This window comes from Streptomyces sp. NPDC014889 (assembly GCF_043081205.1).
Taxonomy (GTDB): Bacteria; Actinomycetota; Actinomycetes; order Streptomycetales; family Streptomycetaceae; genus Streptomyces.
In genome coordinates, this window is record NZ_JBIBWH010000019.1 from 57,672 (window position 1) to 115,342 (window position 57,671).

Consider the following 57,671-nt stretch of genomic DNA (forward strand, 5'->3'; position numbering starts at 1 on the left):
GAGGTCTGCGCCCAGTCACCCCACCACACGCCGAACGGGGCGACCTCGTCCTTGGCGGCGTTCTGCAGCTCGGCGGTGCCGCGGCCGGCGTCGTTGTAGGACGGCACGAAGGCGATGTTGCGGTACCAGCCGCCCTTCTTGCCGGCGTGCACGCAGTGGCCGGCCGTCCACACGAGGTTGGACTTGCCCGGGTGGGCCGGGTCCTGAACGACCGTCGCCGAGCAGACCATCGTGCCCTCGGGGGAGTCGAAGAACACCTTCCCCGCCGTCGCCGCGTTCGCGTGGTACGTCGGCGAGACCGCGCGCGCCGTCACCGGGGCCGGAGTCGGGTCGGTGACACCCTGGTCGCCCGAGAGGTCGTTGTCGACGCCCTTGTCCGGGTCCTTGGCGCGGCGCATCCGGTCGGGGTCCCAGAGATCCTTGATGATCGGGTTGACGAAGTCCTTCGCCTCACGGAGCCAGTCGTCCTGGTTCCAGTCCTTCCAGGCGCCGTTCTTCCACTTGTCGATGTCGATCCCGTGGTCCTTGAGCTTCTTCCTGAGGTCGTCCGGGATCTTGATCTTTCCGTCGCCGGTTCCGCCCGTGTCGTCGGCGGTCGCCACGGCGGAGGGCTGCCCGTCGGCCTCGCTGTCGCCCGAGTCGCAGCCGGTGGCGAGGAGCGCGAGCCCCGAGGCCAGGGCAACGGCGGTCAGCACGGGGGAGGTTGTGCGGCGGGCGCCCCCTCCTCGACGCGCGGTGAAGAACGGGCGTATGGGTCGCATGCTCTGACTCCCCCTGCTAAAAACGGACTTGGTGCTCGGCGCCGCATTCCCACCGTGAAACCAAGGCCGGTTCACCCCTGTCTCACGGCGTGCGCGAACGGCACCACACACTATGCGGTCGGCGTGGGGGACCGCCGACGGAACGGCAACGGTTTCGCTACGGGCAGTGGTTCCGCCGCAGGCTGCCCGGCCGGGCCGTTCGTCCGAGTCCCGCCCCCGCTGCCGGCGCCCGCACGACGGAGCGGCTCCCCCGCCTCCGGCGGCGGCGCCGGTCGGCCGGAGGTCACGGCGCGGGACGGTCCGGCCGGGCCGCCGTGCCTGAGCCGGGTGCCCGGGCGGCCTCGGCGGGTGGTGCGCCCGCCGACGCCGGCCGATCGACTTCGCTCCGATCCCCGATGTCCGATGTCCGACGCGAGGCCGGGCGTGAACCGGTCGCTCCGCGCCCGGCCCGAGGGCGCCGACGAGCAACGATCCCTGACGCCAAGGATCTTGAGCTCACCCGTAACCGTGCGCACCGTCCGGGGTTGTAGCGGTGAGGGTCCTGATGTCTGCGTCCGGGACCCCGTGCCGTGGGCGGCGATCCGCCCCGGCAGCGCGAGAGGCCGGCGCCTTGCGTCAGTGGCAGGCCGACGCCCTGGGACAGCGGGAGGACAAAAAGCCGTGACCGTGACGGAGTCTGCGCCCGGAGGCTGCGCGTCCGCGGAGGCGCGCGCCTCGTTCGAGGGCATCCTGCGGCGACAGTCGGCGCGCGAGTCGGCGGCGCGCACCTATGCGCGCGCCCTGCCGATCGTGCCCGTGCGGGCCCGCGGGCTCACCATCGAGGGCGCGGACGGCCGCCGCTACCTGGACTGCCTCTCCGGCGCGGGCACCCTTGCCCTCGGCCACAACCACCCCGTCGTCCTGGAGGCCATCCACAAGGTCCTCGACTCGGGCGCGCCCCTGCACGCCCTCGATCTCGCCACACCCGTCAAGGACGCCTTCGTCACCGAGCTGTTCCGCACCCTGCCGCCCGGACTCGCCGGCCGCGCACGCGTGCAGTTCTGCGGCCCGGCCGGCACGGACGCGGTGGAGGCCGCCCTCAAACTCGTCCGCGCCGCCACCGGCCGTACCGGAATCCTGGCCTTCTCCGGCGCCTACCACGGGATGACCGAGGGAGCGCTCGCCGCCTCCGGCCACGCCACCGACGTACGGGTCACGCGCCTGCCCTACCCGCAGGACCACCGCTGCCCCTTCGGTGTCGGCGGCGCGCGCGGGGCCGAACTCGCCGCCCGCTGGACCGAGTCGGTCCTGGACGACCCGAAGTCGGGCGTACCGCTGCCCGCCGGGATGATCCTCGAACTCGTCCAGGGCGAGGGCGGGGTGATTCCCGCTCCGGACGACTGGGTGCGGCGCATGCGCCGCGTCACCGAGGACCGGTCCGTCCCGCTGATCGCCGACGAGATCCAGACGGGGGTGGGCCGCACGGGCACCTTCTGGGCGGTGGAGCACAGCGGTGTGACACCGGACGTGATGGTGCTGTCCAAGGCCATCGGCGGCAGCCTGCCGCTGGCCGTCGTGGTCTACCGCGACGACCTCGACGTCTGGGAACCCGGCGCCCACGCCGGAACGTTCCGCGGCAACCAGCTCGCCATGGCCGCCGGCGCGGCCACCCTGGCGCATGTCCGCGAGAACCGCCTCGCCGAACGCGCCGCGTCCCTCGGCTTGCACATGCTGACCCAACTCCGCGACCTGGCCGGCCACTTCCCGTGCGTCGGCGAGGTGCGCGGCCGCGGGCTGATGATCGGCCTGGAACTGGTCGATCCGGAGGGTGGCCCTGAACTGGACAGTGGGGGCGGGGCGGCGGATCGGGCGGGCGCGACGGTGGTGGACGGTGTTGTCATGAGGGAGCGGCGCCGGGCCGGAGGCGCCGAGCCGATGTCACCCCTCGTCCGGGAGCCCCGTCCCGCCGCACCCGAGCTCGCCGCCGCCGTCCAACGGGAGTGCCTGCGTAGAGGCTTGATCGTCGAACTCGGTGGCCGCCACGCGAGCGTCGTGCGGCTCCTTCCGCCGCTGACGATCACCGACGAGCAGGCCGCCGCAGTGCTCGGCCGCCTGGCCGAAGCGGTCGAGGGGGCGGCCCGGAAACACACCGGCCGAGACGGTCAGGAACGCGGGGCCCCTCGGAGGCAGCCGCGACTCACCGGCCGCTCGCAAGGCGCGGGGTAGCACCCTCCGGCCGCCCTCGTGGGCGGGCGCCCCCGGGAGACGAGCAGGTCCGAGCCAACACCGGCCCCCACGGCCGACCTGGACCGAACCACCGGTGCCGTTGCGGAACCGGAAGAGCCGCTCGGCTCGCCCGATGCCCGATGCCCGATGCCCGATGCCCGATGCGCTCGGTCCGTATCCCCCGACCGCCACCACTGCCGCCCTGACCGCCGCCCCCACCGTCGCCCCGACCGACTCGGCCTCCGCCGGACGCGTCGACCCGAACGTCACCATGAGGAGCCGTCTTGAACCTCACCTCCATCCCCCACGGCCGCTCCCGCATCCCCGACCCGGCCGAGACGGTCCCCCGTCAGCCGAGAAGGACATCGGCCGCCCTGCGGCCCGACGGCACGGCCACCGACCTGCTCGAACACCCCGACCCGCACACCGCCGCCCAGGCCGCGGCCGTGGAGAGCCTCCTGCGCTGCTGGGTGCGCGAGACCGGCGCCGCCGCGCCGAGTTACGGCACCCTCCGCATCCCCCTCCGGGCCAGCGGGACGGCCCTGCTCGTCCCGGTCCACCACTGGTCCCCGACGGGCTGGCACCGCTTCGGCCTCCCGTACCTGGCCGACGCCCCGGAGGACGCCCCGCCGGCCGACGCCGTCACGGTCGCCACCCTGCTCGCGCGGGAAGCGCACACCAGGATCCGCGTTCCCAGGGCCTCGCGGGGGCCCGCATCCGCCGACCCGTCGCAGAACCGCACCTCGGCCGAGCCCTCCGGCACCGCCGCACTCGACCTCGTCGCCCGTGTCGCCGACTCCGTGCGTGGCACCGCCCTCTTCCTGAGCGACCGCCGGCACCGTCCCACCGACGGAACCGACCGGTTCCTCTCCGCCGAACAGGCACTGCTGCTCGGACATCCGCTGCACCCGACCCCGAAGAGCCGCGAGGGCCTGTCGGAGGCCGAAGTCCGCCCCTACTCGCCCGAACTGCGCGGCTCCTTCCCGCTGCACTGGCTGGCGGTGGCCAACTCCGCACTCGCCACCGACTCCGCCTGGACCGAGCGCGGCCGCACCGTACCCGCCGACCGGCTCACCGCCCGGCTCGCCGCAGCGAAGCTGCCCCTGCCCGACGGATACACCGCCCTGCCGCTGCACCCGTGGCAGATGCGCGAGGTCCGCCACCGCCCCGGCACGGCCGCCCTGCTCGACGCGGGACTGCTGCGCGACCTCGGCCCCCAGGGGCCGCACTGGCATCCCACCTCCTCCGTACGCACCGTCCACCGCACCGGTGCGGCCGCCATGCTCAAGCTGTCACTGGGCCTGCGCATCACCAACTCCCGTCGTGAGAACCTCCGCAAGGAACTGCACCGAGGCGTGGAGGTCCACCGGCTGCTGCGCAGCGGCCTCTCCCGGCAGTGGCGCGCGGCGCACCCCGGCTTCGACATCGTCCGCGATCCGGCCTGGCTGGCCGTGGACGACCAGGACGGGACACCCGTGCCGGGACTGGACGTGATGATCCGGCACAACCCGTTCAACCCGGCGGACGACGTCTCCTGCGTCGCCGGACTCGTGGCCCCCCGGCCCTACCCACGGGCCGGCGCCCCCCTCTCCCTGCGGTCCCGCCTGGCCGAGGTCGTCACCGGCCTCGCCGTCCGCACCGGACGCCCGTCGAGAGCCGTCGCCGCCGAGTGGTTCCTGCGCTACCTCGAGCACGTGGTCCGCCCCGTGCTGTGGCTGGACGGGGAGGCCGGGGTCGCCCTGGAGGCGCACCAGCAGAACACGCTGCTCCTGCTGGACGACGAAGGCTGGCCGGCGGGCGGCCGCTACCGCGACAACCAGGGCTACTACTTCCGCGTCTCCCGGCACGCGGAGCTCGACGCCCGGCTGCCCGGCATCGGCGAGCACAGCGACACCTTCGTCTCCGACGACGTCACCGACGAACGCTTCGCCTACTACCTCGCCGTCAACAACGTGTTCGGCCTCATCGGCGCCTTCGGCTCCCAGCGGCTCGCCGACGAGCGGCTGCTGCTGGCTGCCTTCCGCCGCTTCCTCGTCTCCGCGGCCTCCGGCCCGGCCCGTACGCGCTCCACCCTGCCGGCCCGCCTGCTCGACTCCCCGGTGCTGCGCTGCAAGGCCAACCTGCTGACCCGGCTGCACGGCCTCGACGAACTCGTCGGCTCGGTCGACACCCAGTCCGTCTACGTCACCATCGCCAACCCCCTGTTCCTCTGACCCGCACTCCCACGTGACTGCGACTCCCGTCCTCCGCAATCCCTCCTTCCGAGAGGAGCGCGCCATGCCTCCGACCGACGCAGGCGCCGCCACCGGGCAAGCGCCGGCAACCGCTCCCCACCCCAGCGCGACCGGGGCGGGCACCGACGGAGAGGACACGCTCGACCTGCGCCTGCCGGACGACTTCGTCACGCGTCTCGGGGAGACGACCGGGGCGGGCACCCCGGCCACGGCCGACCTGCTCGACGGCGTGGGTGACTGGGGCCCCACCCTCACGCCCGCCGGCGCGTTCCAGTTGGTTCCCGTCCGGCTGGAGCGGGACCTGCCGCTGATCTGCCGCTGGATGAACGATCCCGCCGTCGCGGAGTTCTGGCAGCTTGCCGGGGAGCGGGAGGTGACCGAGACCCATCTGCTCGCGCAACTCGACGGCGACGGCCGCAGCGTCCCCTGCATCGGCCTGCTCGAGGGCACGCCGATGAGCTACTGGGAGATCTACCGGGCCGACCTCGATCCGCTGGCCCGGTACTACCCCGCCCGGCCGCACGACACCGGGATCCATCTCTTCATCGGCGGCGTCGCCGACCGCGGGCGAGGGCTCGGCGGCACCCTGCTCAAAGCCGTCGCCGACCTGGTGCTCGACCAACGCCTCACCTGTGCCCGCGTCCTCGCGGAACCGGACCTTCGCAATGCACCCTCCCTGGCCGCCTTTCTGAGCGCCGGTTTCCGATTCGCCGCCGAGGTCGACCTGCCCGCCAAACGGGCCGCCCTCATGATCCGCGACCGGTCCTTGCGTGATCTGCTGTGACTGCGAGCCACAGCACCATCACAGGTGGTACGCCGCTCCGGTCGGTCCGGCTCCCCTCCCGCCGGACGGGAGTGGGAGGTAACCGGCCACCGGTCTCCGCCTTGATCGCCCGATTGTCAGTCCCGAGCCGTAGGGTGGTCGCGCTATGACGAAGCCCTCCCTCCCCGAACTCCTGCATGCCGCCGTCGCCGCCGTCGGAGGTACGGAGCGCCCCGGCCAGGTGACCATGGCCCAAGCCGTCGCCGACGCGATCGACGACAGCTCGCATCTGCTGGTCCAGGCCGGCACCGGCACCGGAAAGTCCCTCGGCTACCTTGTGCCCGCCCTCGCCCACGGGGAGAGAGTGGTCGTGGCCACCGCCACCCTCGCCCTCCAGCGCCAGCTCGTCGAGCGTGACCTGCCGCGCACGGTCGACGCCCTGCACCCGCTGCTGCGCCGCCGCCCGGAGTTCGCCATGCTCAAGGGCCGGTCGAACTACCTGTGCCTGCACCGCCTGCGCGAGGGCATGCCGCAGGACGAGGAAGAGGGACTGTTCGACCAGTTCGAGGCGGCCGCGCCCACCAGCAAGCTGGGTCAGGACCTGCTGCGGCTGCGCGACTGGGCCGACGAGACCGAGTCCGGCGACCGCGACGACCTCGCGCCCGGAGTGTCCGACCGGGCCTGGGCACAGGTGTCCGTCTCTTCGCGGGAGTGTCTTGGCGCCTCCAAGTGCGCCTACGGCGCCGAATGCTTCGCCGAGATGGCCCGTGAGCACGCCAAGCTCGCCGAGGTCGTCGTCACCAACCACGCGCTGCTCGCGATCGACGCCATCGAGGGAGCGCCGGTCCTCCCGCAGCACGAGGTCCTCATCGTCGACGAGGCGCACGAGCTCGTCTCACGGGTCACGGGCGTCGCCACCGGTGAGCTCACCCCCGGCCAGGTCAACCGCGCGGTGCGCCGCGCCGCCAAGCTGGTGAACGAGAAGGCCGCCGATCAGCTGCAGACCGCGGCCGAGGGCTTCGAGCGTCTGATGGAGCTGGCCCTGCCCGGCCGCCTGGAGGAGATCCCCGAGGACCTCGGCTATGTGTTGCTGGCACTGCGGGATGCCTCGCGCAATGTCATCTCCGCACTCGGCGCGACCCGGGACAGGTCGGTCCAGGACGAGGACGCCGTCCGCAAACAGGCGCTGGCCTCGGTGGAGACCGTGCACGACGTGGCGGAGCGCATCACCAACGGTTCCGAGTGGGACGTCGTCTGGTACGAGCGCCACGACCGCTTCGGCGCCTCCCTGCGCGTCGCTCCCATGTCCGTCTCGGGCCTGCTGCGGGAGAAGCTCTTCACGGACCGCTCCGTCGTCCTGACCTCCGCGACCCTCAAACTCGGCGGCGACTTCAACGGCGTCGGAGCCTCCCTCGGCCTCGCGCCGGAAGGCACCGAGGGCGACGACGTGCCGCAATGGAAGGGCATCGACGTCGGCTCGCCCTTCGACTACCGCAAGCAGGGCATCCTGTACATCGCCAAGCACCTGGCGCGTCCCGCGCGGGACGGCGATCGCGGCGACATGCTCGACGAGCTGACGGAGCTGATCCAGGCCGCGGGCGGACGCACGCTCGGTCTGTTCTCCTCCATGCGTGCGGCCCAGCTGGCCGCCGAGGAGCTGCGCGGCCGCATCCCCGAGTTCCCGATCCTGCTCCAGGGCGAGGAGACCCTCGGTGAACTGATCAAGAACTTCGCGGCGGACCCGAAGACGTGCCTCTTCGGCACCCTGTCGCTCTGGCAGGGCGTGGACGTCCCCGGGCCCAGCTGCCAGCTCGTCGTCATGGACAAGATCCCGTTCCCGCGACCCGACGACCCGGTGATGAGCGCCCGCCAGAAGGCCGTGGAGGACGCCGGCGGCAACGGCTTCATGGCGGTGGCCGCCACCCACGCGGCGCTCCTCATGGCGCAGGGCGCCGGACGTCTCGTACGGGCCTCGGGGGACCGGGGTGTGGTCGCCGTACTGGATCCGCGTCTGGCGACGGCCCGGTACGGCAGCTATCTGAAGGCATCGCTGCCCGAGTTCTGGCACACCACGGACCGCAACCAGGTGCGCAAGTCGCTGGCGGCCATCAACGCGGTGGCCGAGCAGGAGGGGAAGTGATGACGGGGGTGGGGGGGGGGGGGGGGGGGGGGGGCGGCCCCCCCCCCCCCCGGGGGGGGGGGGGGGGGGGGGGGGGGGGGGGGGGGGGGGCCGCCCCCCCCCCCCCCCCCCCCCCCCCCCCCCGACTCGGCGAACTCCCCGATCCGGTCACTGGCGTCGGCCGGGTTGGTGTTATCCCTCGTCAGTCCCGACTCGGCCGGATCCCATCGTCCGTCGATGAAGTTGCGCCGAAGGTACTGTGACTGTGCCATGCCCTCCCCTTCGCTGGACCACGCCGGCCGTGCTGCCGGACGTGGTCAGGCTCTCCGAAGGGCAGGGCCGTCACAATGCGCGATTGCCGAATGCGGCCGATAGCCGCGGCCTATCGCTTCCCGCCGCCGGTCCGGTGTCAGCCGGCCGGCCTCGTCCGGCGGTCGGGCAGCGGTGGTGCCGCGGGGTCGGTGAGGGCGTCGAGCAGCCGGTCCGCGGGCAGGGCCGGCAGGGTGCGGCCGCCGAAGCCCGTGGTCGTGGTCGCGGCCAGCAGGGAGTTGAGCACCGCCTCCTCGACGGCGTCGAGGACGGCTTCGAACAGGGGCCCCAGTTCGGCGTCCGCCACTGGGGCGCCCGCCTCCGGTCGCGTACCGAAGGCAATGGCGTAGTCGCCGCTGCCATGGCTGTAGGCCGCGCCCGTGCGGGCCAGGGCGAACACGGCCCGCCGCGCGACGCGGGTGAGCTGCCGCGCGTCGACGGGGGCGTCCGTGGCGACCACGATCATGCAGGAACCGGTCTCCGCGACCGGCGCCGGGTCATCGGTCAGGCCCAGGGACCGCGGGGTGACGCAGCGGCCGAGCACTCGCAGCGTGCCGCCGAAGTTCGCCTGCACCAGGACCCCGGCCGTGTACGGCCCGCCTGCCAGTTCGGGTGTGCGGGAGGCGGTTCCGATCCCCGCCTTGAAACCCAGGGCGCCCGTTCCCGCTCCAGCGCCGACGCAGCCCTCGGCCACCGGACCACCGGACGCCCCGTCGAGCGCGGACCGGACGTGCTCCTCGTGCACCGGCCGCGCCCGGATGTCCGACAGGAAGCCGTCGTTGCACTCGCCCACGACCGGGTTGAGGCTCTGTACCTCACCGCAACCGGGCCGTTCGAGCATCCATCCGACGAGGGCGTCGGCGACCCGGAACGCCGACAGGGTGGAGGTGAGCAGCACCGGGGTCTCCAGCGTGCCCAGTTCGGTGAGCTGGGTGGTGCCGATGAGCTTGCCGTATCCGTTGCCGGTGAACACCCCCGCGGGCAGCGGCGAGCGGGGGCCGACGGCACCGGGCACGACGGCGGTCACCCCGCTGTGCACGTCGGGAGGACGCCGCACGGTGGTGTGCCCGACCCGGACGCCCGGCACATCGGTGATCGCGTTGAGGGGGCCGGTATCGCCCCGCCCGACGACGATGCCGAGGTCACGGGCCCGAGGCCGGTTGCCCTGTGCCGACTGGACGTGAGCCATGGGTTCCATACGACCGGACGCTACGCGCCCCACCGCTCGTTCGGTCGGCCGGGTCGGCCGGCCGGCAGCGTCATGGGGCACGTCTCAGTCGCCACGGAGCAGGCGTGTCTCGGCGGCCGGCAGCCCCTTCGTCCACCAGTGGCCGTAGCGCTGGTACACCGTCTCCTCGCGGTCGGCGAGGAACAGGGTGAGCGATCCGGCCTCCGCGGCCAGTCCCCGCCAGACGTGCTCCGGAAGCGGGTGAAAGGCGGTGGCCTCGATTCCTCCGTCCACGGGACGCCACACGCCGGCGGCATAGCCGTCGACCAGCAGGGTGGGCAGGACGTCCCCGTTGACGCGCATCACGAGCTTGCGGTACGCGGGTGGGATGACGCGGCCGCGGTCGGCGTAGGCCAGCAGGATGCTGTCCCACATCGCCATCAGCCTGGGCGGGGCCGGGGTGTCCTCGCCCGGCCGTGGCGCCGGGGATGTCGTACAGCACCGTGCCGTCCGGGCCCTCCAGTTGCTCCAGTTCAGCGGCGAGTCCCTGCACCGCCGCTCTCGCCCTGGCCCGCTGGACCAGCGCGAACTGCGCCATGTCCGCCACCGACGCCGGGCCGAAGCCCTCCAGGTAACGGTGTATCAGAGTGCGCAGACCCGCGACGGCGGCGTCCGGATCGGCCAACTCCGGCGGTGTGCCGGCGGCGACATAGGCCTGCTGGGTGCCGAACGACCAGGGGCCTCCGGTGGGCGCGTGCCACAGCGGCGCGTACTGCCGCAGCATCCGCCAGGCCGCCGGTTCCACCGGTGCGCCCAGTCGCGCCTCGAGCCGGCGCCGCATCTGGGCGGCGGACCGCGGCTGGTCGGCGTACTCCAGCAGTTCCGGGACCAGCGCGTCGGCGTCGGTGGCGGTGAGCCCGGACGCCGTGAAACGGGGGCCGCCGAGCCGGGAGCCGCGCAGTGTCGGCTCCATGGCCTCGCGGAACGCCCGGTAGTCCTCGGCGTGAACCATGTGCAGCGTGATCCGCATCAGTGTCGACCTGACCGCCCGGTGGCCGGCCACGGCGGTGTCGATGCCGGCCGGGTCGAAGCCGGCCGGGTCGAAGCCGCTGAGCCGGTTCCACAGGGCCAGGTACGGCGAGGCGGGCTGCTGTGCCTGGAGAGCGACCACGCGCCGCACCGCGTCGACGGGTGTGAGCGACTCCCTGCCGAGCAGCAACTGCCGTGCGAGGGTCGAGCGGTTGAGAGCGCGCGCACTAATCATCCGGTCATCATGCCGAGCCTGCCTTCCGCTCGTGCGGGGAACCCCGCCCAATGGCCCCCCGCACTCCGGCTCGAGGAGGAGTCAGACCCTGGCCTCCTGCCCGGCCTCGGCGTCCAAAGCGGCCGTCGCCTTCGGTGTCCGGCGGCCGGGCATCCACCAGTTGGTGTCGCCGCACAGTTCCATCACCGCCGGGACGAGGACCAGCCGGATGACGGTGGCGTCGATGAGCACGGCGACGGCCATGCCCAGGCCTCCCTGTTTGACCGCGACGTCGGGGCCGAGCAGGGAGGTGGTGAAGACGGCGACCATGATGGCGGCCGCGGCCGTGATGACCTTGGCGGTCCGTGCCATCCCGCGCGCGACGGCCGTCCGGGTGTCGCCGGTGCGTTCGTACTCCTCACGGACCCGCGAGATCAGGAAGACCTCGTAGTCCATCGACAGACCGAACAGCACCGGGAAGATCATCATCGGCACCCAGGTCGTGACCGGCATCGCGGTGGGGAAACCGAGGGCCGGGCCCAGCCACCCCCACTGGACGACCGCGACGAGCACGCCGTAGGCGGCGCCGATGGCCAGCAGGTTCATCACGGCGGCCTGGAGCGCGATGGTGACCGAACGGACCAGCGCGATCAGCAGCACCAGGGACAGCGCGATGACGACCGCGATCATCAGGGGCAGGCGCGAGCCGATGTCCTCGGCCGTGTCGATCGTGACGGCGTTCGGGCCGCCGACGTAGACCGCTTCGCCGCCGGGCGCCTTGGGCAGCACGTCGTCGCGGAGCCGGTGGACCAGATCCGCGGTCGCCTTGTCCTGGTAGCCGGTCCTGGGGAAGGCCATGAGGAGCGCGGCCCGCCCGTCCTTGCTGACCTGGGGCGGCGTGGCGTAGGCGATGCCCTCGGTCCTGCCGACGGCTTCGGCGACGGAACGCAGATCGCCGCCGTGGGGGCCGACCTCGGCGGCGAGGACCAGGGGTGCGCCGTAGCCGGGACCGAAGCCCTCGGAGAGGATCTTGTACGAGGTGTAGCTGCTCCGGTCGTGCGGCTGGACACTGGCGTCGGGGTTGCTCAGCCGCATCGACAGCGTGGGTGCGGCCAGCACCAGCAGCACCACGCCGGCCAGCACCGCGGCGACCAGCGGCTTGCGCTGCACCACGCCGGCCCACCGCTCGGCGAGCGTACGGCGCTCCCGTGCCGGGACACCGTCGGCTCCGCTCCGGCGGAACGTGCGACGGGGCAGGCGCAGCGAGTTGATCCTGTGCCCGGTGAAGCCGAGGAACGCCGGCAGCAGGGTCACCGCGGCGATCATCGTCACCAGCACGATCACCGACGTGGCGACGGCCACTCCGGTCATCAGCCGCTGTCCCATGACGATCAGGCCCAGCAGCGCGATCACGACGGTCGTGCCGGCGAACAGGACCGCGTGACCGGCGGTGGTGATGGCCTTGACCGTGGCGGTCTCCGGATCGTCGCCGGCCTGCAGGCCGTCCTTGTAGCGGGTCACGATGAACAGGGCGTAGTCGATGCCGACGCCGAGACCGATCATCGCGGCGAGGATCGCCGTGAAGTCCGGTGCGGGGACCAGATACGCCACCATCTTCGTCAGGGCGATGCCCGCGACGATCGCCAGCATCGCGGTGACGATCGGCAGGCCCATCGCCACCAGTGACCCGAAGGCGATGAACAGGATCACCGCCGCCGCCACGATGCCCACGCTCTCGGACGAACCCTGCGGGGGTGTCTCGGCCTTCTCCGCCTTCTCCCCGCCCAGACCCAGCGTCACGCCCTCCCCGGAGGCCTGCTTGACCAGGGTCACCAGGGGCTCGACCTCGGTCTTCCGCACGTCCTTGACGGTCAGCGGGATGGTCGTACGGGCGATGCGGCGATCCTTCGTCACCAGGTTCTCGTCCTGATACGGAGAGGTCACCGGCCCTGTCACGGGCGAGTCGTCCAGACCGGCGATGACCTTCTCGATCCGCCGCCGGGCGGCGGGGTCGTCGATTCCCCTGTCCGCCTTGATCGCGAGGGTCAGCGTGTCCCCCTGCCGTTCGGGGAAGTGCTTCTCGATCAGCGCCTGTGCCTTGGCGGAGTCGGAGCCGCCGCCGGAGAAGTCGTTGTCGGGGGAGGCACCGTAACCGAAGCCGGCGAAGGCCACCGCGATCACGCCGACGATCCAGACCAGGAGCACCAGGCGGCGCCGCCGGTAGCAGAACCGGGCCAGTCCCGCCAGGGCTCCTTCCGTGCGGGTGGTGTCCGTTGGCGTCATCTTCTCCTCCTGCGACTCGACGTCGCCCGATCATGTCCGCCGGACCCACCGCCGGGCGTCCCTCAGGCGCAGGCACTTCGGGCTGCCGCCGACGGAGCACGCGACCACGGCGGATACCGCGGACGTCGCGCGTGTACCACGGGCGCGGTACACGCGCGCTCGTCCGTGAGCGGGACCCGCCCGCGGCGCCGTCCGGCTAGGGTGCGCCCATGGACAGAGGACGGTTCGGGGTCCCGGCCGGTGTCGTGGACTGGGCGATCGCCGTCGGAGTGGCGGGGGCGCTGCTGGCCACCGGGCTGTCCGGGCGGCAACCGGCCGGCGACCTCGGCCTGTTGGGCTGCACACTGCTGGTGGCCGGCGGTCTGGCGCTGGCCGCGCGCCGCCGGGCCCCGCTGCCCGTGCTGGCCGTCACCGGACTGTGCGCGGTGGGTTATCAGGCGGCCGGTTTCGATGTGCCCGCCGTCGCCTACCTGTTCGCGGTGTACGCCGCCGTGCGGGCCGGTCACCGCACCGCCACGGTGGTGGCGAGCGTGGCGATGCTGGCCGCCCTCCCCCTCGCGGCCCTGTCCTCCCTGCACGACACCGGGGCGGCGTTCGCGCAGGCCCGCGGCGCCCTGGAGGGGGCCTGGCTGATCGCGGCCGGCGCGGCGGGCGAGGCGCTGCGGCAGGCCGAGCGGCGGGCGGACGAGGCCGAGCGCACCCGGGAGGAGACCGCGCGGCGTCGCGCCGACGAGGAACGGCTGCACATCGCACGGGAGTTGCACGACTCGCTCACCCACCAGATCTCGATCATCAAGGTGCAGGCCGAGGTCGCCGTCCATGTGGCCCGCAGGCGCGGCGAGCAGGTGCCGGCGTCCCTGCTGGCGATCCAGGAGGCCGGACGTGAGGCGAGCCGGGAGCTGCGCGCGACCCTGGAGGCACTGCGCGACGACGACACGGCCCCGCCGCGCGGCCTCGACCACGTACCGGAGCTGGTGGAACGAGCGCGTGCCATCGGCCTTGACGCGACGCTGACGATCAGGGGGCGACGGCACGACGTGCCCGCCGCGGTGGACCGGACCGTCTACCGGATCGTGCAGGAGTCGCTCACCAACATCGCCCGGCATGCCGCCGCGGACTCGGCGTCGGTCCGCATCGACTGCCGTCCGGACGCGCTCACGATACGTGTCGACGACGACGGCAGGGCCACGCCCGACACCACCCCGACGCCCGGTGTCGGACTGCTCGGGATGCGGGAGCGCGTCACCGCTCTCGGGGGCCGGCTGCGGGCCGAGCCGCGCGTCGGGGGCGGCTTCACCGTCCAGGCCGAACTCCCCGTGGAGCAGGCGTCGTGATCCGTGTCCTGCTGGTCGACGACCAGCCGCTCCTGCGCAGCGGATTCCGCGCGCTGCTCGACCTGGAGGGCGACATCGAGGTGGTGGCCGAGGCCGGTGACGGGCGGGAGGGTCTGGCCCTGGTCCGGGAGCACCTGCCCGACATCGCGCTCGTCGACATCCGGATGCCGGTCCTCGACGGCATCGAGGTCACCCGGCGCATCGCCGCGGACCCGGCGCTGTCCGGGGTGCACGTCGTCATCCTGACCAACTACGGCCTGGACGAGTACGTTCTGGACGCCCTGCGCGCGGGCGCGGCCGGGTTCCTCGTCAAGGACATCGTGCCGGAGGACTTCCTGCACGCGGTGCGCGTCGCCGCGCGGGGCGACGCCCTGCTCGCGCCGTCGATCACCCGCAAGCTGATCAGCCGGTACGTCACCCAGCCGCTCGACACGGAAGTCGGCCCTGGACTGAAGGAGTTGACCAACCGGGAACGCGAGGCCGTCGCCCTGGTCGCGCAGGGGCTGTCCAACGACCAGATCGCCGATCGCATGGTGATCAGCCCGATGACGGCGAAGACCCACGTCAACCGGGCCATGGTCAAGCTCCGTGTCCGCGACCGCGCCCAACTCGTCGTCCTGGCCTACGAGTCCGGCCTGGTGACCCCCCGGAGCCGCTGACCGGGTCCGTCCGGCTCGCGGGGCCCGGCCACCGCGGGAGCCTCGGCGGGGACGAACCGCACCTCGTCCTCGGGCCGCAGTGCCAGGTCCCGTCCGGTCACCGGCTCCGGCACCAGGACGAGGACGTTGTAGTGGTTGGGGAAGTGGCAGGAGTCGAAGCCGAGGACGGTGCCGACGAGCCGGGAGCCGATCCATACCTGGTCGCCCCGGTCGAGGACACCGGCGCAGCCGATCTCCGCGAAGCCGAGGAAGCCGACCCGGTCCACCCGGGTGCCCGGCGCGGACTCCCGCTGGTCGGTGGTGACCAGTTCGTGGACCTCGCCCCGGCGCACACAGCGGCTCGCGAACTCCTCGACCCGCATGCCGCGGTCGTCCCTGCGGTGGACCAGTACCTTCACGACGGTCCCGTGGACGGTCCGCTTGCCTCCGCTCTCGGCCGCCTGCGGGTTCTGCTCTCCGGTCATCGGTTCGGTGCCTCCGGTGCGGTCGCGCGCGTGCTCGCCGCCGGGGAGCGGGTGAGCCGGTAGGTGTGCTCGGTCAGCGCGAGCGCGGCGAGACCGTCGCCGCCGTGGTCCGCGCCCGCGTGGATCGCCCGCTCGAACGCGTCGAGCACACCGACGTACTCGTGCCACAGGGAGCCCTTGAACTCCGCGAACCCGCGCAGCATGTCGGCCGTGTGCACGGAGCCGTCCGTCAGCCGGACCGTGACGTCCTTCACCTCGCCCGGGTAGGACCAGTCGAGTTCGACGTCCACGGGCACTCCGCTGCGCGACCGGAGCCGGACCGTGGCCCGCCGGTCCACGCCGTGAGCGTCCCGGCCCACTTCGGCGTGCTCCACCCCGACCTCGCCGGCCAGCAGCCGCGCCAGGTCGTAGGCGTTGGGGCCGTTGTCGGCGACGCAACCGCCGCCGCACCGCTGCGGATCCAGATACCAGGCGTCCTGCCCGATGTGGTCCTCGATCCGCTCCAGGTACCGGATCGTCATCCCGGCCGGAGCGGCCGACGACTCCAACGTGCGGCGCAACGCGGCGATTTCACGGTTGTGACGGCGGTGGAACGCCGTGAACAGGCATACGTCGCGCTCCACGGCCGCGGCCACCAGCGCCTCGGCGTCCTCCGGCCGGGTGGCCAACGGCTTCTCCACACAGACGGCGACACCTGCGGCGAGCGCGTCGGCCGCGATCGCCGCGTGCGTGTCGTTGGGCGAGGTGACGACGACCGCGTCCAGTTCGGTCCGCGCGAGCATCGCGCGGTGGCCGGTGTGGACGGGCCGCTGGTCGCGGTGAGGGAGCAGCCGCCCGGCGGAGATGTCGCACACCGCGGTGAGCCGCCAGGCGGGCGACCTCTCGATCGCGGCCAGGTAGAACCGGGAGATCGCGCCGAGCCCGACGATCCCGATGCGCCGCGGCTCCTTCACCGTTCACCTCCGTGGGCCGGGACCGCGTCCGTGTGCGCCGGCGACTCGCCCGCGCCCGTGTCCCGGGAGCACGACTCGCCGCCCGCCCGGACGGCGTCCCTGGCCGTCGGGAGCCGTAGGGGAAGGCTCAGCCCCAGCGAGGCGGCCAGCTCGGTCAACTCGGCGTGCACCGGCGGCTCCAGGGGTACGCCGTGCTCGCGGTGGTGGCGGGCCCGCTCGGCCTCCGGCCAGCCGGGGTAGCGGACCGGGGCGTCCGCGTCGACCGGCGGGCAGGCCAGCACACTGCCGAACAGCCGCTCCGCGTCCCGGGCCACGGCGTCCGGCCCCCGCAGCAGCGCGGGCGCGACGGCCACCGTCAGCATGCCGATGTCGTCGTCCCGGCCCGAGGGACGGCCGTCGCCCGTCAGGGCCTCGTCCGCGGGGCCGAACCCGGAGCCGGCGACCAGTGCCGACAGCACCTCCACCATCAGCCCGAGCCCGAATCCCTTGAAGACCCCGGCGTCCGCGCCCAGCCAGAGCAGGTGCGCCTCGCCCCGGTCGAAGGCCGCCGGATCGGTCACGCTCCGGCCGTCCTCGTCGGCGAGCCATCCCGGCGGGACCGGCTGTCCGGCGCGGGCCGCCGCCCGCACCCGCCCGGTCGGTGCCGCCGTGGTGCTCATGTCCAGCACGAAGGGCGGGTGTTCGCCGGCCGGAGCGGCGACGCCGAGCGGGTTCGTACCGAGCAGTGCGGCGCGGCCGCCCGGGGGACGCGCGATGCGCTGCCGTCCGCAGTTGGACGCCACCAGGCCGACCATGCCGTGCTCGGCGGCGCGCCGGGCGTGGTAGCCGGCGCAGCCGAAGTGCGTGCCGCCCCGCACGGAGACGAGGCCGACTCCGTGGCGCGCCGCGCGCTCGACGGCCAGGTCCATGGCGTCGCTCGCCTGCCACAGGCCGAGCGACCGGCGCGCGTCGACCAGGACGGCCGCGCCGTGATCGGCCAGGACGGCCGGGGAGGCGGTGGGATCCGCCCGGCCCTCCTCCAGCAGCGGGAGGTAGAGGCGGGTCAGGTTGACCGTGCCGTGCGAGCCCATCCCGACCAGGTCGCCGTAGCAGAGCGCCACCGCGGCCTGCCGGGCCCGTTCCCCGGGGACTCCGCGGGCGGTGAAGGCGGCGGTGGCGAGGTCGAGCAGTCCGTCGTAGGGGACGCGGACCTCGGGGGCCGCGCTCTTTCCGGTCACCGTGACCGCTCCTTTGCTCCGATGCCGCTGAGACCGATGCCGCTGACGCAGGTGTCCCGGAAGGCGAGCAGGATCCTCGCGACCCCGGCGGCGAACCCTTCGAGGTCCGCCACGTCGATGAACTCGCCCCGTGCGTGGGCGTGGTTGTCCTCCAGCGATCCCGGCCCGTACACCACGGTCGCCGCGTCCTCGCGCCCGGCCAGCCAGATCGCGTCGCAGGTGAACGCGGCCTCCTCGTCGGGCCACCGCCCGGCACCGGCCGCGCCCATCAGCCGTTCGGCCCAGGGCGCGGTACCGGCGAGCGCGGGCAGCCCCCTCTTGCGCCAGTGCAGCCGGGTGATGGCGGCGGCGTCCTCGGCCGTCCGGGCGAGTTCACGGATCGCGCCGAAACGGGTACGGAACTCCGCGAGCCCCGCCCGCAGCGCCTCGCTCGTCGCCGCCTCCAGCCGCCGGCCCGTACGCTCGCTCGTGTAGGAGAGGTTGAGCAGCAACTCGCCGCTGCCGTAGACCCGGTTGTGCAGGGGTCCCGTCGTCAGTCCGGCCACGCAGACGCGCCCCTGCGCGGCCTGCGGCGGCAGCGCCCCGCCCAGGTACTGGGCCAAGTGGCCGAGGAGCACGGTGGCGTTGTGGCCTCGCTCGGGACGGTCGTCCACCGCGTCGTCGCCGTCGACCCGTACGCACGCGGTCATCGAGGCGCTCGCGCGGGGCAGGTAGCGCAGGCCGGTCGGTTCGCAGAAGACGTTGAGCCGCCCGTACCAGCCCCGTTCGACCAGGGGCCGGGTGCCGATCGTGCCCAGCGCGCCGCCCTCCTCGCCGGAGACCGCCTGGATCAGCACGCCGATGTCCCGGCCCAGTCCGGGCTGGGCGATGACGGCGGCCCTGACCCCGGCGAGCAGGGCGACCGCGGGTCCCTTCGCGTCGACCGCGCCGCGCCCGGTGAACCTCCGGCCGTCGAACCCGACGGGCTCGTCGCCCGAGACTGTGTCCAGGTGCACGTTGAACATGAGCGTCCGGCGGCGCGGGTGGCCGTCGCCGAGCCGCAGCACCAGGTTCGGCTGGCAGGCGAGGAATCCGGGGTCCGCGGCGACGGCCTCGCGCACCGGCAGCGGCACACCGTCGGCCTCGATGTCCTCGGGCCGCGTCGGGGCGTGGTGCGGCACCGTGAAGCCGAGCGGTGCGGCCGCCTCGGCGTAACGGCGCTGGGCGGCCCACAGTTCTGGCCGGGGACCGGCGCCGCCGGTCTCCAGCGGTCCGGCCGTGGGCAGCCGCAGCAGATCCAGCAGGAGGCGGGTGTCGGCCTCGGTGACGAGCGGGGCGGCCACATGGGCGTCCGGACCCCTCGGCGGCGCGGTCACCGGGTACGTCCCGAGCCGACGGCGGCGGGGTCGCGGCGCTCGGCCGTGAGTTCGCCGAGCAGTTCGGCGAGCGCCCGGCCGCTCGCGGCGAACGCGGCGGAGCACTCGGCGTCGGGTGCCCGTCGGCCCTCGTGCGGCACCACGGCCAGGTGCGGCTCGATCGACAGGGCGCCGGCGTACCCGGAGTCGAGCAGCAGCCGCAGACAGTCCGCGACGCGGGACTGCCCGCGGCCCGGCAGCCGGTAGACCGGGTCCGCGGCCGGGCCGTCCGCGTCCTTGACGTGCACGTGCCGCACATGTCCGGCGGTCTCCCGCAGGAGTTCGTACGCCGAGTAGCCGTGGGCGATGCCGTTGCCAATGTCGAACAGCAGGCCGAGGGCGGGGCTGTCCACACTCTGCAGGAGGTCGTGCACGCGGCTCGCGCTGCTCCCGGCCCAGCCGGCGCAGTTCTCGTGCAGCAGGACCAGACCGGCCTGCTCCGCGTGGTGTGTCAGTACCCTGATCCGCTCGATCACGGTCGCCCGCCAGGCGGGCTCGGCGAGGGCGCCGCTCGGGTACGACATGATCCGGACGTAGCGGGTGCCCAGGACCGGGCAGCGTCTGCCGAGCGTGCGCAACTCGTCGACGTCGGCGGTGAAGTCGCCGTCGGCCGGCCTCGCCCACCCGCCGATACGGGAGTCCACGGCCACCACGCTCAGCCCCGCGGCCCGGACCGCGTCGGTCACCCGCGCGAACGCGGGTTCGGTCAGCTCGGCGAGCGGGATCCCGTCGACGCCGCGCAGCTCGATCGCCGTCCAGCCGAGCGAGCGGACCGCGGCCAATTGTGCGTCGATCCCGTGCCCCGCCTCGTCGCCGATGCCGGCGAGGGTGAGGCCCGATGAGGCGTCAGCGGGCATCGAGCACCGCCTCCGCCGTCGCGCCGGCCGGCTGGTCGAGGCGGGCGCAGTGCCGTTTGGCCGCGTCCACCAGCCGTACCGCCTCCGCGCCCGTGTCCGCGTCGCCGGCCGACGGGCCGCCGTCGGCGAAGCGCCGGTAGGCGCCGAGCAGGAACTGTGCGAACGCGTCGTCGGGGAACACCTCGCGGGTGGCGCGGCCGGGGCCGCTGACGGAGAGCTGTGCGTATCCGTCGTCCTGGCTGACCGGGTAGTGGCCGACGACGGTCGCCTCGGCGAACTCGCAGGTGATCCGGCGTTCGCGGACCGGCGCCGTCAGGTCCGAGGCGATCCGCGTCGACGGCCCCCGCTCATGGGCCAGAGTCAGCGTCGCGCTGCCCATGCGGGGCCGTACGACACCGTCCGCCGCCAGGTCCGACCAGCTCGCCCCGGTCAGCCGGGCGGGTCCGGCCAGGCGCAGGGCGACGCCCAGCCCGTGCGGGACCTCGACGTCGAACGCGGTCGGATGGCCGGTCGTGGCGAGGCTGCGGCTGAAGCGCGGCTTGCGCTGGACGATGCGGATCTCGCGCAGCGCGCCGAACTCCCCGCCTGCCACGTACTCCTCCAGCCGCCGGGTCAGACTGCTGGCCAGCCACTGCGCCACCATGACCAGCCGCAGCCGGTGCCCCCGGCACAGCTCCTCGACCCGGGCGAGCTGGTCGACGTCGACCGCGAGGGGCTTCTCCACGACCAGGTTGACGAAGCCGAGCCGGGCCAGTCGTCCGATCACCACGTCCCGCCCCTCGGGCGGTGTGCACACGTGGACGACGGTCCGCTCCGAGTCGAGTTCGTCGCGGGCCCGCTCCAGCGTCGGCACCGGACGCACGCCCGGTGCGAGGAGCGCTGGCGGCGCGGGATCCACGGCGACGACGGGCGCCTCGGCGAGCAGGGTGCCCGCTGGCGTGCGCTGCCGCATCCGGTCCAGGGCCGGCAGATGGAGACCGGCGCCGGCCCGTCCCAGACCCACGATGAGCGTGCGGAACACGGTGACCGCCCCTTTTCCATGTCGGGTTCGGGTAGGTTTTCGATCACCGGAAACGGTGTCAACGCGACGCTCCCGGAACGGCGCCATCGATGGGATGAACGGTTCCCCGGACGGCCGCCCAACGGGTGAACCCGCCCGCACCCGCGCGCCGGTACCCCGCTCCGGACCGGGCCGGCGGCAGTGTGGTCGGCCGGCCCGCGCCGGAACCCCGCCGTCCGGCGCGGGGCCGCTTCCGCCCTTCCCGCCCCGAGTCCACGGGAGTTCCATGCAGCCCACCTCGCTCACCGTGAGCGTCCCGTGCGAGCCGTCCGCGGCTCCCGGCCCACCGGTGCCGTTCTTCTCGCAGGCCGCTTCGTTCGAGCGGATCTGGCCCGAGGTCGAACGGCATCTCGTGGACGTGGCCCGGAGCGGAAAGTACTCACACGGCCGCAAGGTGGCCGAGTTCGAGCGGGCGCTGGCCGGTTACACCGGTGCCCGGCATGCCGTCGCGGTCAACAGCGGCACCGACGCGCTCGTCCTGCTGCTGCGCGCGGCCGGGCTGCGCCCCGGCGACGAGGTGATCGTCCCGGCGTTCTCGTTCGTGGCCTCGGCCACCTCGGTGGTCCTGGCCGGCGGCCGGCCCGTGTTCGCCGACATCGATCCGGTCTCCTACGCCCTCGCCCCGGAGTCCGTCGCGGCCGTCGCCACCCCCCGCACGCGGTTCGTCATGCCCGTCCACCTGTTCTGCCAGATGGCCGACATGGACGCGCTGACGGCGGTCGCCGCCGAGCGCGGTCTGACGGTCGTCGAGGACAGCGCCGAGGCCATCGGGATGCGCTGGAACGGGAGGCACGCGGGGCTGCTCGGCGCCGGCGGGGTGCTGTCGTTCTTCCCGGCCAAGACCCTCGGCGCGCTGGGCGACGCCGGTGCGGTGCTCACCGACGACGACGGGATCGCCGAGACCGTCGCCGCGCTCAGGCACCACGGGAGGTTCGGGCCGACGCTCGGGGACTTCCGCCGGATCTCCACCGAGACCGCGGTCAGTGGCCAGAACAGCAAGATGGACGACGTGCAGGCCGCCGTGCTGCTGGCCAAACTGGCGGGTCTGCCGGCCGGTGTCGCGCGCCGCGCGGAACTCGCCGCGGCCTACACCGAGCGCCTCACGGACGTGCCCGGCATCCGGCGGCTGCCCACCGTCGTGGCACGCGACGCCGACACCGGCCCGGTGTACTACGTCTACGTCATCGAGGCCGACCACCGGGACGAGCTCGCCCGGTTCCTGGACCTGCGCGGCATCGGCACCGAGACGTACTACCCGGTCCCGCTGCACCGCCAGCCCTGCTTCGCCGGACTCGGCCACGCGGACGGGTCCTTCCCGCACGCCGAGGCCGCGTGCCGGCACACCCTGGCGCTGCCCCTCCACCCGGATCTGACACTCGACCAGGTCGAGACCGTCTGCGACGCGATCCGCGCCTTCACGCGGGAGGGAACGGCGTGATCGAGTTCTTCCCGCCGGACGTCTTCGCGGACGACCACGAGAGGCTGTGCGCGATCGTGCGCGAGATCGGCACCGCGCCCGAGCAGCGGTTCATCCTCGGCGAGCACACCGACCGCCTCGAACACGCACTGGCCGCGCGCCTCGGCGCCGCCGACGTCATCGCCTGCTCCAGCGGGACGTCGGCCCTCACCCTGATCCTGCACGCCATGGGCGTCGGTCCCGGCGACGAGGTGATCGTCCCCGCGTACGGCTGTGCGCCGCTGGCCTCCACCGTGGTCAACCTGGGCGCCACGCCGGTGTTCGCGGACGTCGACCCGTGGACGATGGTGGTCGACCCGTCCGACGTCGAGGCCTGCGTCACCGAGCGGACCAAGGCGCTGGTCCCGGCCCACGTCTTCTCGGTGATGGCCGACATGCCCCGGCTGCGGGAGATCGCCCGGCGGCACGGGCTGCGGCTGGTCGAGGACTCCGCGGTCGCCCAGGGCGCCGTGCTCGACGGCCGTCCGGCGGGCCGCTGGGGCGAGGCGGGACTGTACTCGTTCGTCCAGGTGAAGAGTTTCGGTACGGCCGGGGAGGGCGGCGCGGTCGTGACCGACGACCCCGCCCTGGCCCGGGACATCCGGATGCTGCGCAACCACGGCCAGGACGGCCGCCACCGCTTCGTGCACCACGTGGTCGGCCACAACAGCCGCTTCGACGAGATCCAGGCGGCGTTCCTGCTGCACCGGCTGCCCGGCTTCCCCGAGCGGCTGGAGCGGCGGGCTCGGATCGCCGACCACTACGCCGAACGGTTCGCCGGCCTCGCCGAGCACGGGGTGCTCGCCCCGCCGGCGGGCCGTAACGGACGCTGCTACTACGTCTACACACTGCTCACCGAGCGCCGGGACGCCCTGCACGACCACCTGGCCCGGCACGGCATCGCCGGCCACGTCTACTACCCGCGCCCGCTCCCCGCCCAGCGCGCCTTCACCGGCCACGCACCGGCCGGCCGCCGCTGGCCCGGCGCCGAACGCGCGAGCCGCTGCACCCTGTCGATCCCGGTGCACCCGATGCTCACCGACGCCCAGGTGGAGCACATCGCCGACACGGTGTGCACGTTCGCGACCGGAAGCCGGTCCGGGCGCCGGTGAGACGGGCCCGTCCGGGGGCGCGAGCCGACGAGGACGTACACACGGACCCGGTGCGGCGGGTGCGATGGGCTCAGAGCCGTACCGCTCGCTCGCCCTCCGCACGGCCCGTCGTGTCGAACAGCAGCCCGGCGCTGCGGCACAGCCGGCCGAGGTCGTAGGCGCGGTGGTCCTGGAGCAGCACGGTGATGTCGGCGTACGTGGCGGCGGTGTACGGGTGGTCGGCTCGCCGCAGGGCCGTTCCGTCCACCTCGAAGCGGTCGACGCAAGGGTCGTGGAAGCGGACGGTGGCGCCGAGCGCGGTGAGGCAGCGGGCGACCGCGGTCGCGGGTGACTCGCGCAGGTCGGCGACGTCCGGCTTGTAGCTCACGCCGAGCAGCAGCACCTCGGCGCCCCGGATCCCGCGCCCCGCTTCGCCGAGCAGCGCGGTCACCCGCCGTGCCACATGGGCCGGCATCTCGCGGTTGACCTGCTGCGCGGCCGCGACCGTCCGGAAGGTGAACCCCGTTGCCCCGGCCTGGTGCAGCAGGTAGACGGGGTCCACCGGGATGCAGTGGCCGCCGACCCCGGCACCGGGCCTGAACGGCTGGAACCCGAACGGCTTCGTCGCGGCGCAGCGCAGCATGTCCCAGACGTCGACGCCGAGTTGGTGGCAGTACATCGCGAACTCGTTGACCAGGGCGATGTTGACGTTGCGGTAGGTGTTCTCCAGCAGTTTGGCCATCTCGGCCTCGCGGGTGCCGCGGGCGACCACGACGGTCGTGACGAAGTGCTCGTAGAACGCGGCGCACCGCTTCGCGCACAGGGGCGTGTGCCCGCTGACCACCTTGGGGGTGTTGGCGATCCCGAACTGGCGGTTGCCCGGATCGATGCGTTCCGGCGAGTAGGCGAGGTAGAAGTCGGTCCCGGCGGTCATCCCGGTCCGCTCCAGGACCGGCCGGACCACCTCGCTGGTCGTACCCGGGTAGGAGGTCGACTCGACCACCACCAGGGTGCCGGGCCGCAGACGGGCGGCCACCGTGCCGGCCGCGCGCAGCAGGGGGCCGAGGTCGGGGGTCCGGTCGGGGCCGAGCGCGGTCGGGACACAGATCGCCACGGTCTCGGCGGCGGCGAGGACGGCGGGGTCGGTGGTCGCGGTGAACCCGGCGGCGAGCATCCCGCGCACCTCGCGGTCGGTGATGTCCCGCACGTGCGAGCGGCCGGCGTTCAGCCCGGCGACGACCTGCCGCGACACGTCCAATCCGGTGACGGTGAGCCCGGCGGCGCCGGCGGTCCTGGCGAGCGGCAGTCCGACGTATCCGAGACCCACGACGACCAGATCGCACACCATCCGCGCCTCTCCCTCCCGCCGGGGCCCCGGTGACCGGGCGGGCCCGGCGGCTCGTCCACGGCCGTCACCACCGTGCATCGTGCACCGGGCCGCCCGGGTCCCGGAGGACGACAGGCCGGGAGCCTCCGACCGGGCGATCATGGTCACTCCGCACAGTGAAACCTGTGCGCCCGCGGCACCCGCCGTCCCGGCGGGAAACCCGGGCCCACGGCGGGGATGCCGCGGTGCGGCCACGGACGGAGTCGTCACGGAGAGCGAGATGGCAATCGCACAATGTGATCTTCTGTGTGTGTCGTCGGGCAACGGGCCCGAGATGTCCAAGGAGACTTCATGCACAAATCCGCTGTCGGCAAGCGCCTCGCCGCCGCCTTCGCCACCGCTTCCCTCGCGGGCGCCCTGGGCCTGGCCGGCTCGGGATCGGCCCAGGCGGCGAGCGCGACGGCCGCGCCCGAGCCGCTGAGCTTCACCATCGACTACTCCAAGACCTCGATCCCCCAGGTCCCCACGCTCGGCGCGGGCTTCGCGGGCAACGGCCCGGTGTACGACGCCTCCGGCAACCAGATCGGCAAGGTGTACGACGCGTGCACCGTGGACGGCGTCGAGAGCGTCACCACCGTCCACGCCCTGTGCCACGCGTACGTCATCTTCAGCAACGGCGACGAGCTCGACCTGAGCACCCAGGCGAAGATCGAGCTCAACCCGCTCAAGTACCCGTACACCATCAAGGCGGTGGTGCAGGGCGGCACCGGCGCCTACAGCGGAGCGCAGGGCGAGGCGGCGGTCACCGCTCAGAAGCCCGGCGTCTACAAGGTCGACGTCCAGTTCAAGTGACGTTCTGAGCCGACCGCGGGGAGCCGCTGGAACGGTCGGTGGCTCCCCCAGTCCCGAAAGGTGAACCCCATGCGTCGTACCGTGCTCACCGCCGCGCTTGCCGCCGGAGTCGTCTTCGGCGGCGTCGGCCCGGCCTTCGCGCAGAACTCCCCCGGCAGCGTCCGTGACGTCCCGGACACCAACCAGGTCGTCGTGTTCAGCAACGAGTTCCTCCCGCTGGAGGCGTACCCGGACCCGCACGGCTGCCATCGGCTGCCCGTGCTGACGCACCTCGTGAACAACGAGACCTCGCGGATCGTCCATCTGCACGCGGACCCGTTCTGCCTGACCCCGGGCGTCCCGGTCCTGCCCGGACACGGCATGCACACCGGACAGTTCTCCGGCAGCTTCTCCTCCTGACCCGGCGGACGGCGGACAGGGCCGGCGACTCCCCCGGCCTCGTCCGCGCGCCCGGTCCCGAACTCAGCCGCACCCAGGAGCACTTGGTGAAGTCCGCTCTCCACGCACCCGCCGCCGCGGTCGCGGATCCCGGCGCAGAAGACGCCTTCGACGGTGAGGAACACGCCTCCGACGGCGAGGGATACGCCTTCGACAACGACAACGTCCACGCGACCGAGCAGCACCGCTGCCTCGCCGCCTCGCTGGACCCGATCACCACCGCGCGGCTGGCGGGCACCGGAGTCACCGACGGCTGGCACTGCCTGGAGGTCGGCGCGGGCGGCGGCAGCGTGGCCACCTGGCTGGCCGAACGCGTGGCGCCCACCGGCGAGGTGGTGGCCACGGACATCAATCCCGTGCACCTCCCCGAGCACCCGCGTCTTCGCACACTGCGGCACGACGTGACCCGCGACCCGCTGCCGAAGGAGTCCTTCGACCTGGTCCACTCCCGTCTGGTGCTGCTCCATCTGCCGCAGCGCCGCACCGCGCTCGCCACGATGGTCCGGGCCCTGCGCCCCGGAGGATGGCTCCAGCTCGACGAGTTCGACATCGACTACGGCCCGGTGCTGCTCGCGCCGAGCCGCGCAGGAGCGGAGTTGTACGAGCGCTTCCTCGCGGCCAAGGCACAGGTGTTCGCGCAGGCGGGAGCGGACGGCGGCTGGGGCCGGCACGCCGCAGGGGCCATGCTGGACGCCGGGCTCGTCGACATCGACCCGGTGCCCTTCCTCATGCCGTGGCACGCCGACTCGCCCGGCGTCCACCTCCTGATCCACCACACCCACCACCTGCGGGACCGGCTCGTCGCCGCCGGCATGACCGACGCCGAACTCGCCGGGGTGCGCGAGGTCATGCGGCATCCGCGGTTCCGGGCCAGCTCGTGCGTGATCTACTCCGTGCAGGGACGGCGGCCCCGGTGAGCGTCGACGCGTGCGTACGGACGCGGACGCGTCGGGCGCCGGAGCCGCACCGGCCGCTGACCGGGATCCGGGTGACCGCCGCGGGCGGCTCGACGGCGCTCGCGGTCGCCGCCGACCATCTGGCGCTCCTCGGCTGCGAAGCGGCCGACGAAAATGCGGGGCGCCGCCCCGGGGATGCCGGTGACGCGGGCACCCTCGTGGCCGCCGCGGGGACCGGCAGCCTCACCTGCGCGATCGACTGGGCGGGCCCGGTGGCGCTGCCCCTGGCGAGCGAGGCCGATGTGCAGTCCGCCTGCGGCATCGCCCACATCCACGGACGCCGCTACGGCGCGCCCACACCGCTCGGACTCGACTACGCCGGAACGGTGGCCGGGGTCCTCGCCGTGACCGGCGTGCTCGCCGCGCTCCACGCCGCCACGCGCGGCACCCGGATCGGCCGGGTGCGCACCTCGGTGGCGCAGGGCGCGCTCCTCGCCGCCGGCCAGTACCTGGCCATGGCGACCGCCGCCGGTACGCACCCGCCGCACGTGCCGGTACCGCCGGCGTCCCCCGCTCCGGACACCGACACCCCGCCGTTCACCAGCGCCGACGGGGTCAGGTTCGAGATCGAGACACTCGACGCCGAGGCCTGGCAGCGCTTCTGGACCGTCCTAGACGCCGAACGGACCGCGATCCGCCGGGGCTGGCCGCCGTTCCAGCACCGGTTCGCCACCGCCGTCTGCCCGCTGCCCGCCGCCCTGCACCGCGTCGCCGCTCGGCGCCCCTACGAGGTGATCCGCTCGGCGGCCGCCCGGACCGACGTCAGTGTGCTGCCCGTCCGCGGCCCCGAAGCGCCGGAGCCGGGCGCCCTGCCCCGAACCCCGTGGTCCGTCAGGGCGCTGCCCGTGGACCGGCGGACAGCGGCCGGGCACGGCGTGCCCTCGCCCGCCGCGTACTGCCCCACGGTGTCCCGGCCGCTCGCCGGGCTGGTCGTCGTCGAGTCCACCGGACGGGTGCAGGGGCCGCTCGCCGGAAGCCAGCTCGCCCGGCTCGGGGCCCGGGTCGTCCGGGTCGAACCGCCGGGCGGTGACCCCCTGCGCGGCACCGAACCGCTGGTCGGCGACTGCTCGGCCCGGTTCCTGGCGCTCAACCACGGCAAGGACGTGGTGGAGGCGAACCTGCGCACCCCGGGCGGCCGCGGCACGCTCCGCGAACTCGTCCGCGACGCCGATGTGTTCCTGCACAACTGGGCCCCCGGCAAAGCGGCCGCATGGCATCTCGACGCCCCCGATCTGGCCGAAGTCCGGCCCGGCCTCGTCTACGCCCGGGCGTCCGGCTGGGGCGAGTCCCTCGGGCCCACCCCGCCGCTCGGCACCGACTACCTGGTGCAGGCGGGCAGCGGTCTGGCCGGGCTGACCGCGCGGCACGGCGAGCCGCCGACGCCCTCGCTGATGACGCTGCTCGACGTGCTCGGCGGACTGGTCTGCGCCGAGGGTGTGCTGGCCGCGCTGGCGGCGCGCTCCACCGCCGGCCACGACGGGCGCGGCGGCGCCCCGCTGCTGCGTGTGGACACCTCCCTGCTCTCCGCCGCGACCGTACTGACCCGGCACGGATCCGGCACCGCCGCCGTCCGCGGTCCCGCGCCGTCCGTCCCGCTGACGTCCGACCTCACCGAACTCGCCGCGGACCCGCGGTTCGCCGTCGCACTGACCCGGGCCGGCTGCGTTCTGCCCGGCACACCCTGGGAGTTCGCCGCATGACACGGACCTGGACGACGGCCGGAGGCGTCGACGTGCCCGACCGGGTGCCGGCACGGCTGCGGCGCCGGTACGCCGAGCGGGGCCTCGTGCCCGGCCGTGACCTCTCCGCGCTCTTCCGTGCGCAGGTCACGGCGCACCCGGAACGGCCCGCCGTCATCGACCCCGAGGGCACGCTCAGTCGGGCGGCCCTCGACCGGCGGGCCCGGCGGATCGCCGCGGGACTGGCGGCCTGCGGTGTCGGCGCGGGTGACGTGGTCGGCGTCCAGCTGCCGAACGGATGGCGGGCGCTCGCCGCCGATCTCGCGGTGGCCGCGATCGGCGCCGTGGCGCTGCCCTGTCCGGTCGGGCGCGGCCGCCGGGACTCCCTCGCCCTGCTCGGCGGGGCGCGGGCGAGCGCCGTGATCACGACGGACCGGTGGAACGGCATCCCGTTGGCCCGGGTCCTGTCCGGACTGCGGGCCGACCTGCCGTGCCTGCGGACGATCGCCGTCCTCGGCCCGGCGCCGGACGGCTGCGTCCCCCTCGATCCATGGCTCGCGGACACGGCGGCGGGCCCAGGCGAACCGGTCGCCGTGGACCCCGAGGCGCCCGCCCGGATCCTGGTGTCCTCCGGGTCCGAGGCCGAGCCGAAGATGGTCGCGTACTCGCACAACGCGCTCGCGGGCGGCCGCGGCGCCTACGTGGACGCCCTGCGCCACGGAGCCGACCCGATGCGCTGCCTGGTCCTTGTGCCGCTGGCCTCCTCGTACGGCTCGCTCGGCCTGGTCGCCCTCGTCCGGCTGGGCGCGACCCTGGTGCTGCTCGACCGCTTCGAACCGGAGGCTGCGCTGCGCGCCGTGACCGAGCACCGGCCCAGCCACCTCTTCGCCGTCCCCACCATGCTGCGGCGCCTCGCGGAGACACCGCGGGCGCCGGGCGAGGATCTGTCGTCGCTGCGGGCCGTCGTCTCCAGTGCCGCGCCGCTGCCGCCGAAGACGCTGCGCGCCGCCCTGCGCCGGTTCGGCCGTCCCGTGGTGAACGTCTACGGTTCGACCGACGGCGTCAACTGCCACACCACCTGGAGCCGCCCGGCCGCCGACACCCGCCGGGCCGGCCGGCCCGATCCCGCCGTGGCCGAGATCAGGATCACCGGCCCGGACGGGCAGCCCCTGCCGCCCGGCGAAGCGGGTGAGATCCAGGCGCGCGGCCCGATGACCCCCCACTGCTACCTGGGCGCGCCCGAACTGGACGCCGCCCACCGCACCCCGGACGGCTGGGTGCGCACGGGCGACCGCGGGCTCCTGGACGCCGACGGCGAACTGTGGGTGCTCGAACGGCTGCGGCACACCGTCCTGCGCGGCGGCTACACCATCTCCCCGGCCGAGGTCGAACGCCACCTCGGCGCACATCCGGCGGTCGGTGACGTGGCCTGCGTACCGGTGCCCGATCCGGATCTGCAGGAGCGGCTGTGCGCCTGTGTGACGAGGCCCCGCGACGGCGAGGCCCCCACCCTGGCCGAACTCCAGCGGTTCCTGGAAGAGGAACGGGGACTGGAGCGCCGCAAACTGCCCGAACGCCTGCTGACGCTCGATCAGCTCCCGCTCGGGCCCACCGGCAAGGTGTGCCGCAGCACCCTGGCCCGTCTCGCCGCCGCACGGACCACCGGCTCCGCACCACTGGTCACGACCCCTCCGGAGGTCCACCGATGAGCGGACGCGACCGGACCCGTGCCGTCGTGATCGGCGCCGGAGTGGCCGGGCTGCTGGCCGCGTTCGCGCTCGCGGGAAACGTCGACGAGGTCACCGTGATCGAGCGGGACCGGCTCCCGGACGGGCCCGAGCCGAGAGCCGGAGCGCCCCAGGGCCATCACGCGCACGTCCTGCTGCCGTGCGGCGCCGCCGCGATCGACGAACTGGTTCCCGGCGCCCTGGCCGCCCTCGTCGAGGCGGGCGCCCCCAGCGTCGGACTCCCCCGCGACATCGTGGTGCGAAGCCCGTACGGCTGGCTGGCACGCCACGGGCCCTGGGAGACGATCCTCACCTGCACCCGGGGCCTGATCGAATGGACGCTGCGCAGGCGGCTCCTCACGGACACCGGCGCGGCCGTACGGGCGGGCACGGAGGTGATCGGCCTGCTCGGCGGCCCCGGCCGGGTCACCGGCGTCCTCGCCCGGCGACGCGGGGACGGCAGGGTCGACCGGGTCGGGGCGGATCTCGTCGTGGACGCCTCCGGCCACGGCTCGGCCGCGCCGCGCTGGCTCGCCGGCTTCGGCGCCGTCGTACGGGAGACGGTCGCCGACAGCGGTGTCGCCTACGCGACCCGCCCCTGCCGCCTGCCCGCGCCGCTCGCCGGGGAACTCCCCGCCGTGTACCTCAGGCTGGACATGCGGAAGGTGAGCCGCGGCGGCCTGCTGGTGCCGGTGGAGGACGGCCGCTGGCTCGCCACGCTGTTCGGCACCCGGGGCGCCGTGCCGGACCCCGGCGCCGACGGCCATGCCGCGTTCGCGCGGGAGCTGCCCGACCCGCTCATCGCCCAGATGCTGGCCCGCGCTGAACCCGCCGGGCCCGTCCGCGCGTTCCGCCGGACCGCCAGTCACCGCCGCCACTACGAGCGGATGCGGCGGCGGCCGGAGGGCTTCGTCGTGCTCGGCGACGCGGCCTGCACCTTCAACCCGGCCTACGGGCAGGGCGTCTCGGTCGCCGCGCTGGGCGCGCTCGCCCTGCGCGAGGCGTACGCGGGCGGCCCGCGCCCCGGCACCGCGCGCCGCGCCCAGCGCGCGGTGGCACGCTCGGCCGACACCGCCTGGCGGATCGCGTTCGGTCTGGACCAGCGCCATCCGCTGGCCCACGGCGCACGCCCCGGGCCGCCCCGCCGTCTGCTGAACCGCTACCTGGACCGGCTCGACGCGGTGTCCGCCCAGGACCCGCGCGTCCAGCGGGCGATGGTGGGCGTCTACGCGCTGACCGTTCCCGCGGCGCGGCTGCTCGGACCCGCGACACTGCTCGCCGCCGCGCGCGGCCCCCTCGCCCCACCGGCCGCCCGGCCACCGCTCACCCCGAAGGAGCGGACCACGCTCGCCGGGGCCGGTTCCGTCCGGGCGGCACCGCTGCTCCGCGCCCCGCGGGCGCCCGACGCCACGACCACAGGGAGCGTCCATGACCAGTGACCTCAACACCGGAACGACCACGGAGTCACCACCCCAGGAGGCCGTCGTCCGGCCCGGCCGGGGACCGGGCGCGCGGCTGTCCGCCTACCTGCGGCTGGCCAAGCTGGGCATGGTCGACTACTACCTCAGCCTGGCCGTCGTCCTCTCGCTGCTCCCGACGGTCCGGCGGGGACCCGACGGGGCGTCGCTGCTGACGTCGGCCGCGTTCCTGCTGGGCGAGGTGTGCCTGGTGGCGGCGGCCGTCGCGTTCGACGACGTCACCGGCCACCGGGACGGGAGCGACGCCGCCAACTACGGCCCGGACGCGCCGGCCCGGGCACTGGCCCGCAAGCCGCTGCTGGTCGGGACGCTCACCGAGACGGCCGCGGTCCGCTTCGCCGGGTGCGCGTTCGCCGCCGGGGTGCTGTGCTGGGCGGCGGCGCTGTTCTGGGCCCCGTACCGCCCGTTGTGGGCGGTGCTCGCCGTCGTGGCCGCCGCCGTCGTGGTCCCGCAGTACTCCTGGGGCCTGCGGCTCAGCCACCGGGGATTGCAGGAAGTGTTCCTCGCCGCGGTCGGCTGGGCCTTCGTGCTGCCGCTGTTCGGCCTGCTCACCGGGGAGGCCACCGGGCTCGCGGCCGTGGAGGCGTTCCTGTTCGGGCTGGGGCCGCTCCTGTTCGGCGTGTACTCCAACACCCACGACGCCGAAGGGGACCGCGCGGTGGGCCGGCCGACCGTCGCCTGTCTGCTGTCCCCCCGCGGCAACCGCCTGTTCATCGGGGCGCTCTCGGTCGTCGAGACCACCGTGATCGTCACCACTCCGCTGCTGGGCCTCGCCCCGTGGTGGTTCCCGCTCGCCTTCGTCCCGCTGAAGGCGGCCCGCGCCCGTCAGTTCACGGTCGGCATGGTGCGCGGCGACGTTCTGCGCGGACGGCTGCTCGGTATCCGGGCCCACCGGATCCTGGTCGTCACGGTGGTGGTGGTCAACCTCCTGGTCGCCGGCACCGCCTGAGCCGGAAGTGCGGCGCGGGAACCGGAGCCGACGTCCCCGCGCCCCGCCCCGCCGCACCTCACCTTCCTTCAACTCCCGTGCGTGTGACGGACTCCTCGGAGGTACCCGATGAAACTCCCCGCCCCCGGAAGGTTCTTCGACGTTCTGGCCGACCGCGGCACCGGCACGACGGTCCACCTCAGCCGGCCGCTGGACATCGCGGACGACGGCAGGACGACGTACGACATCCCGGACCTGGCCCGGTTGGTGAGCCAGGCCGCGGGCTGGCTGGAGGGGCTGGGGGTGGCGCCGGGCGACCGGGTCGCCGTGATCAAACCCAACCACTGGGACTACGTCCTGCTCGCCTGCGCCGCCGCCCGCGTCGGCGCGGTGCCCGCGCTGATCTCCGACCGTCTCCCGGCGGAGACACTCCAGGTGCTGCTCAAGCGCCTCGACGCCACCGCCCTCGTCACCACCGCGGGCACGCTGGCGGCGGCGCGCGACACGGGGACCGACCTCACCGCGTTCACCCGCCGCACTCTCACCCTCGACGCACCGGCACCCGGCGCGATCCCGCTCGCGGACGTGCGCGGCCACCGGACACCGTCGCCCCGCCCCCGTCCGGACGACCTGACCCTGGCCATCATGCACACCTCGGGAACCACCGGGATCCCCAAGCTGGTCCGGCACTCCGCCCGGACGCTGATCCACCGGATCGCCGCCGCCGAGGCACGCCGCCTGCCCCTGGTGTCCACCCGGCGCGACGACATCGTCGCCCAGGCGGCGTCCTACGCGCACGGGCGGGGCCTCGCCTGGACGATCAGCGTCTTCTGGCTCGCCCCGCGCGCGGCGGTGATCCTGGACGGCTACGGCCCCCGGCTCGCCGAACCCGTCCTGCGCGCCCATCCGCCCACCGTGCTGGAGGCCGCGCCGTCGGCGTTCGTGCGCTGGCAGCCCCTGGCGACCGAGCCGGACACCCCTTTCCACGACGTCCGCCTCTACATCAACACCTTCGACGCCGTCCACCCGCCCACGGTACGGGCGTTCCTGACCGCGACCCGGCGCCGGCTGCCGCTGTGGGTGCAGGTCTGGGGGCAGTCCGAGACGGGGCCGCTCACCTTCCGCTGTCTGACGCGCAGGTCCGTTCGCGCGACCGGTGAGCGCCACCCCACCACCCGTGACCTGGGGCGGAGCGTGCCCGGCCGGACCGGGCTGCGTGTGGTGGACCCGGCGACCCTCCAGCCGCTGGGGCGGGGCAGGGCAGGCCTGGTGCAGGCCCGCACCCGCTCGCTGTGCGCCGGGTACGTCAGCGAACCGGAGCGGATGCGCGCCAAGTTGTCCGGGCCCTGGTTCACCACCGGCGACCTCGGGCTCATCACCCGCTCCGGCCGGCTGCTGCTGCTCGACCGCGAGGTGGACACGATCCCCGACGGAAGCTGCGTCGAGATCGAGGACGTGCTCCACGACCGGCTGCCCCAGGTCGTCGAGGCGGTGGTCCTCGGGCGCGCGAGCGGACAGCCGCAGCCGGTCCTGGCGACCCGGGACGGCACGCTGGACCTCGGCGCGTGGAAGGAGGCCGTGACCGACCTCCCGCCGCTCGGCGAGCCGACGGTGCTGCCGCTCGACCAGCTCCCGCTCACCGCGACGGGCAAGGTCAGGCGGCAGGAACTGCGCGACCGGCTGCTCGACGGCGCGCCGCCGTACGGGACCGGGCGGTGGACCTGAGCCGCACCCGGGCCGCGTACGCGCATTGCGCCCGTTCCGCAGGACGGCTCCTTCATGACGCCTCCCGTACGACACCTCGACGAGCAAGGGACCTCCGATGACCGAGACCGACGTCGACATCGCCGTCGTGGGAGCCGGGATCTCCGGTCTGGCCTGCGCGTTCCATCTGACCCGAGCCGGCCGCTCCGTTCGGGTGTTCGAGGCTGACGGCAGGGTGGGCGGGCGGATGGCCAGCCGCCGCCACGACGGCTACGTCCTCGACGAGGGAGCCGAACACATCGCGGTCCGTGGCTACGACAGCACCTGGCGGCTGCTGCGGGCGACCGGGCTGGACCAGGCCGCCGTCGTCCCCGTGGGAGGACGGATCGCGGTGTGGCGCGACGGCCGCGCCCACGCCAACCTCGGCCATCCGGCGGGGCTGGTGACCGGTGCCGGGATGTCGTGGCGCGGACGGCTGGCCTGGCTGCGCTTCACCGGCGCGCTCATGAGACGGCGGGGCGCCTTCGACCAGGACCACCCCGAGGCGACGCCCTTGGGCGACGCGACCGTGACCGCGTACGCGCGCCGCTACCACAGCGACCTGCACGACCGCCTGCTGCAGCCGATGGCCAGCGGCTTCTTCGGCTGGCGGCCGGAGCGTTCGGCGATCGGGCCGATGGCCGCGCTGCTGCTGGCCGTCGGCGGCGCCGGCGCGCGCTGGGTGGCGTACCGGGACGGCATGGGCACCCTCGCCACGACGCTGGCCGCGCGGCTCGACGTCGTCACCGGCCGGGCGGCCCTCGCCGTCAAGCCGGAAGGGCACGCCGTGCGCCTGGACCTGACCGGCGGTGAGAGCGTGACCGCCCGGCGTGTCGTGCTCGCGGTGCCCGCCCCGGTGGCGCTCCGCCTCCACGCCGGCCTGCCGGACGACGAACGCCCCTACCTCACGGCGAGCACCTACAGCCCGATGCTGAAGGTGCTGTGCCTCCTCGACCGTCCGCTGCCGAGCCCCACCCGGCAGCCGTCCTACGCCCTTGAGGTTCCGGCCCTGGACGACCGGGTGTTCGCCGGCGCGATCCTCGACCACGTCAAGGCCCCCGACCGGGTGCCGGCCGGACGTGGTCTGATCAGCCTCTTCGCCTCCCCGTACGCCTCCCCGGGCCTGCTGGAGCGGCCCGACGACGAGATCGTGTCCGCGGTCGCCGGGCGCGCCGAGCGGTACCTGCCGGGCCTGGCCGGGGCGACGCGTGAGGCGCGGGTGGTGCGCTGGCCGGTGGGCCTGCCGGAGGCGACGCCGGCCGCGCTGCGGCTGCGCCGGGCGTTCCTGGACCGCCCGGCGCGCCGCGTGGAGTACGCCGGGGACTGGGTGATGCTCCGCCCCAACAGCGAGGCCGCCGTCCGCTCGGCGGAGATCGCCGCACACCGGCTCCTGTCCGCCGACGCCCGCTGAGGTGTCTTCCCCCACCGCGTGTCCGTCACGGAACTGACGGGGTATTGACTTCCCTACGCGCATTAGGCTTTCTTAAGGGTATGAGGGAGGACCGGAGACTGCGTCGGCGCAACGAGACCGTGCGGGAGATCCTCGACACCGCGCTCGAGGTGATGGCGGAGGAAGGCGTCGCCGCGCTGAGCATGTCCGAGGTGGCCCGGCGGATGGGGATGCGGCCGCCCTCGCTCTACCAGTACTTCCCGTCCAGGACGGCCGTCTACGACGCCCTGTTCGAGCGGGGGATGCGGGAGACGGTCGGTGTCCTGGAGCCGTACCGGGACATGCTGTCCCGGGATCCGCGCGGCGCCCTGCTGGCGGGCCAGCAGGCCACCGTCGCCTGGGCGATGGCCCATCCGGTGCTGGCACAACTGCTGTACTGGCGGCCCGTACCCGGATTCGAACCGACCCCACAGGCCTTCGAACCCGCGGTGCGGCAGATGGAGCTCCTGCGGGACGCCCTGAGGGCCGCGGTGCGCGCCGGGCAGTTGTCGCCCGCCGCCGCCGAGGAGGAGGGGGTGGCCCTCTGCACGGCGCTGGTGGCAGGCGTGATCAGCCAGCAGCTCGCCAACGAGCCGTCCGCGCGGGTCGAGGAGGGCCGCTTCACCCGGCTCACCCGGACGGCGATGGACATGTTCTTCCACTTCTACGCCCCCGAGGAGGGCGAGAGCGATGACCCAGACCTACGGGGAGGCCGCACGCCTGCCGCAGACCGACCGTGACCAGTCGGCCGCGGTCGCCGAGGCGGAAGGCCGGGCCGCCATGGCCGTACTGGAAAAGCTCGGCGACGACGACTGGCACCGTCCCACCGACTGCGTCGAGTGGGACGTGCGCACCCTGGTCTCCCACCTCGTCGCCCAGTGCGAGGACAACATCTCCCTGGCCACGATGGCGCGCAGGGAGATCACGGGCAGGCGGCGCCACCCGGACATGGGCCCGGTCGACGCCCACATGGCGGCGCAGGTCGCCGACCACGCCACCGCGTCCGGACCGCAGTTGGCCGCGCGGTTCGCGCTGCTCTGGCCCCGCGCCGTACGGGCGCGTCGGCGCCGCCCGGGCCTGATGCGGCGCGCCAGGATCGACAGCGGTGTGCCCGGAGCACCCCGGATGCCGGTCGGCCACCTGCTCGACACCATCTACAACCGCGACCTGTGGATGCACCGCATCGACCTGGCACGGGCCACGGGACAGTCCTTCGTGGTGGGAGAGCACGACCGGCTCATCGTCGAGCAGGTGATCCGCGATCTGGCCCTGGCCTGGTCGGAGGCGCCCGTCGCACTGGAACTCACCGGGCCCGCCGGGGGCGCGTGGCTGCTCGGCCCGGGCGAACCGGCCTCGGTCGTGCGGGCGGACGCCGTCGCCTGTCTGCGCGCCCTGGCCGGACGCGATCCGGACGTGCCGCTGGAGCTGGTCCGGGGAGCCGGTGCGGCGCTCGATGCCGTCCGCCGGGCCCGGGTCGTCTTCTGATCCACCGTCGTGCGCCCGGAAGCGGGCCCGAACAGAACCGTGGGACGGCGTCGTGCCGGTGACGTCGGGACCGTGCCTGCGCGACCGGGGCGCCGCTACGAGGTGACGGTCTCGATGTACTCCTCGCTCTCCCCCAGTTCCGGCGCGTCGCGCAGTTCGATCCGCTCCCCCAGGCGTTCCAGCTCCAGCAGGGTGACGGTGTTCTCGCCCGGCACCAGGAGCGGCGCCGGGAGGTAGAGCGTCACCTGGGGGCCGATCTCCCAGTACCGGCCGAGCAGGAAGCCGTTGATCCAGACGAACCCCTTGGCGAAGCCGGGGAACGCGAGGAAGGTGTCGGCCCGCTCGTCCACCGTGAACCGTGCCGTCGCGAATCCGGCCGGCCCCCGCGGATCGGTGGCGGCCGCCGCGCGGGCGAGTTCCTCCGCCGACCACTCGTCCAGCGGCAGCGGGTGCGTCGTCCAGCCGTGGACCATCCGGCGGCCCACCCGGACATGGCCGTGGATGCCCTTGCCCTGTCCGAGGAGCGGGCCGTAGTTGATCCGTCCCTGGTTCTCGACGAGGAGTTCCAGCCGCACCCGCCGGCCCGTGCCGTGGAGGGTGAGCGAGCCGGTCTCCCGGTCCAGGATCCCGGCCGGGACGCCGTCGACGAAGACCTGGGCGCGGTCGTGCAGTCCGCTGACGGTCAGCTCGAGGGCGCCTTCGGGAAGTCTCGGGTGCGCGCGGTGGAGCACCAGGCCGGAGGACTGCCCCAGTTCCTCGAAGGTCGGCGGGTGGGGTGAGTCCACCGGCCGGGACACGGCTTCCAGGCCGCCCAGCAGTCCGGCGGCCCGGACGACCGGGACGACGCGGGGTGCCAACAGCGCGGGGTCGGCGGGCGGTGGCTGCCGCGGGCGGCCGGTCAGGGCGCCGAGCCGGTCGCGCAGGGCGTGGAACTTCGGGGTGAGGCCGCCGTGTTCGGCGATCGGCGCGTCCGAGTCGTAGCTGGTCACGGTCGGCTGGATGGTCTCCCCGTCGTGGTTGGAGCCTGCCCAGAGCCCGAAGTTGGTGCCGCCGTGCGCCATGTAGAGACTGACCGAGCCGCCGGCGTCGAGGATGTCGTCCAGCGTGCCCGCCGCGCTCCGCGGCGACCGGACGTGGTGGCGCTCCCCCCAGTGGTCGAACCAGCCGTTCCAGAACTCCGCGCAGACGAACGGCTCGCCACGGCGGCGCCCCCGCAGCAGGGCGGCGGCCTCGGCCGCCTGGGAGCCGAACGTCGCGGTCGCGAGCTCGTCGGGCAGGGTGCCGCCGTCGAGCATCAGCTCGGTCGGGCCGTCGGCCGTGAAGAGCAGCTCGGTGATGCCGCGTTCCACCAGGGCGTCGCGGAGCCGGCGCAGGTACCCGTGGTCGTCGCCGTAGCTGCCGTACTCGTTCTCGACCTGCACCGCGACGACGGGTCCTCCCCGCGCCGCCTGAAGGGCGGCGAGACGCGGGATCAACTGGTCGAACCAGTCCGCCACGGCGTCCAGGTAGGGGCCGTGCGAGCACCGCGGGCGCATTCCCGGGGTGCCCGTCAGCCAGGCGGGCAGGCCGCCGTTGTCCCATTCGGCGCAGATGTACGGGCCGGGGCGCACGATCGCGTCCAGGCCGGCCTCCTGCGCGAGCCGCAGGAACCGCTCGACGTCGCGCCAGCCGTCGAAGCGCGCTCGGCCCCGGTGCCGCTCGTGGAAGTTCCACGGCACATACGTGTCGACCGTGTTCAGGCCCAGGGCGGCGAGTCGTGCCAGCCGGTCCGGCCACTGGTCGGGGTGGACCCGGAAGTAGTGCAGCGACCCGGCGAGCACGCGGTGCGGGCGGCCGTGCCGCAGGAGTTCACCGTGCGGGTGGGTCAGGGCGGGCGCCGGGCGTTCCTCCCTCATGAAGCGATGGTGCGCGTCGTTGGCTTCTTCACGGCCGCTCCTTCGAGTGGAGTGGGTCGGGACCCGGCTCCACAGGATGTTAGCGAGGCCGCGAGGACGACGGGGCGCGAACGCCGTCGCCCGCCGGCGCCTCGCGCTACGGGACGTGCCGCGCCGGGCTGGTCGCCAGGTGGAGCAGTGACTCCAGGGGGCCGCGCCGGAACAGCCGGGTCCACAGCGTGGCCAGCAGCACGGCGGCGGCGATGAAGGCGAGGAGCACCGGAAGCGCGGACATGCCGTCGTCGTCGATCGCGGCCAGGTGGCAGACGTCGGAGAGGAACCACAGGGCGACGATGTGCAGGACGTACACGGTCAGCGCGGTCATGCCGACCGCGGCGACGGGGCCGGCCGCGCGGGTGAGCCGTGGCAGCCGGTCGGCGACGGCCAGGCACACGGCCATCACCACCAGGGCCACACCCGTGTTGCCGAGGATGGAGAACGTCGTCTCGCTGTGCGGTGCGGCCACCAGCAACCAGGCGGGCGGGACGTGGTCCCCGGTGTCGCCGACCCGGTCGGACCACCACGCCGAGTTCGCCGAGCTGCCGTCCGTGGCGGCCGAGACGGCCGTCAGGGCGCGCGGGACCACGCGCAGCGCCAGCCAGGAGCCGCCGTAGCCGAGCAGGGCGAGGCCGCCGCCGGCGGCGGCCAGCCGGGACCGGACGCCGGGCCGCGTGAGGTCGAGCCGGGCCACCGCCATGCCCGCGACCACGAACGGGATCCAGGCGAGGACCGGATACCCGCCGGTGAACAGCAGTCCGATGACGCCGTCCGTGCCGGTGATCCGGGCCAGCGGGTCCCGGGCGACGACCGCGTCGGCCCACTGCCCCTCCTCGATCGACCTGCGCACCACGAAGAGGACCTGGGGCAGGACCACCGCGCCGGCCGCGGCGATGAGCGCGAGGGCCCCGGCCCGCAGCCGGTACAGCGGCAGGACGGCCAGGAAGAGCAGTCCGTAGAAACTGAGGATCACGTCGACGCCGGTGCCGAGCGCGGTCAGGGCGTAACCGAGCGCCACGAGCACGACGGCGCGGATCATCACCCTGACCATCGCCTGGCGGCCGGCCCGCCCGGTCCGGGGGCGCGGCCGGCCGGTCAGGATGATCAGCGAGAAGCCGGCCAGCACCGCGAAGAGCGCGGAGGAGCGGCCCCGTGCCGTCTCCAGCAGGAACCCCAGTGGTCCGCCCACGGTCACGTCGGGTCCGACGTGTGCCGAGTACATGCCGAAGACCGCGAGTCCGCGGGCCAGGTCGATGCCGATGAGCCGTCCCGTCGACGGCGGTCCGGCGCGGTTGGCGGCGGGCTCGGCGCCCGGCTCGGACGGCGCCTGCGACGGCACGGCCGACGATGCGTTCTGCGTCATGCCCCCCAGACTGCGTCAAACACCCGGCAAATCCCATATGCCGTCTTTCCGGGCGGACCCCGCCGGCCGGCCGGAGCGGCCCGGCCGACCGGCCGGCGCCGTCCCGCCGACCGGCGGGAGCCGCGCACGGTCGGCGAGCGGACGAACACCCTGCGTGATACATGTCGGGCGAAGGGCTGCGACGAGCGGAGCGCATGTGATCCGGGTGGTGGTGGTCGACGACGAGGCCCTGGTCCGCGGGGGCTTCACGCACATCCTCAACGCGGCGGACGACATCGAGGTCGTGGCGGCCGTGCCCGGCGGGGAGGCGGTACGGGCGGTGCGCGAGTCGCACCCCGACGTCGTCCTGCTGGACATCCGGATGCCGGACGTGGACGGGCTCACCGTCCTGGCCGGCCTCCGGCGCCTGCCGGAGCCTCCGGCGGTCGCCATGCTCACCACCTTCGACACCGACGAGTACGTGGCGACCGCGCTGCGCTCGGGCGCCGCCGGCTTCCTGCTCAAGGACACCGACCCCGAGCAACTGCCGACCCTGGTGCGCGCCCTGGCCGAGGGCGGCACGGTGCTGTCCTCCACGGTCACCCGGACGGTGGTGGACGGCTACCTCAACAACGGTGTGCGCGAGCCGTCCGCCGTCCGGCTCACGGCCCGCCTGACCGAGCGGGAGCGCGCCGTCCTCGTCCTCCTGGCCGAAGGGCTCGCCAACACCGACATCGGCGCCCGGCTGCATCTGAGCACCGGCACCGTGAAGGGCCATGTCAGCGCCGTACTCGCCAAGCTACGGGTCGGCAGCCGCGTCGAGGCGGCGCTGATCGCCGAACGCGCGGGCCTGCTCACGCCGTCGCGGGACGGCCGTACCGGATGAGTCCCCGACGGCCGCAGCCCGCTCTGCTGGACGCCGCCCTGGTCCTGGCCTCGCTGGCCGACGCCGCGGTCCACGTCCGCGTCGAGCCGCGGGCGGCCACGGCCTGCGCCGTGCTCGCCGCCCTGGCCCTGGCGCTGCGCCGCCGCCTGCCCCTCACGACGTTCGCGCTCACGCTCCCGACCGCCCTGCTCAGCGAGGCGGTGATCGCACCGATGGCCGCGCTGTACACGCTCTCCTCGCTCAGCCGGCACCGCCCGCTCCTGGCCGGCTGCGCCCTGGTCTACGCGACCACGGACTTCCTGCCCTGGCCGTGGTCGTCCCTGAAGGCCGCCGAACTCACCCGGACCGGCAGCCTGTTCCACCTCAGCTACACGCTGGCCACCGCGGCCGCGCCCGTCTTCCTCGGCCAGCTGGTGCAGGCCCGGCGCGATCTGTCCCTGCGGCTCGCCGAGATCTCCGAGGCCCGCGAGTACGAACGGCTGCTCACCGCGCAGAGCGTCCTGGCGAAGGAACGCGCGCAGCTCGCCCGGGAGATGCACGACGTGGTGTCCCACCAGGTCAGCCTGATCGCCGTCCAGGCCGGGGCGCTCCAGGTGGCCGGGCCCGACAACGAGACGCGGAGGGCGGCGGCGACCATCCGGCGGCTCAGTGTGGAGACCCTGGACGAGCTGCGGCACATGGTCAGCGTGCTGCGTGCCTCCGGCAGCCGCCCCACGGAGCTCACCCCCCAGCCGTCGCTCGCCGACCTGCTGCGGCTGGTGGAAGGCAGCGGCATCGACGCGGAGCTGAAGACGGACCTGCCCGAGGACCTCCCCGCCCCGGTCCAGCGCGCCGTCTACCGCACCGTCCAGGAGGCGCTGACCAACATCCGCAAACACGCGCCCGGCGCCAGGGCGACCGTCCGCGTCCAGCACAGCGGCGGCACGCTGCGCGCCACGGTCACCAACACCGCCCCCACCCGGCCCGCCCTTCCGCTGCCCAGCGCCCGCCACGGCCTGGCCGGCCTGCGCCAGCGCGCCGAACTCCTCGGCGGCACGGTCGTCTCCGGACCCACGGCCGACGGGGGCTACGAGCTCATCCTGCAACTGCCGGCCGGCGAACCGTCATGACCACCCGCGGCACACGGACCGCGGATGGCCGCGCGCGCCGTGTTCCGCATCGCGCGGTGCCCCCGGATCCGGCCGCCGTCAGGACCTCCAGCGCACATAGGACTTGAACACCGGGCCGGGCAGCAGGGCGGCGAGCCGGTCCTGTTTGCGGCGCGACAGGCCGGCGAACGCGCAGCCGATCGCCGGGGCGGCCAGCAGCGCGATGAGGACGGCGACCAGTGCCGCGTCGAGCGCGCTCTCCCTCTGGTAGCCGCCGAGGATCAGGGCGCGGACCCGGATCCGCGACCCTGCCTTGCCCTCCGCCCAGTGCAGGGCCGCGGCCGTGTCGATGAGGCTTCCGTCCTCGGCGACGAACAACCCGGAGCAGGTCGTGCCCTTGCCTCCCTTCCCGCTTCCCATCGGATGGCACTCGCGTGCCGTGAACACGCCCGGGGTGCCCGCCCAGCCCACCGCGGAGGCGGCCACCGTACCCAGCAGCACGATGCCGGCCAGGAACACGGCGGACCCGCACCACCACAGGAGCCGCCGCAGCGGGGCAGCCGCGGGCGCGTCGGCGCGATCGGCCAGTCTCCGCAGGCTCTGCTGCCGTTGCTCGCCGGTGTGCCGCCAGACGCCGGGAGCGCGGGAGGCGCTCGCCTCACCGGCCGCGGCCCTGCGGCGCCGCGCGCGCCGGCGCGGCGCCGCCCTGTTGTGCGACCTCGCCACACCTGCCTCCCGCCCGGCCGCGCCGTCAGTGCCGGCGCGCCGGCTCCGTCGTCCACGTCGGCCCGGCATCGTCGCCCGTCTCAGAGGCGACTGAACTTTTCGATGTCCTCGGTGAACTCCTCGATCGCCTGCGCGGTGAGCGTGGGCCGGGTGTCGGCGATGGCGTCGAGGTAGTCCTCGGTGGTGGCCGGACGGCCCTGCCGCCGCGTGACCTCCCGCTCGAACGCGGCCTGCGCGCCCTTGCGGGCGGCGAATGCGATGTCGGCCGGAGTGAACAGCTCGCTGGCGGCGACCAGTTGGGCCACGTCCACCGAGTCGGCGGCCCGGAGGTAGCGGTCCCAGATCGCCGAGCGTGCCGTCGCGTCGGGGGGTCCGATCGGGATGACGTAGTCGAACCGGCCCGGCCGCAGGAACGCCGGGTCGAGGGAGCGCACCGAGTTCGTCGCGCAGACCAGAAGCCGGGAGTCGTGTTCGCGAAAGCCGGGGATGAGCTTCAGCAGTTCGTTGGTGACGCCGTGTCCGGGGTCGACCGCCATGCCGGACCGCACGCCGGCGATCTCCTCGACCTCGTCGATGAAGAGCAGCACCGAGTCCAGTTCCGCGAGGTCCGCGAACACCTCCCGCAGCGCCGCCGCCAGACCCTCGCTCGTGTCGGCGGCGAGCCGGGACGGGAAGATCTCCACGAACGGCCAGGCGAGCCGTGAGGCCACCGCCTTGGCGAAGCTGGTCTTCCCGGTGCCGGGCGGACCGAAGAGGATGACGCCCTTCGGCGGGGCGACGCCGTAGCGGTCGGCGAGCGCCGGCTCCGCCAGCGGGAGCACGACCCGTCGTTCCACGACCTGTTTCTCCCGTTCCATGCCGGCCATGGCGTCCCAGAGCCCCTCGGGAAGCATGCGGCCGCCCAGCTCCATGAGGGCGCCGGCGTCGGAGGGTCCCTGCGGTTCGAGTTTCTCGTAGTAGACGAGGTCGTCCCGGGACCGGTAGCCGCAGTGTTCCAGGGCCGTGGTCCCGGCGGCGCCGGGGGGCAGCAGGGCGCTGATCCGACGTACGCCCAGCGCTCGCAGGCGCCGTTCCAGTTCGGTGAGGAGGGCACTGCCGATGCCGCGCCGGCGCCACCGGGCGGCGAGCGCCACCAGCAGGATCCAGCCGCGTTGACCGCCCGCCCGGGCCGCGGCCATGCCCACCAGTTCGTCACCCACGACGGCGACCACGGCGTTCTGTCCGGCCCTGGCCTCGGCCATCACCTCCGAGACCGGGAAGACAGGGTCCTCGCTGGCCTGCCGGCTCTCCTCCCAGATCAGGATCGCCTGGTCAAGATCGTCTTCGTGATAGTCGCGCAGGTGCCATGCGGGCATCGCAACCACCTCACCGCTCACGGCAGTCCATTGTCTCCGCCGGCACGCCGGGCGGCGAGCCGGGCGGGCCGGGGTGGGTGCGCGCCGCGCACTGGTACGCACCCTTCCCGGTTCCTCAGCCGGTGGAGCTCGTGTCGAGGTGGGCGAAGACGACCACGTTCTCCTCGTAGTCCTTGCTGATGCGGTTGAAGTTCCCGCCGCATGTGATCAGCCGCAGTTGGGGAGTCGTCGTGTCCGAGTAGACCTTGTCGTCGGGGAAGTCGGCCTTGCTGAAGGAGTCGAGGTAGTCGACCTTGAAGCGGGCGACGGTGCCGTCCGCGCGGGTGATGTTCACGGAGGCTCCGGGCTCGAGCGAGTCCAGCTCGGCGAAGACCGCGGGACCTGTCATGGTGTCCAGGTGGCCCACGACGATCGACGCTCCGCGCTCGCCGGGCGACGGTCCGCCCTGGAACCATCCGACCATGTTGGTGTCGTCGGCCGGCGGTGGGTTGAGCTGTCCCGAGGCGTTGACGGTCAGATTGGTGAAGGGCGCGTCCACCCCGATGTCCGGGATCGAGAGCCGCGTCGGTTGTGAGCGGGACAGTGACTTGTCGTCGGCTTCGGCGCCGGCGTTGGAGCCCGCACTGGACGGGGAGCTGCTGGCGGCGTCGGCGCTCGGTTCGGCCGACGCGGGGGCCCGGGAGGCGATGGCCGCCGGGCGGTGGGTGTGCTGGGGATGCGCAACGGGCGCGGCGACCAGGGAGTTGTGGATGAGCGCGATGCCCAGCCCGACCGCTGCCGCGGGCCACAGCAGGCGGAGCCGGTAACGACGCGTGGCGGGCTTGCTCCCGCGCTGCTCCGTCTGGGGCGGCTGCTGAGAAGCCATGGACGGTGCCTTTCGTCAATCAAGGGGTGGTACTGGCCGCGGGCGACGGTTGGGGTCGGCCGCCGCTGCCGCGGCCTGCGCTGCCCTCCTGGGGAGGTGACGCAGACCGCGGCAGCCCAGCGACAAGCAAGAGCAGCCCGATCAGGCCGCGGACGGGCCCGACGCCTGACGGCGGCGGAGCATGTAAGCACCGGCGCCCAGGCCGCCGAGCAGCAGCGCGGCCCCGAGGCCGAGGGTGGCGTTGGAGGACTCGGCCAGGCCGCCGCCTCCGGCGTGCACGCCGCCGTGCGGCCGGTGCTCACGACCCTCACGGCCTTCACGGCCCTCATGGCCCTCACGGCCCTCATGGCCCTCACGGCCCTCGCGGCCCTCGCGGCCCTCACCACGGTGCTCGTCCTTGCCGCCCTTCTCACGACCACCGCGGTCGCCCTCTTCACGGCCACCGCGGTCGCCGTCGGCGTTCAGCATGGCCAGGGCACCGCCACCGGCGTGCACGCCACCGTGCGGCCCGTGCTCACGACCCTCACGGCCCTCACGGCCCTCACGGCCCTCGCGGCCCTCGCGGCCCTCACCACGGTGCTCGCCCTTGCCGCCCTTCTCACGGCCACCGCGACCCTCGTCACGGTCACCACGCTCGCCCTCGTCACGGCCACCGCGGTCGTCGCCGGCGTTCATCATGGCCAGGGCACCGCCACCGGCGTGCACGCCACCGTGCGGCCGGTGCTCACGGTGCTCACGGTGCTCACGGCCCTCACCGCGACCTTCACCGCGACCTTCACCGCGACCTTCACCGCGGCCTTCACCGCGGCCCTCGCCGCCCTTGCCACGGCCCTCGCCGCCCTTGTCGCGGCCCTCGCCGCCCTTGTCGCGGCCCTCGCCGCCGTTGTCGCGGCCACCGTTGTCGCGGCCACCGTTGTCGCGGCCGCCGTTGTCACGGCCTTCGTCGTTGCCGTCGTTGTCCCCGCCCGGGGCGCCGCCGTCGGCCTTGACGGCCTGATGCTGCGCGGAGGGGAGCGCGGACACGGTCATCGCGCCCGCGGCAGGGGCGGTGAGCGCCACGGCCGCGGCCAGAGCCGCGGAGGTGAACAGAGTACGGGTGATACGCATGGGTGTTCCTTCCGTCACGACTGCGAGAGCCGGCCCAACGCCCACTCAATCGGGAATCGCAGCGGCGACGTGATCACCTTCAGCGGAATCCTGACGCCCCACCACCTGAGCGTCGCATTCGGACTACTGACACCCCCTCCATACCTCCGCGCGAGGGAACGAACGCGTCCTCGGACACGGCCCTCTCCGCCTCGGTCGGGAGGGGCCCAATCCCGTTGTCCTGGCCGGTTTCGCGGTGTCCTGAGCGGTCGGCGAGCCGCCCCCGGGACGGGCGAACCCGTGCGGGGGTCAGGGGCCCGCGGCCCCCATCCGTATGGCCCGCAGCCGAACGGTGACCGCCCGCTTTCAGGGCCGGACAGCCATCCGCCTTTGGTAAACCCGCCCACTGAATACGCAAAGAGGACACAAAGTGTGATGAAACCATACAAAGACCGGCGGTCGTCGCACTGCCCCGCGCGAGTCGCGCATTCGGAGCGACGACGGCGACGGTATCGGCCCCCGGAGGCCATGCCGCGCACGCCAAAGGATCCACGAACTCCTGGGCATCTCCGCACAGATGAGCCTTCGACAGCGCCAACTCCCCTTACGGGTGCCACAGGTTGGGCGCAGACCCGGGTGGGAGATCTCCAAGGCCGAACTCGACGACGCCTCCGGCGGCCCACGACGGTCGGCGACTCGGTGACGCCGGCGCGGATCGCCACCACCGGCGAACAGATCCCGGGCGTCACCGGCCGGTGCCGTCGGGCGAGCCCCGGCGTCCCCTTCCGGCGGGCGCCGCGGGTCCCGGGATGCGCTACCGGGTCCCGGTTCCGGCCGCACAGAGGGGTGCGCCCGTTCTGCGGGGGAGTATAATATTCATCAGTCGGTGAATTATTGCTCTCCTGAGAGGCGGGCCGTGATGGAGCGGACCACGTGTTGTGTGGTGGGGGGCGGCCCCGCGGGCATGGTGTTCGCGCTGCTGCTCGCCCGGTCGGGCGTCGCCGTGACCGTGCTGGAGCAGCACGGCGACTTCCTGCGGGACTTCCGCGGCGACACCGTGCACCCCTCGACCCTGGCACTGCTGGACGACCTGGGTCTGGCCGAGCGCTTCGCGCGGCTGCCGCAGCGCCGGGTGCGCACCGCCCAGCTGCCCGCAGGCCCCGGCCGGTCGATGGTGACGGTCGCGGACCTCTCGGTGCTTCCCGGCCCGTACAACTACGTCGCGATGGTGCCACAGTGGGACCTGCTCGACCTCCTCGTGGACGAGGCCCGGAGCGAGCCGTCCTTCGAGGTGCGGATGAACACCGAGGCGACCTCCTTCCTGATCGAACGCGGCAGGGTCGCCGGGGTGCGCTACCGCACCTCCGACGGCCGCACCGGCGAACTGCGCGCGGTCCTCACGGTCGCCTGCGACGGCCGCGGATCGCTGGCCCGCTCGCGACCGGAACTGGGGCTGCGCCGTTTCGACTGCCCGATGGACGCCTGGTGGTTCCGGCTGCCGCGGCACGAGGGCGACCCGAGCGGACTGGTCGGCGGCGCGGGCGACCGCTTCCTCACCGCGATGATCGACCGCGGGGCGTACTGGCAGTGCGCCGCGCTCATCCCCAAGGGAACCGACGCCGAGCGCCGCGCGGCAGGCCTCGACCGCTTCCTGGCCGACTTCGGCGCCGCCATGCCCTGGGCGGCGGACCGCACGCACACGCTGCGCTCCTGGGACGAGGTCAAGCTCCTGGACGTGCGGCTGGACCGGCTGCGCCGCTGGCACCGCCCGGGGCTGCTGTGCATCGGCGACGCCGCGCACGCGATGTCCCCGGTCTTCGGCATCGGCATCAACCTCGCCGTGGAGGACGCCGTCGCCGCCGCCCGGCACCTGGTCGGGCCGCTGCGCCGAGGGACCGTGGGCCTGCGCGACGTACGCGCCGTGCAGCGCCGCCGCCGTCCGACCGCCGTCGTGACGCAGGCGCTGCAACGGGCCGCCCACGCCGGGTTCATCGCGCCCGTCCTGCGGGGGCGGCAGCCGCTCGGCAGCGACGACCGGGCCCGGCGCACCGCCGGCCTGCTCACCGGCTCCCGGCTGGTCCGGCGCCTGCCCGCGTACTTCCTCGCCTACGGCGCACTGCGCGAGCGCCCACCGGAGAGCGCGATCCGCCGGCGCGGACGGGCGTAGGCCGCGGGTCCGGTGACCGTCAGGCCTCAGGGCCGTCGGCCATCAGGACTCGGGGCCGGCGGTCGTGAGACCGACGGACTCGGCGACCGTGAGGCCCGAGGGTTCGGCGCGCGTACCGACCGCTGCCGTCGCACGGCCGGCACGGCCCCGCGCCCGGGTCGGAAGGCTCGCTCGCCGGGATGCCATGGCCGCCCGGACTCGGTAGTCGCCCGGTCACAGTGGCCACCCAGGGCGGCCCCGTCGGGCCTGCTCCGAGTGCGTGGCGCGCGGGTCGAGACGCGGCCCGCGCCAGGATCGGGCACCTCGCGGGGACACCTTGGCCGCCGGACACGGCGGTCCCCCGGACGACGCCGTCGGGGCTGCTCCGAGTGCGTGGCGCGGGTCCTGTGCCCTCGCCTGGTCAGGGTCGCCCGGTGGTGCGACGCTGGGGAGGTGAGGTGTCCGAGGAGGGGGTTCCGGGAGGGCCGATGGGACGTGACGTCCCGGCGCTGGTCTTCACCCGTGAGGACCGCCGCCGGTACCGGATCAAGATGCAGCAATGCCTCGACGCGTTCGCGCAGATGCTGCGCGAGTCACGGTTCGAGTCCGAGCGGCCCCAGGTGGGGCTGGAGATCGAGCTGAACCTGGGCGACGACGGTGCGGAACCCGCGATGCGCAACAGCGACGTGCTGGAGGCGATCGCGGACCCCGCCTGGTCGACGGAGCTGGGCCGGTTCAACCTGGAGATCAACATCCCGCCCCGGCGGCTGACCGAGGGCGGTCCCGACGCCTGGGAGTCCGAGATCCGCGCCGCGCTGAACCACGCGGAGGACCGCGCCGGTTCCGTCGGCGCGCATCTGATCATGGTCGGCATCCTGCCCACGCTGCGGCAGGAGGACGTCGGCGAGGCGGCGTTGTCGGAGAACCCCCGCTACCGGCTGCTCAACGACCAGGTCTTCGCGGCCCGGGGCGAGGACCTGCACATCGAGGTGGACGGCGTCGACCGGCTGCGGACCTACGCCGACACGATCACTCCCGAGGCCGCGTGCACCAGTACCCAGTTCCATCTCCAGGTCTCCCCCGACGAGTTCGCCGGCTACTGGAACGCGGCGCAGGCGATCGCCGGCGTCCAGGTCGCGCTGGCGGCCAACTCGCCGTTCCTGTTCGGCAAGGAACTGTGGCACGAGACCCGTATCCCGCTGTTCGAGCAGGCCACCGACACCCGCCCGGAGGAGATCAAGGTGCAGGGGGTACGGCCCCGGGTGTGGTTCGGCGAGCGGTGGATCAACAGCGTCTTCGACCTCTTCGAGGAGAACCTGCGCTACTTCCCGGCCCTGCTGCCGCTGTGCGACGAGCAGGACCCCGCGGAGACCCTGGACCGCGGCGACGTGCCGGAGCTGGGCGAACTCACCCTGCACAACGGCACGATCTACCGCTGGAACCGCCCCGTCTACGCCATCTCCCACGACAAGCCGCACGTGCGGGTGGAGAACCGGGTGCTGCCCGCGGGGCCGACCGTCGCCGACACGCTCGCCAACGGCGCCTTCTACTACGGGCTCACGCGCGCCCTGGTGGAGGAGGACCGGCCGGTGTGGTCGCGGATGTCCTTCTCGGCCGCCGAGGAGAACCTGCACACCGCGGCGCGGCACGGCATGGAGGCACGGCTGTACTGGCCCGGCATGGGCGAGGTGCCGGTGCCGGAACTCGTGCTGCGCCGGCTTCTTCCGCTGGCCCACCGGGGGTTGGAGCAGTCCGGCATGGACGACGCCTGGCGCGAGCCGCTGCTCGGCATCATCGAGCAGCGGTGCGTCACCGGACGCAACGGTGCGATCTGGCAGAAGGAGATGTTCCACCACATCGACGAAACCACCCACTGCGGCCGGCACGAGGCACTGCGGCGCATGACGCAGCAGTACGTCGACTACATGCACCTCAACGCCCCCGGCCACACATGGCCGGTGGACTGACGGGCCCGCCCGGACGGTAGTCGCGCCGGCCTGTTCGAGCGGACGACGGTCGCGCGGACGGCGTTCGGGCGGATGGCGCCCGGTGTCCTGTGCGCGGGCCGGATGGTGTCCGCCGCGACGCACGCGTCCCTGTGGTCCCGGGTGGATCCCACGCCTCCGTCGTCACGCTGGCCGAGGAGCGCCTGTATCCGGGGAGCCTCGTCCGGTAGACGTGGAACGGCTCCGCCCGTTTCCCGTCCGCATCCTACCCGGTGGTGATCATGGGCTTTCAACCCGCCGTGCCCGCGCAGGTCCTCGGCATCCCACGCAGCACGCGCCCCTGGCGCGACGCCCCGACCGCGGGAGCCGCCGCGTGACCGGCGGCGGACCGGGCCCCGGCTTCCGGCCACGGGCCGCGCTGGCGATGTCGCGCGACGCCGCCGCGGCCGTCCTCGATGCGACGGCGCTCGACGCGCTCCGCGCGATCTGCGACCTCGCGCCCCTGCCCGTGCTCGACGACCTCACCACCGCGCGGGCCCGTTCCGTGCTCGCCGACGTGGACCTGCTGGTCACCGGCTGGGGCTGCCCGCCCCTGGACGCGGCCGTGCTGGCCGCCGCGCCCCGGCTGCGGGCCGTCGTGCACACGGCGGGCAGCGTGCGCGGCCACGTCACCGAGGCCTGCTGGGAGCGGGGCGTCGAGGTGTCCTCCGCCGCGGCCGCCAACGCCGTCCCGGTGGCCGAGTACACGCTCGGCATGATCCTGCTCACCGGGAAGCACGTACGGGAACGCGCCCGCGAGTTCCGTGACCGCCGCACCCGTGACAACTGGCTGCGCACCCCGGTCCGCATCGGCAACTACGGCCGCACCGTGGGCATCGTGTCGGCCTCGCTCGTCGGCCGCCGGGTCATCGGGCTGCTGCGCCCGCACGATGTCGAGGTGCTGCTGTACGACCCGTGCGTCGACGCGGACGAGGCGGCCGAACTCGGCGTGGAGCCGGTGGGGCTGGCGGAGCTGTTCGCCCGGTGCGACACCGTCAGTGTGCACACCCCGTTGCTGCCCGAGACCCGCGGTCTGATCGGCCGGGAGCTGCTCGACTCCATGCCCGACGGCGCTGTGCTGATCAACACCGCGCGCGGCGCCGTCGTCGACCAGACGGCGCTCACCGAGGCCGTCCTCGCCGGCCGCGTCCGCGCCGTCCTCGATGTCACCGAGCCCGAAGTCCTGCCCGCCGACCACCCGTTGTGGGACTGCGAGCACGCGCTCCTGACCCCGCACCTCGCCGGATCCGAGGGCAACGAGTGGCGGCGCCTGGCCGAGCTGGCCCTCGCCGAGACCGCCCGCTGGGCCTCGGGCGCCGGCTTCCACCATCCCGTACGACGCGAAAGGCTGGCCTTCCTCGCATGAGCGTCCCCCTCGAACTCCCCGCCGAGGACCGCGCGTCGAGCCCGTACACCGGCTACACCCGGGCCCACTGGGAAGCGGTGGCGGACGGGCTGACGACGGCGGCCTGGCGGTGGAGCACGCCCGGCGACGCCCTGCTCGACCTGCCGGGGCCGCCCTCCCGTTCGGGAACGCGGTCCGACGGCCTCGAGGGCTATGCCCGCACCTTTCTCGCCACCGCCTTCCGCGTGGCCGGTGCCGGCGGTAACGACCCGCACGGACTGCTGGAGCGCTACGCGCGCGGCCTCGCCGCGGGCACCCGCACACCCGGCCGGGACGACACGGAGTCCTGGCCGGTGATCCTCGGCCACCATGAACAGGGCCAGCCGATGGTGGAGTCGGCGTCGGTCGCGCTCGGTCTGCGGCTGACCGCGCCGTGGCTGTGGAAGCACCTCGACGACGGCGTGCGGGACCGGGCCGAGGCCTGGCTGCGCGGGGCGCTGCGGCATACGCCCGCGCCGAACAACTGGTACCTCTTCCCGTTCACCGTCGCGGGGTTCCTGGAGTCGGTGGGGCGCGGCGACGCGGAGACCGCCCTGGCCCGGGAAAGGGCGCTGGAGCTGCTGGAGGGCTGGTACGCGGGCGACGGCTGGTACTCCGACGGCGACGGCCGCGCCTTCGACCACTACAACGGCTGGGCGCTGCACCTGTATCCGGTGCTCGACGCCCATCTCGGCGGCGACCGCGCGCTCCTCGCCCGCCACGGCGACCGGCTGCGCGCGCATCTGGAGAGCTTCACGCTGATGTTCGGCGGTGACGGTGCTCCCCTGCACTACGGGCGCTCGCTCACCTACCGGTTCGCCGCCTCGGCGGCGGTCGGGCTCGGCGCCGTCACCGGTCGCACGCCGCTGGCTCCGGGCGCCTCGCGCCGGCTCATGAGCGGCAGCCTGCGGTACTTCCTGGACCGGGGCGCGCTGAGCGGCGACGGTCTGCTGAGCCTGGGCTGGCACGGTCCGCACGCGGCCACGCTGCAAACCTACTCGGGACCGGCCTCCCCGTACTGGGCGTCGAAGGCGTTCGTGTCGCTGCTGGCGCCGGCCTCCCATCCGCTGTGGACGGCGGTGGAGTCGCCCGCGCCGGTGGAGGAGGGCGACCGGGTGCTCGCGGTGCCGGCCGCCGGGCTGCTGCTGCAGGCGACCGGCGCCGACGGGATCGTACGGCTGCACAACCACGGCAGCGACCACGTCGGTCCGCACCTGGGCGAGGCGGCGGCCGGTGACGACCCGCACTACGGGCGTCAGGCGTACTCGACCCGGACCGGTCCGACGGCGCCCGGGAACGTCGCGGACAACCATCTGTCGGTGGAGGTGGACGGCCGGCCCAGCACCCGGCGCCGGATCCACCCGCTGGGCGCCGGCCACGGCGACGGCTGGGGCTGGGCGGCGTCCTGGCACCGGCCCGTCTTCGTCACCGGTCCCCCGATGGTGCCGGGCCTGCGGGTGGAGAGCGTCACGGTGGCGTACGGACCTCATGAGCTCCGGGTGCACCGGGTGATCGGAGCCCCACGCGATTCCTGTCTCACGCACACGGGTTGGGCGACCGGGCCGGAGCAGGGCGTGGTCTCGGCGCTGTTCGGTCTGCACGGCTGGGACCCCTCCCCCGGCACGGTCCGCGCTCCCCGGGGCACGGCCTGCACCCGGTGGGCCGAGGTGCCGCGCCTGACGGGTCGGGCGGAGGGCACAGGTGTGCACGTCGCTCTCGCCGTGCTGACCGCCGAGCCGGACCCCGCGCCCCTGGCGGAAGCGGTGTCCCGGTGCGTGGCCGACGACTCGGGCGTCGACGTGATCTGGGCCGACGGCGCACGCACCCGGGTCGCCTTCGATCCGCCGGCCGTGTCGCACGAGGGGAACCGATGAACGTCCGGGAGACGTCCTTGCGTATTGACCCGCGGGCGTGGGCAGCTTCGTCTGTGAAAAAAGCGGTGCGGGGTTGTGAGCGTGTGGTGCGCCGCTCGCGCGACGGGCCGTCAGATCTCCGCCCGGCGTGGGGACTTGACCGTATAAATGGTAGATACCGCGCAATCCGCCTTATGTGGCGAACTCACCACGGTTAACGGGCGGGCGACGGGAAGCGAGACCCCCGCATATCAGGGCGCGGCCAAGTGGCGAACGGGGCCGGGCACTTGCTCTCCCGGACTTGCGGAGGGTGCCCTAAGTGAGTGATAGCATCCCCGCGTCCGTGACCTTGGTCCACTCGGCTCGGGCGCTGCATTGAGGTCGGCCTGTTCTCAACGCAACAGCCGTCGGTTCGTTCTGAGCGGTTGTGCCGCGGACTCCCACGAGGCGCCACCCACCAACGGCTGCAGGCTAAACGCCAGGAAAGGTTTCCATGAATCGAGACGCACTTGTTTGGTGCCTGGTTGCCGCGGTGGTACTCGCCGTCGCCGCGGCCCTGGTGCTCTATCGTCGAAATAATGCCATCACGACGAAAAAGAGCCAGGCCGAGGCCGCCTACACGCAGAAGCTGAGCGAGGCCGAGGGGCAACTTGCCACGGTGTGGCAGGAATTGCAGCGTCACAAGGCCGAGCACGACCAGACCATCCGCGAGGCCGAGGAAGGGGCCGAGGAAAGCACCAAGGCCGTCCTCAAGGGCTCCGCGCGCTTTCTCCAGAGCCTTGCCGCAGAGCAGTTGGCACTTCTTGAGGAAATCCAGCGGAAGTACGGCGGCCATGCCGTGCTTGGAGATCTGCTGGAGGTGAACCACGCCAACGCGCAAATGGCGCGGAAGGCTCAGGGTATTGCGGTGATGTGCGGTGCGCCGCTGGGTCGCCGCAGCAGGCCGGCGAGCGTTTATGACGTGGTGCGCAGCGCGCAGGGGCAAATCCGCAACTTCCGCCGTGTGGAAATCATGCAGCAGAGCGGCTTCGCACTGAAGGCGTCCGCGGTCTCCCCGGTCGCTCTCGCCGTCGCGGAACTCCTGGACAACGCCGCCAGTTTCTCCCAGCAGGGTTCGCCGATCGAGGTGACCTTCCAGCGGGTGCAGAAGAACCTGTGCATCGTCATCGACGACGCGGGTGTCGGCATGAACGACGAGGACCGGCAGAAGGCGTCCACGCTGCTGTCCGGCCAGTTCCGTCCCCGGCTGTCCCAGCTGGGCAACCAGCCGAAGTTCGGCTTCCCCGTCATCGGCCTGCTCGCCCAGCAGTACGGGTTCCGGGTGGACGTCACCGGCATCTCCCGCTACGGCGGCGTCCGGGCGGTCGTCCTGCTGCCCGAGGAGCTGTGGACCGAGGAGGAGATCACGCCGGCCGAGGTGTCCCAGGTGAGTCCGATACGCAGCGCAACGGGCCGGTCCGAGGCCGGCACGCGTACCGCGCACGGCCTGCCCAAGCGTGGGCAGCGCCAGGTGCCCATCGCCAGTGTTCCCGACGCCGTTCCCGACCGTGTTCCCGCCGACGACGACTCGCCGCAGCCCGTCGCGCCGCCGGACGAAGCCGGCCGCGCAGGCCGAAGCCTGGGAGCCTTCCAGCGCGGCACGCTCTCGGGCCGGAACCTCTCCGCGGCTCCGATCGAAGGGTCCGATAACGCATGACCAGCGACCTGTCGTGGATGCTCGAGGACATCGTGAGCAACGTGCCGAAGGCGCGGCACGCTGTTCTGCTGTCCGCAGACGGTCTCCCCCGCGGCGCGACCGACGGCATGTCGGAGAAGGACGTGCGCACCATATCCGCCGCCATGGCGGGGATGCAGGCGCTGAGCCGGGCGACCTCGCACTTCGCCGGTCCGGGCGAGGACAGGCAGTGGAACCAGACGATCATCGAGTTCTCCCACGGCTGGATCTTCCTGATCGGGGCGGGCCAGGGCGCCTACCTCGCCGCGGCCGCGGCGCCCGACGTCGACATGCAGCAGATCTCCTTCCGTATGCACCGGCTCGTCGCCAGGCTCGGCAACAACCTCACCTCGCCTCCCAGGGTCAACGCGGAGGCGGCGGCGGAGCGTTCCGAGCGTGCCGGGGGCCAGATGGGCGACAGGCGGGGAACCGGTGTTCCGATCGCCGACCTCGACGAGGCGGTCAGCGAGGTGCGGGGCGCCCGTCACGCGGTGCTGCTGGGCTCCGACGGTCTGCCCCGCGGTGCGACCACGGGCATGAGCCAGGACCTGGCGGACACGATCTCGGCGGCGATGACGGGCATCCATGCCTACAGCCGCGCCACCTCGCAGTTCGCCGGGGTGCACGAGCACGCCCGGTGGCGGCAGACGGTCATCGAGTTCCAGCACGGCTGGATCTTCCTGATCTCGGCCGGTCACCGCGCCTTCCTGGCCGCGGCGGCCGACCACGACGCCGACATCGAGGAGTTCACGACCCGGCTGCACCAGGCGGTGCCCCGGCTGAGCACGCATCTGTCACCACAGGGGGCGGTGAGCGGCAAGTGAGCGACGAACCCGATCTCGAGCTGACCTCGGCCTTAGTGCCGCTCTTCGTGGTCACGAACGGGCGTTCCCTGCCCCCGGACCACGCCTACGAGCGCACCACCCTGGTGTCCGCGGAGGACGGCGTCTCCGCCGCCGGCCGCATGCTTTCCCCGGAGGCGGGCCAGGTTCTGGAGATGGTCACGGACGGTTTTCTCTCCGTCGCGGAAGTGGCCGCCCATACGCACCTGCCGCTGGGGATCGTCCGGATTCTTCTGGCGGAGTTGGAAGAGGGCGGCCTCATCATCACGAGGAAGCCCGTCCCCCGTGCCGAACGTGTCGATCGAGAAATCCTCAGCGCGGTACTCGATGGCCTCAAAGCCCGATTCGGAGCGTGATACGTGTACCTGGATTCAGCCGTCTCCACCGCGGTCAAGATCCTTGTGGTGGGCCACTTCGGAGTCGGGAAGACCACGTGCATCGGAAGTATCTCCGAGATCGAGCCTTTGCGGACCGAAGAGGAGATCACCGAAGCGAGTGTGGGATTTGACGACCTGTCGGGAACTCCGGACAAGACGACCACCACGGTCGCCATGGACTTCGGCCGACTGACCATCAGCGACGAGGTGGTGCTCTACCTCTTCGGAACGCCCGGTCAGGAACGCTTCAAGGAGATGTGGGAAGAGCTGTCCCGGGGCGCCCTAGGCGCCCTGGTCCTGGTCGACCCCGAGCGGCTCTCCGAGTCCTTCCCGGTCCTCGACCTGGTCGAGCGCTTCGGCCTGACCTACGCCATCGGTGTCAACCACTTCGAAGGCACCAACGACTACCCGCTCACGGAGGTGCGCGAGGCCCTGAACCTGTCCGCGGAGACCCCCGTCGTCGCCTGTGACGTACGGGA

At 73.6% G+C, this 57,671-nt stretch carries 45 protein-coding genes and 1 pseudogene (2 of these 46 cut by a window edge); 29 read left to right on the plus strand and 17 right to left on the minus strand.

The annotated features are described in order from the left end of the window. Positions 1 to 761: the 5' portion of a trypsin-like serine peptidase gene (locus ACF09J_RS30995; protein ID WP_392308770.1), read on the minus strand. It extends 475 nt beyond the left edge of the window; only the first 761 of its 1,236 coding nucleotides appear in the window; the start codon lies at positions 759 to 761; the stop codon falls past the left edge of the window. Between the two features lie 660 nt (positions 762 to 1,421). Between ACF09J_RS30995 and ACF09J_RS31000 the strand changes: the two genes are divergently transcribed. The 4 genes from ACF09J_RS31000 (at position 1,422) to ACF09J_RS31015 (ending at position 8,103) form a co-directional block, all read left to right on the plus strand. Beyond that, positions 1,422 to 2,966 (plus strand): diaminobutyrate--2-oxoglutarate transaminase family protein, encoded by a 1,545-nt coding sequence (locus ACF09J_RS31000; RefSeq protein WP_392308771.1) that lies wholly within the window; start codon positions 1,422 to 1,424, stop codon positions 2,964 to 2,966. Between the two features lie 284 nt (positions 2,967 to 3,250). Further along, positions 3,251 to 5,179 (plus strand): IucA/IucC family protein, encoded by a 1,929-nt coding sequence (locus ACF09J_RS31005; RefSeq protein WP_392308772.1) that lies wholly within the window; start codon positions 3,251 to 3,253, stop codon positions 5,177 to 5,179. Positions 5,180 to 5,243: 64 nt separating this feature from the next. After that, on the plus strand, positions 5,244 to 5,984 hold the full coding sequence (locus tag ACF09J_RS31010) for a GNAT family N-acetyltransferase (protein WP_392308773.1): 741 nt from the start codon (positions 5,244 to 5,246) through the stop codon (positions 5,982 to 5,984). Between the two features lie 145 nt (positions 5,985 to 6,129). Further along, positions 6,130 to 8,103 carry an ATP-dependent DNA helicase gene (locus tag ACF09J_RS31015; RefSeq protein ID WP_392308774.1) on the plus strand — a complete coding sequence of 658 codons (1,974 nt, stop codon included), beginning with the start codon at positions 6,130 to 6,132 and terminating at the stop codon, positions 8,101 to 8,103. Positions 8,104 to 8,491: 388 nt separating this feature from the next. Here the strand turns inward: ACF09J_RS31015 and ACF09J_RS31020 are convergent, their stop codons facing one another. From ACF09J_RS31020 to ACF09J_RS31030, 3 genes and pseudogenes are all read right to left on the minus strand, one after another. Continuing rightward, entirely contained in the window at positions 8,492 to 9,589 is a 1,098-nt protein-coding gene (locus ACF09J_RS31020) for a P1 family peptidase (protein WP_392308775.1), read from the minus strand. Positions 9,590 to 9,664: 75 nt separating this feature from the next. Next, positions 9,665 to 10,823 (minus strand): annotated as a pseudogene (locus ACF09J_RS31025) (winged helix DNA-binding domain-containing protein). Positions 10,824 to 10,904: 81 nt separating this feature from the next. Next, entirely contained in the window at positions 10,905 to 13,085 is a 2,181-nt protein-coding gene (locus ACF09J_RS31030) for an MMPL family transporter (protein ID WP_392308776.1), read from the minus strand. A 209-nt stretch (positions 13,086 to 13,294) separates the two neighbouring features. On the opposite strand from ACF09J_RS31030, the gene ACF09J_RS31035 reads away from it, so the two are divergent. Both ACF09J_RS31035 and ACF09J_RS31040 read left to right on the plus strand, forming a co-directional pair. Further along, positions 13,295 to 14,419 (plus strand): sensor histidine kinase, encoded by a 1,125-nt coding sequence (locus ACF09J_RS31035; RefSeq protein ID WP_392308777.1) that lies wholly within the window; start codon positions 13,295 to 13,297, stop codon positions 14,417 to 14,419. Continuing rightward, complete coding sequence (locus ACF09J_RS31040) at positions 14,416 to 15,078, plus strand: response regulator (protein ID WP_392308778.1); 663 nt, start codon at positions 14,416 to 14,418, stop codon at positions 15,076 to 15,078. Before ACF09J_RS31035 ends, ACF09J_RS31040 begins: the two co-directional genes overlap by 4 nt. On the opposite strand, the gene ACF09J_RS31045 is transcribed toward ACF09J_RS31040, so the two are convergent. From ACF09J_RS31045 to ACF09J_RS31070, 6 genes are read right to left on the minus strand one after another with little or no spacing between them, the layout of a single operon-like run. After that, a complete protein-coding gene (locus ACF09J_RS31045) occupies positions 15,042 to 15,542 on the minus strand; it encodes a DUF6917 domain-containing protein (protein WP_392308779.1) in 501 nt (166 codons plus the stop codon). The genes ACF09J_RS31040 and ACF09J_RS31045 overlap by 37 nt on opposite strands. Then, positions 15,539 to 16,495, minus strand: a complete 957-nt coding sequence (locus ACF09J_RS31050; RefSeq protein WP_392308780.1) for a Gfo/Idh/MocA family protein — start codon at positions 16,493 to 16,495, stop codon at positions 15,539 to 15,541. The genes ACF09J_RS31045 and ACF09J_RS31050 overlap by 4 nt, the downstream gene beginning before the upstream one ends. Further along, entirely contained in the window at positions 16,492 to 17,712 is a 1,221-nt protein-coding gene (locus ACF09J_RS31055; RefSeq protein WP_392308781.1) for an Ldh family oxidoreductase, read from the minus strand. Before ACF09J_RS31055 ends, ACF09J_RS31050 begins: the two co-directional genes overlap by 4 nt. After that, positions 17,709 to 19,067 (minus strand): M20/M25/M40 family metallo-hydrolase, encoded by a 1,359-nt coding sequence (locus ACF09J_RS31060; RefSeq protein ID WP_392308782.1) that lies wholly within the window; start codon positions 19,065 to 19,067, stop codon positions 17,709 to 17,711. The genes ACF09J_RS31055 and ACF09J_RS31060 overlap by 4 nt, the downstream gene beginning before the upstream one ends. Next, positions 19,064 to 19,963: a sugar phosphate isomerase/epimerase family protein gene (locus ACF09J_RS31065; RefSeq protein WP_392308783.1), complete on the minus strand. Its 900-nt coding sequence runs from the start codon at positions 19,961 to 19,963 to the stop codon at positions 19,064 to 19,066. Before ACF09J_RS31065 ends, ACF09J_RS31060 begins: the two co-directional genes overlap by 4 nt. Beyond that, positions 19,953 to 20,984 (minus strand): Gfo/Idh/MocA family protein, encoded by a 1,032-nt coding sequence (locus tag ACF09J_RS31070; protein ID WP_392308784.1) that lies wholly within the window; start codon positions 20,982 to 20,984, stop codon positions 19,953 to 19,955. The genes ACF09J_RS31065 and ACF09J_RS31070 overlap by 11 nt, the downstream gene beginning before the upstream one ends. A 265-nt stretch (positions 20,985 to 21,249) precedes the next feature. On the opposite strand from ACF09J_RS31070, the gene ACF09J_RS31075 reads away from it, so the two are divergent. Further along, complete coding sequence (locus ACF09J_RS31075; protein WP_392308785.1) at positions 21,250 to 22,461, plus strand: DegT/DnrJ/EryC1/StrS family aminotransferase; 1,212 nt, start codon at positions 21,250 to 21,252, stop codon at positions 22,459 to 22,461. Further along, entirely contained in the window at positions 22,458 to 23,591 is a 1,134-nt protein-coding gene (locus ACF09J_RS31080; RefSeq protein WP_392308786.1) for a DegT/DnrJ/EryC1/StrS family aminotransferase, read from the plus strand. Before ACF09J_RS31075 ends, ACF09J_RS31080 begins: the two co-directional genes overlap by 4 nt. Positions 23,592 to 23,661: 70 nt before the next feature. Here the strand turns inward: ACF09J_RS31080 and ACF09J_RS31085 are convergent, their stop codons facing one another. Beyond that, the gene (locus tag ACF09J_RS31085) at positions 23,662 to 24,918 is read right to left on the minus strand and encodes a nucleotide sugar dehydrogenase (RefSeq protein WP_392308787.1); all 1,257 of its coding nucleotides are present in this window, start codon (positions 24,916 to 24,918) and stop codon (positions 23,662 to 23,664) included. A 330-nt stretch (positions 24,919 to 25,248) separates the two neighbouring features. On the opposite strand from ACF09J_RS31085, the gene ACF09J_RS31090 reads away from it, so the two are divergent. The 11 genes from ACF09J_RS31090 (at position 25,249) to ACF09J_RS31140 (ending at position 37,612) form a co-directional block, all read left to right on the plus strand. Then, positions 25,249 to 25,749 carry a hypothetical protein gene (locus ACF09J_RS31090; protein ID WP_392308788.1) on the plus strand — a complete coding sequence of 167 codons (501 nt, stop codon included), beginning with the start codon at positions 25,249 to 25,251 and terminating at the stop codon, positions 25,747 to 25,749. A gap of 69 nt (positions 25,750 to 25,818) precedes the next feature. Next, positions 25,819 to 26,148: a hypothetical protein gene (locus ACF09J_RS31095; RefSeq protein WP_392308789.1), complete on the plus strand. Its 330-nt coding sequence runs from the start codon at positions 25,819 to 25,821 to the stop codon at positions 26,146 to 26,148. 86 nt (positions 26,149 to 26,234) lie between these two features. After that, a complete protein-coding gene (locus ACF09J_RS31100; RefSeq protein ID WP_392308790.1) occupies positions 26,235 to 27,104 on the plus strand; it encodes a class I SAM-dependent methyltransferase in 870 nt (289 codons plus the stop codon). Beyond that, positions 27,101 to 28,843, plus strand: a complete 1,743-nt coding sequence (locus ACF09J_RS31105) for a CoA transferase (protein WP_392308791.1) — start codon at positions 27,101 to 27,103, stop codon at positions 28,841 to 28,843. The genes ACF09J_RS31100 and ACF09J_RS31105 overlap by 4 nt, the downstream gene beginning before the upstream one ends. Then, the gene (locus ACF09J_RS31110) at positions 28,840 to 30,531 is read left to right on the plus strand and encodes a class I adenylate-forming enzyme family protein (RefSeq protein WP_392308792.1); all 1,692 of its coding nucleotides are present in this window, start codon (positions 28,840 to 28,842) and stop codon (positions 30,529 to 30,531) included. Before ACF09J_RS31105 ends, ACF09J_RS31110 begins: the two co-directional genes overlap by 4 nt. Next, on the plus strand, positions 30,528 to 31,988 hold the full coding sequence (locus ACF09J_RS31115) for an NAD(P)/FAD-dependent oxidoreductase (protein ID WP_392308793.1): 1,461 nt from the start codon (positions 30,528 to 30,530) through the stop codon (positions 31,986 to 31,988). The genes ACF09J_RS31110 and ACF09J_RS31115 overlap by 4 nt, the downstream gene beginning before the upstream one ends. Next, positions 31,978 to 32,976 (plus strand): UbiA family prenyltransferase, encoded by a 999-nt coding sequence (locus tag ACF09J_RS31120; protein WP_392308794.1) that lies wholly within the window; start codon positions 31,978 to 31,980, stop codon positions 32,974 to 32,976. Before ACF09J_RS31115 ends, ACF09J_RS31120 begins: the two co-directional genes overlap by 11 nt. A gap of 108 nt (positions 32,977 to 33,084) precedes the next feature. Continuing rightward, the gene (locus ACF09J_RS31125) at positions 33,085 to 34,680 is read left to right on the plus strand and encodes a class I adenylate-forming enzyme family protein (RefSeq protein WP_392308795.1); all 1,596 of its coding nucleotides are present in this window, start codon (positions 33,085 to 33,087) and stop codon (positions 34,678 to 34,680) included. A 97-nt stretch (positions 34,681 to 34,777) separates the two neighbouring features. After that, positions 34,778 to 36,109 (plus strand): protoporphyrinogen/coproporphyrinogen oxidase, encoded by a 1,332-nt coding sequence (locus ACF09J_RS31130; RefSeq protein ID WP_392308796.1) that lies wholly within the window; start codon positions 34,778 to 34,780, stop codon positions 36,107 to 36,109. 80 nt (positions 36,110 to 36,189) lie between these two features. Next, positions 36,190 to 36,867 (plus strand): TetR/AcrR family transcriptional regulator, encoded by a 678-nt coding sequence (locus ACF09J_RS31135; protein ID WP_392308797.1) that lies wholly within the window; start codon positions 36,190 to 36,192, stop codon positions 36,865 to 36,867. Further along, complete coding sequence (locus tag ACF09J_RS31140) at positions 36,818 to 37,612, plus strand: maleylpyruvate isomerase family mycothiol-dependent enzyme (RefSeq protein ID WP_392308798.1); 795 nt, start codon at positions 36,818 to 36,820, stop codon at positions 37,610 to 37,612. The genes ACF09J_RS31135 and ACF09J_RS31140 overlap by 50 nt, the downstream gene beginning before the upstream one ends. Positions 37,613 to 37,707: 95 nt before the next feature. Here the strand turns inward: ACF09J_RS31140 and ACF09J_RS31145 are convergent, their stop codons facing one another. Together ACF09J_RS31145 and ACF09J_RS31150 are read right to left on the minus strand one after the other, a co-directional pair. Next, positions 37,708 to 39,507: a glycoside hydrolase family 35 protein gene (locus ACF09J_RS31145; RefSeq protein ID WP_392308799.1), complete on the minus strand. Its 1,800-nt coding sequence runs from the start codon at positions 39,505 to 39,507 to the stop codon at positions 37,708 to 37,710. 136 nt (positions 39,508 to 39,643) lie between these two features. Continuing rightward, on the minus strand, positions 39,644 to 40,906 hold the full coding sequence (locus ACF09J_RS31150) for a DUF418 domain-containing protein (protein WP_392308800.1): 1,263 nt from the start codon (positions 40,904 to 40,906) through the stop codon (positions 39,644 to 39,646). A 196-nt stretch (positions 40,907 to 41,102) separates the two neighbouring features. Between ACF09J_RS31150 and ACF09J_RS31155 the strand changes: the two genes are divergently transcribed. Both ACF09J_RS31155 and ACF09J_RS31160 read left to right on the plus strand, forming a co-directional pair. Then, positions 41,103 to 41,771 (plus strand): response regulator, encoded by a 669-nt coding sequence (locus tag ACF09J_RS31155; protein WP_392308801.1) that lies wholly within the window; start codon positions 41,103 to 41,105, stop codon positions 41,769 to 41,771. Continuing rightward, entirely contained in the window at positions 41,768 to 42,880 is a 1,113-nt protein-coding gene (locus ACF09J_RS31160; protein WP_392308802.1) for a sensor histidine kinase, read from the plus strand. The genes ACF09J_RS31155 and ACF09J_RS31160 overlap by 4 nt, the downstream gene beginning before the upstream one ends. Positions 42,881 to 42,958: 78 nt before the next feature. On the opposite strand, the gene ACF09J_RS31165 is transcribed toward ACF09J_RS31160, so the two are convergent. The 4 genes from ACF09J_RS31165 to ACF09J_RS31180 form a co-directional block, all read right to left on the minus strand. Beyond that, positions 42,959 to 43,585 carry a hypothetical protein gene (locus ACF09J_RS31165; protein ID WP_392308803.1) on the minus strand — a complete coding sequence of 209 codons (627 nt, stop codon included), beginning with the start codon at positions 43,583 to 43,585 and terminating at the stop codon, positions 42,959 to 42,961. 80 nt (positions 43,586 to 43,665) lie between these two features. Beyond that, complete coding sequence (locus tag ACF09J_RS31170) at positions 43,666 to 44,940, minus strand: ATP-binding protein (RefSeq protein WP_392308804.1); 1,275 nt, start codon at positions 44,938 to 44,940, stop codon at positions 43,666 to 43,668. A gap of 115 nt (positions 44,941 to 45,055) precedes the next feature. Then, positions 45,056 to 45,805, minus strand: coding sequence for a class F sortase (locus ACF09J_RS31175; protein ID WP_392308805.1), 750 nt, complete (start codon positions 45,803 to 45,805; stop codon positions 45,056 to 45,058). A 141-nt stretch (positions 45,806 to 45,946) separates the two neighbouring features. Continuing rightward, positions 45,947 to 46,912 carry a hypothetical protein gene (locus ACF09J_RS31180; RefSeq protein WP_392308806.1) on the minus strand — a complete coding sequence of 322 codons (966 nt, stop codon included), beginning with the start codon at positions 46,910 to 46,912 and terminating at the stop codon, positions 45,947 to 45,949. A gap of 898 nt (positions 46,913 to 47,810) precedes the next feature. Here ACF09J_RS31180 and ACF09J_RS31185 point away from each other — a divergent pair. The 8 genes from ACF09J_RS31185 to ACF09J_RS31220 all read left to right on the plus strand — a co-directional run. Then, the gene (locus ACF09J_RS31185; RefSeq protein WP_392308807.1) at positions 47,811 to 49,058 is read left to right on the plus strand and encodes an FAD-dependent oxidoreductase; all 1,248 of its coding nucleotides are present in this window, start codon (positions 47,811 to 47,813) and stop codon (positions 49,056 to 49,058) included. 467 nt (positions 49,059 to 49,525) lie between these two features. Next, positions 49,526 to 51,004 carry a glutamate-cysteine ligase family protein gene (locus ACF09J_RS31190; RefSeq protein ID WP_392308808.1) on the plus strand — a complete coding sequence of 493 codons (1,479 nt, stop codon included), beginning with the start codon at positions 49,526 to 49,528 and terminating at the stop codon, positions 51,002 to 51,004. 352 nt (positions 51,005 to 51,356) lie between these two features. Next, on the plus strand, positions 51,357 to 52,388 hold the full coding sequence (locus ACF09J_RS31195; protein ID WP_392308809.1) for a hydroxyacid dehydrogenase: 1,032 nt from the start codon (positions 51,357 to 51,359) through the stop codon (positions 52,386 to 52,388). Continuing rightward, complete coding sequence (locus tag ACF09J_RS31200) at positions 52,385 to 54,280, plus strand: DUF2264 domain-containing protein (RefSeq protein WP_392308810.1); 1,896 nt, start codon at positions 52,385 to 52,387, stop codon at positions 54,278 to 54,280. The genes ACF09J_RS31195 and ACF09J_RS31200 overlap by 4 nt, the downstream gene beginning before the upstream one ends. Before the next feature lie 472 nt (positions 54,281 to 54,752). Beyond that, positions 54,753 to 55,955: an ATP-binding protein gene (locus ACF09J_RS31205; RefSeq protein ID WP_392308811.1), complete on the plus strand. Its 1,203-nt coding sequence runs from the start codon at positions 54,753 to 54,755 to the stop codon at positions 55,953 to 55,955. After that, positions 55,952 to 56,797, plus strand: a complete 846-nt coding sequence (locus tag ACF09J_RS31210; protein WP_392308812.1) for a roadblock/LC7 domain-containing protein — start codon at positions 55,952 to 55,954, stop codon at positions 56,795 to 56,797. The genes ACF09J_RS31205 and ACF09J_RS31210 overlap by 4 nt, the downstream gene beginning before the upstream one ends. Then, a complete protein-coding gene (locus ACF09J_RS31215; RefSeq protein ID WP_392308813.1) occupies positions 56,794 to 57,171 on the plus strand; it encodes a DUF742 domain-containing protein in 378 nt (125 codons plus the stop codon). Before ACF09J_RS31210 ends, ACF09J_RS31215 begins: the two co-directional genes overlap by 4 nt. Before the next feature lie 3 nt (positions 57,172 to 57,174). Beyond that, a protein-coding gene (locus ACF09J_RS31220; protein ID WP_392308814.1) for an ATP/GTP-binding protein crosses the window boundary here: on the plus strand, positions 57,175 to 57,671 show its 5' portion. It continues 64 nt past the right edge of the window; only the first 497 of its 561 coding nucleotides appear in the window; it begins with the start codon at positions 57,175 to 57,177; its stop codon lies beyond the right edge, outside the window.

Coding starts and splice junctions, on each gene's coding strand:
- ACF09J_RS31010 (WP_392308773.1), top strand. CDS start 5,244: ATGCCTCCGACCGACGCAGGCGCCGCCACCGGGCAAGCGCCGGCAACC.
- ACF09J_RS31015 (WP_392308774.1), top strand. CDS start 6,130: ATGACGAAGCCCTCCCTCCCCGAACTCCTGCATGCCGCCGTCGCCGCC.
- ACF09J_RS31020 (WP_392308775.1), bottom strand. CDS start 9,589: ATGGAACCCATGGCTCACGTCCAGTCGGCACAGGGCAACCGGCCTCGG.
- ACF09J_RS31030 (WP_392308776.1), bottom strand. CDS start 13,085: ATGACGCCAACGGACACCACCCGCACGGAAGGAGCCCTGGCGGGACTG.
- ACF09J_RS31035 (WP_392308777.1), top strand. CDS start 13,295: ATGGACAGAGGACGGTTCGGGGTCCCGGCCGGTGTCGTGGACTGGGCG.
- ACF09J_RS31045 (WP_392308779.1), bottom strand. CDS start 15,542: ATGACCGGAGAGCAGAACCCGCAGGCGGCCGAGAGCGGAGGCAAGCGG.
- ACF09J_RS31065 (WP_392308783.1), bottom strand. CDS start 19,963: ATGCCCGCTGACGCCTCATCGGGCCTCACCCTCGCCGGCATCGGCGAC.
- ACF09J_RS31075 (WP_392308785.1), top strand. CDS start 21,250: ATGCAGCCCACCTCGCTCACCGTGAGCGTCCCGTGCGAGCCGTCCGCG.
- ACF09J_RS31085 (WP_392308787.1), bottom strand. CDS start 24,918: ATGGTGTGCGATCTGGTCGTCGTGGGTCTCGGATACGTCGGACTGCCG.
- ACF09J_RS31090 (WP_392308788.1), top strand. CDS start 25,249: ATGCACAAATCCGCTGTCGGCAAGCGCCTCGCCGCCGCCTTCGCCACC.
- ACF09J_RS31095 (WP_392308789.1), top strand. CDS start 25,819: ATGCGTCGTACCGTGCTCACCGCCGCGCTTGCCGCCGGAGTCGTCTTC.
- ACF09J_RS31110 (WP_392308792.1), top strand. CDS start 28,840: ATGACACGGACCTGGACGACGGCCGGAGGCGTCGACGTGCCCGACCGG.
- ACF09J_RS31115 (WP_392308793.1), top strand. CDS start 30,528: ATGAGCGGACGCGACCGGACCCGTGCCGTCGTGATCGGCGCCGGAGTG.
- ACF09J_RS31120 (WP_392308794.1), top strand. CDS start 31,978: ATGACCAGTGACCTCAACACCGGAACGACCACGGAGTCACCACCCCAG.
- ACF09J_RS31125 (WP_392308795.1), top strand. CDS start 33,085: ATGAAACTCCCCGCCCCCGGAAGGTTCTTCGACGTTCTGGCCGACCGC.
- ACF09J_RS31130 (WP_392308796.1), top strand. CDS start 34,778: ATGACCGAGACCGACGTCGACATCGCCGTCGTGGGAGCCGGGATCTCC.
- ACF09J_RS31135 (WP_392308797.1), top strand. CDS start 36,190: ATGAGGGAGGACCGGAGACTGCGTCGGCGCAACGAGACCGTGCGGGAG.
- ACF09J_RS31140 (WP_392308798.1), top strand. CDS start 36,818: ATGACCCAGACCTACGGGGAGGCCGCACGCCTGCCGCAGACCGACCGT.
- ACF09J_RS31145 (WP_392308799.1), bottom strand. CDS start 39,507: ATGAGGGAGGAACGCCCGGCGCCCGCCCTGACCCACCCGCACGGTGAA.
- ACF09J_RS31150 (WP_392308800.1), bottom strand. CDS start 40,906: ATGACGCAGAACGCATCGTCGGCCGTGCCGTCGCAGGCGCCGTCCGAG.
- ACF09J_RS31160 (WP_392308802.1), top strand. CDS start 41,768: ATGAGTCCCCGACGGCCGCAGCCCGCTCTGCTGGACGCCGCCCTGGTC.
- ACF09J_RS31170 (WP_392308804.1), bottom strand. CDS start 44,940: ATGCCCGCATGGCACCTGCGCGACTATCACGAAGACGATCTTGACCAG.
- ACF09J_RS31175 (WP_392308805.1), bottom strand. CDS start 45,805: ATGGCTTCTCAGCAGCCGCCCCAGACGGAGCAGCGCGGGAGCAAGCCC.
- ACF09J_RS31180 (WP_392308806.1), bottom strand. CDS start 46,912: ATGCGTATCACCCGTACTCTGTTCACCTCCGCGGCTCTGGCCGCGGCC.
- ACF09J_RS31185 (WP_392308807.1), top strand. CDS start 47,811: ATGGAGCGGACCACGTGTTGTGTGGTGGGGGGCGGCCCCGCGGGCATG.
- ACF09J_RS31190 (WP_392308808.1), top strand. CDS start 49,526: ATGGGACGTGACGTCCCGGCGCTGGTCTTCACCCGTGAGGACCGCCGC.
- ACF09J_RS31200 (WP_392308810.1), top strand. CDS start 52,385: ATGAGCGTCCCCCTCGAACTCCCCGCCGAGGACCGCGCGTCGAGCCCG.
- ACF09J_RS31205 (WP_392308811.1), top strand. CDS start 54,753: ATGAATCGAGACGCACTTGTTTGGTGCCTGGTTGCCGCGGTGGTACTC.
- ACF09J_RS31210 (WP_392308812.1), top strand. CDS start 55,952: ATGACCAGCGACCTGTCGTGGATGCTCGAGGACATCGTGAGCAACGTG.